The organism is Nocardia sp. NPDC004604 (assembly GCF_040609795.1).
Lineage (GTDB): Bacteria > Actinomycetota > Actinomycetes > Mycobacteriales > Mycobacteriaceae > Nocardia.
This window is the reverse complement of sequence record NZ_JBEXLC010000008.1, coordinates 57,253-111,941: the sequence shown is the minus strand read 5'-3', so window position 1 is coordinate 111,941 and position 54,689 is coordinate 57,253. Positions and strand designations below refer to the sequence as shown.

Annotated in this window: 41 protein-coding genes, 1 pseudogene and 1 riboswitch (1 of these 43 running past the window's edge); of the genes and pseudogenes, 19 read left to right on the top strand and 23 right to left on the bottom strand. The window is 67.3% G+C overall.

The genetic code is table 11. The annotated features are described in order from the left end of the window. Positions 1-59: 59 nt before the first annotated feature. Entirely contained in the window at positions 60-578 is a 519-nt protein-coding gene (locus ABZW16_RS05915; RefSeq protein ID WP_354952645.1) for a DUF4232 domain-containing protein, read from the bottom strand. Between the two features lie 466 nt (positions 579-1,044). Beyond that, the gene (locus ABZW16_RS05910; protein WP_354952643.1) at positions 1,045-1,323 is read right to left on the bottom strand and encodes a hypothetical protein; all 279 of its coding nucleotides are present in this window, start codon (positions 1,321-1,323) and stop codon (positions 1,045-1,047) included. 200 nt (positions 1,324-1,523) lie between these two features. Between ABZW16_RS05910 and ABZW16_RS05905 the strand changes: the two genes are divergently transcribed. From ABZW16_RS05905 to speB, 3 genes are all read left to right on the top strand, one after another. Further along, positions 1,524-1,757: a hypothetical protein gene (locus tag ABZW16_RS05905; protein ID WP_354952641.1), complete on the top strand. Its 234-nt coding sequence runs from the start codon at positions 1,524-1,526 to the stop codon at positions 1,755-1,757. A gap of 206 nt (positions 1,758-1,963) precedes the next feature. Next, positions 1,964-2,329: a hypothetical protein gene (locus ABZW16_RS05900; protein WP_354952640.1), complete on the top strand. Its 366-nt coding sequence runs from the start codon at positions 1,964-1,966 to the stop codon at positions 2,327-2,329. A 245-nt stretch (positions 2,330-2,574) separates the two neighbouring features. Next, entirely contained in the window at positions 2,575-3,591 is a 1,017-nt protein-coding gene (gene speB / locus ABZW16_RS05895) for an agmatinase (RefSeq protein WP_354952638.1), read from the top strand. A 253-nt stretch (positions 3,592-3,844) separates the two neighbouring features. Here the strand turns inward: speB and ABZW16_RS05890 are convergent, their stop codons facing one another. After that, on the bottom strand, positions 3,845-4,813 hold the full coding sequence (locus ABZW16_RS05890; protein WP_354952636.1) for a zinc-dependent alcohol dehydrogenase family protein: 969 nt from the start codon (positions 4,811-4,813) through the stop codon (positions 3,845-3,847). Between the two features lie 307 nt (positions 4,814-5,120). On the opposite strand from ABZW16_RS05890, the gene ABZW16_RS05885 reads away from it, so the two are divergent. Continuing rightward, the gene (locus ABZW16_RS05885) at positions 5,121-5,399 is read left to right on the top strand and encodes a hypothetical protein (protein ID WP_354952634.1); all 279 of its coding nucleotides are present in this window, start codon (positions 5,121-5,123) and stop codon (positions 5,397-5,399) included. Between the two features lie 17 nt (positions 5,400-5,416). Here the strand turns inward: ABZW16_RS05885 and ABZW16_RS05880 are convergent, their stop codons facing one another. From ABZW16_RS05880 to gcvP, 6 genes are all read right to left on the bottom strand, one after another. Further along, positions 5,417-8,476, bottom strand: coding sequence for a protein kinase (locus ABZW16_RS05880; protein WP_354952632.1), 3,060 nt, complete (start codon positions 8,474-8,476; stop codon positions 5,417-5,419). A gap of 204 nt (positions 8,477-8,680) precedes the next feature. Further along, complete coding sequence (locus ABZW16_RS05875; RefSeq protein WP_354952630.1) at positions 8,681-10,063, bottom strand: L-serine ammonia-lyase; 1,383 nt, start codon at positions 10,061-10,063, stop codon at positions 8,681-8,683. An 89-nt stretch (positions 10,064-10,152) separates the two neighbouring features. After that, on the bottom strand, positions 10,153-11,421 hold the full coding sequence (gene glyA / locus ABZW16_RS05870; RefSeq protein ID WP_354952628.1) for a serine hydroxymethyltransferase: 1,269 nt from the start codon (positions 11,419-11,421) through the stop codon (positions 10,153-10,155). Then, the gene (gcvH, locus tag ABZW16_RS05865; protein WP_354952626.1) at positions 11,418-11,822 is read right to left on the bottom strand and encodes a glycine cleavage system protein GcvH; all 405 of its coding nucleotides are present in this window, start codon (positions 11,820-11,822) and stop codon (positions 11,418-11,420) included. The genes glyA and gcvH overlap by 4 nt, the downstream gene beginning before the upstream one ends. 96 nt (positions 11,823-11,918) lie before the next feature. Then, positions 11,919-13,088: a glycine cleavage system aminomethyltransferase GcvT gene (gcvT, locus tag ABZW16_RS05860; RefSeq protein WP_354952625.1), complete on the bottom strand. Its 1,170-nt coding sequence runs from the start codon at positions 13,086-13,088 to the stop codon at positions 11,919-11,921. Then, positions 13,085-16,054: an aminomethyl-transferring glycine dehydrogenase gene (gene gcvP / locus ABZW16_RS05855; protein ID WP_354952623.1), complete on the bottom strand. Its 2,970-nt coding sequence runs from the start codon at positions 16,052-16,054 to the stop codon at positions 13,085-13,087. The genes gcvT and gcvP overlap by 4 nt, the downstream gene beginning before the upstream one ends. Positions 16,055-16,177: 123 nt before the next feature. Continuing rightward, a riboswitch (glycine riboswitch) is annotated at positions 16,178-16,285 on the bottom strand. A gap of 360 nt (positions 16,286-16,645) precedes the next feature. On the opposite strand from gcvP, the gene lipA reads away from it, so the two are divergent. Next, positions 16,646-17,596: a lipoyl synthase gene (lipA, locus tag ABZW16_RS05850; RefSeq protein WP_354952652.1), complete on the top strand. Its 951-nt coding sequence runs from the start codon at positions 16,646-16,648 to the stop codon at positions 17,594-17,596. Between the two features lie 56 nt (positions 17,597-17,652). Then, positions 17,653-19,026 (top strand): dihydrolipoyl dehydrogenase, encoded by a 1,374-nt coding sequence (gene lpdA, locus ABZW16_RS05845; protein ID WP_354952621.1) that lies wholly within the window; start codon positions 17,653-17,655, stop codon positions 19,024-19,026. Between the two features lie 31 nt (positions 19,027-19,057). On the opposite strand, the gene ABZW16_RS05840 is transcribed toward lpdA, so the two are convergent. The 6 genes from ABZW16_RS05840 to ABZW16_RS05815 all read right to left on the bottom strand — a co-directional run bounded on the left by ABZW16_RS05840 (position 19,058) and on the right by ABZW16_RS05815 (position 27,486). Next, positions 19,058-20,596, bottom strand: coding sequence for a PucR family transcriptional regulator ligand-binding domain-containing protein (locus ABZW16_RS05840; RefSeq protein ID WP_354952618.1), 1,539 nt, complete (start codon positions 20,594-20,596; stop codon positions 19,058-19,060). A gap of 205 nt (positions 20,597-20,801) precedes the next feature. Continuing rightward, positions 20,802-22,304, bottom strand: a complete 1,503-nt coding sequence (locus ABZW16_RS05835) for an aldehyde dehydrogenase family protein (RefSeq protein WP_354952616.1) — start codon at positions 22,302-22,304, stop codon at positions 20,802-20,804. Positions 22,305-22,528: 224 nt separating this feature from the next. Beyond that, positions 22,529-23,962 (bottom strand): cytosine permease, encoded by a 1,434-nt coding sequence (locus tag ABZW16_RS05830; protein WP_354952614.1) that lies wholly within the window; start codon positions 23,960-23,962, stop codon positions 22,529-22,531. 66 nt (positions 23,963-24,028) lie between these two features. Beyond that, entirely contained in the window at positions 24,029-24,421 is a 393-nt protein-coding gene (locus tag ABZW16_RS05825) for a hypothetical protein (protein ID WP_354952612.1), read from the bottom strand. A 10-nt stretch (positions 24,422-24,431) separates the two neighbouring features. Continuing rightward, positions 24,432-26,072 carry a GMC family oxidoreductase gene (locus tag ABZW16_RS05820; RefSeq protein WP_354952610.1) on the bottom strand — a complete coding sequence of 547 codons (1,641 nt, stop codon included), beginning with the start codon at positions 26,070-26,072 and terminating at the stop codon, positions 24,432-24,434. A 490-nt stretch (positions 26,073-26,562) separates the two neighbouring features. Further along, the gene (locus ABZW16_RS05815) at positions 26,563-27,486 is read right to left on the bottom strand and encodes an AEC family transporter (RefSeq protein ID WP_354952608.1); all 924 of its coding nucleotides are present in this window, start codon (positions 27,484-27,486) and stop codon (positions 26,563-26,565) included. Between the two features lie 26 nt (positions 27,487-27,512). On the opposite strand from ABZW16_RS05815, the gene ABZW16_RS05810 reads away from it, so the two are divergent. Both ABZW16_RS05810 and ABZW16_RS05805 read left to right on the top strand, forming a co-directional pair. Next, positions 27,513-28,067: a CGNR zinc finger domain-containing protein gene (locus ABZW16_RS05810; protein ID WP_354952606.1), complete on the top strand. Its 555-nt coding sequence runs from the start codon at positions 27,513-27,515 to the stop codon at positions 28,065-28,067. A 402-nt stretch (positions 28,068-28,469) separates the two neighbouring features. Then, positions 28,470-29,960, top strand: a complete 1,491-nt coding sequence (locus tag ABZW16_RS05805) for a biotin carboxylase (protein WP_354952604.1) — start codon at positions 28,470-28,472, stop codon at positions 29,958-29,960. 123 nt (positions 29,961-30,083) lie between these two features. Here ABZW16_RS05805 and ABZW16_RS05800 read toward each other — a convergent pair whose 3' ends face one another. After that, positions 30,084-32,684, bottom strand: a complete 2,601-nt coding sequence (locus tag ABZW16_RS05800) for an AAA family ATPase (RefSeq protein ID WP_354952602.1) — start codon at positions 32,682-32,684, stop codon at positions 30,084-30,086. Positions 32,685-32,795: 111 nt separating this feature from the next. On the opposite strand from ABZW16_RS05800, the gene ABZW16_RS05795 reads away from it, so the two are divergent. The 6 genes and pseudogenes from ABZW16_RS05795 to ABZW16_RS05770 form a co-directional block, all read left to right on the top strand. Continuing rightward, on the top strand, positions 32,796-34,133 hold the full coding sequence (locus ABZW16_RS05795) for an MFS transporter (RefSeq protein ID WP_354952600.1): 1,338 nt from the start codon (positions 32,796-32,798) through the stop codon (positions 34,131-34,133). Then, complete coding sequence (locus ABZW16_RS05790) at positions 34,058-35,395, top strand: carotenoid oxygenase family protein (RefSeq protein ID WP_354952598.1); 1,338 nt, start codon at positions 34,058-34,060, stop codon at positions 35,393-35,395. The genes ABZW16_RS05795 and ABZW16_RS05790 overlap by 76 nt, the downstream gene beginning before the upstream one ends. A gap of 28 nt (positions 35,396-35,423) precedes the next feature. Further along, entirely contained in the window at positions 35,424-35,861 is a 438-nt protein-coding gene (locus ABZW16_RS05785; protein WP_354952596.1) for an ester cyclase, read from the top strand. 946 nt (positions 35,862-36,807) lie between these two features. After that, the gene (locus ABZW16_RS05780; RefSeq protein WP_354952594.1) at positions 36,808-38,079 is read left to right on the top strand and encodes an SGNH/GDSL hydrolase family protein; all 1,272 of its coding nucleotides are present in this window, start codon (positions 36,808-36,810) and stop codon (positions 38,077-38,079) included. Positions 38,080-38,606: 527 nt separating this feature from the next. Then, entirely contained in the window at positions 38,607-39,056 is a 450-nt protein-coding gene (locus tag ABZW16_RS05775; protein ID WP_354952592.1) for a hypothetical protein, read from the top strand. Between the two features lie 9 nt (positions 39,057-39,065). Next, positions 39,066-43,316 (top strand): annotated as a pseudogene (locus ABZW16_RS05770) (cation-translocating P-type ATPase); the annotation flags it as partial. A gap of 53 nt (positions 43,317-43,369) precedes the next feature. Here the strand turns inward: ABZW16_RS05770 and ABZW16_RS05765 are convergent. Beyond that, entirely contained in the window at positions 43,370-43,495 is a 126-nt protein-coding gene (locus ABZW16_RS05765) for an Rv1535 domain-containing protein (RefSeq protein WP_354952651.1), read from the bottom strand. 66 nt (positions 43,496-43,561) lie between these two features. Here ABZW16_RS05765 and ABZW16_RS05760 point away from each other — a divergent pair, with 66 nt between their 5' ends. Next, positions 43,562-43,828 carry a hypothetical protein gene (locus ABZW16_RS05760; protein ID WP_354952590.1) on the top strand — a complete coding sequence of 89 codons (267 nt, stop codon included), beginning with the start codon at positions 43,562-43,564 and terminating at the stop codon, positions 43,826-43,828. Positions 43,829-44,051: 223 nt separating this feature from the next. On the opposite strand, the gene ABZW16_RS05755 is transcribed toward ABZW16_RS05760, so the two are convergent. The 4 genes from ABZW16_RS05755 to ABZW16_RS05740 all read right to left on the bottom strand — a co-directional run bounded on the left by ABZW16_RS05755 (position 44,052) and on the right by ABZW16_RS05740 (position 48,093). Then, complete coding sequence (locus ABZW16_RS05755) at positions 44,052-45,089, bottom strand: NAD(P)/FAD-dependent oxidoreductase (protein ID WP_354952588.1); 1,038 nt, start codon at positions 45,087-45,089, stop codon at positions 44,052-44,054. A 78-nt stretch (positions 45,090-45,167) separates the two neighbouring features. Then, positions 45,168-45,548, bottom strand: a complete 381-nt coding sequence (locus tag ABZW16_RS05750) for a nuclear transport factor 2 family protein (protein ID WP_354952587.1) — start codon at positions 45,546-45,548, stop codon at positions 45,168-45,170. Between the two features lie 41 nt (positions 45,549-45,589). After that, positions 45,590-46,438: a DUF1684 domain-containing protein gene (locus tag ABZW16_RS05745; protein WP_354952585.1), complete on the bottom strand. Its 849-nt coding sequence runs from the start codon at positions 46,436-46,438 to the stop codon at positions 45,590-45,592. Next, positions 46,435-48,093 carry an MFS transporter gene (locus ABZW16_RS05740; RefSeq protein WP_354952583.1) on the bottom strand — a complete coding sequence of 553 codons (1,659 nt, stop codon included), beginning with the start codon at positions 48,091-48,093 and terminating at the stop codon, positions 46,435-46,437. The genes ABZW16_RS05745 and ABZW16_RS05740 overlap by 4 nt, the downstream gene beginning before the upstream one ends. 97 nt (positions 48,094-48,190) lie before the next feature. Between ABZW16_RS05740 and ABZW16_RS05735 the strand changes: the two genes are divergently transcribed. Further along, positions 48,191-48,787 carry an XRE family transcriptional regulator gene (locus ABZW16_RS05735; protein ID WP_354952581.1) on the top strand — a complete coding sequence of 199 codons (597 nt, stop codon included), beginning with the start codon at positions 48,191-48,193 and terminating at the stop codon, positions 48,785-48,787. Positions 48,788-49,078: 291 nt separating this feature from the next. Here ABZW16_RS05735 and ABZW16_RS05730 read toward each other — a convergent pair whose 3' ends face one another. Next, positions 49,079-50,395, bottom strand: coding sequence for an amidase family protein (locus ABZW16_RS05730; RefSeq protein WP_354952579.1), 1,317 nt, complete (start codon positions 50,393-50,395; stop codon positions 49,079-49,081). 155 nt (positions 50,396-50,550) lie between these two features. Between ABZW16_RS05730 and ABZW16_RS05725 the strand changes: the two genes are divergently transcribed. Genes ABZW16_RS05725 through ABZW16_RS05715 form a run of 3 tightly spaced genes read left to right on the top strand, consistent with a single transcriptional unit; the run spans position 50,551 to position 53,172 of the window. Next, complete coding sequence (locus tag ABZW16_RS05725; RefSeq protein ID WP_354952577.1) at positions 50,551-51,192, top strand: urea carboxylase-associated family protein; 642 nt, start codon at positions 50,551-50,553, stop codon at positions 51,190-51,192. Next, on the top strand, positions 51,179-52,306 hold the full coding sequence (locus ABZW16_RS05720) for an NADH:flavin oxidoreductase (RefSeq protein ID WP_354952575.1): 1,128 nt from the start codon (positions 51,179-51,181) through the stop codon (positions 52,304-52,306). The genes ABZW16_RS05725 and ABZW16_RS05720 overlap by 14 nt, the downstream gene beginning before the upstream one ends. Further along, positions 52,303-53,172 carry a polysaccharide deacetylase gene (locus ABZW16_RS05715; RefSeq protein ID WP_354952573.1) on the top strand — a complete coding sequence of 290 codons (870 nt, stop codon included), beginning with the start codon at positions 52,303-52,305 and terminating at the stop codon, positions 53,170-53,172. The genes ABZW16_RS05720 and ABZW16_RS05715 overlap by 4 nt, the downstream gene beginning before the upstream one ends. A 15-nt stretch (positions 53,173-53,187) precedes the next feature. Here ABZW16_RS05715 and ABZW16_RS05710 read toward each other — a convergent pair whose 3' ends face one another. Next, positions 53,188-54,689, bottom strand: partial view of a PucR family transcriptional regulator ligand-binding domain-containing protein gene (locus tag ABZW16_RS05710; RefSeq protein ID WP_354952572.1) — the 3' portion only. Its footprint extends 97 nt past the window's final position; the window shows 1,502 of its 1,599 coding nt (coding positions 98-1,599); the start codon falls outside the window, past its right edge; it ends in the stop codon at positions 53,188-53,190.

Below are 54,689 nucleotides of genomic sequence, written 5' to 3'. Positions count from 1 at the left end.
ACACCTCAATTGGTAAATGCAGTGCCGACCGGGGTCGGCGCGGCGGTGGAACGGGTGATTCAGGACGCGGGTTGCAGCGGTCCGATATAGGTGCCCGGGTGGGTGGCGCCGTCCTGGCGCTGCACGCTCACGCCCGCTGGCCACGGCGCCTGCAGTTGGGTGGTGGTATCCGGCGGGGTGACGACGATCGTCGCCGGGACCCAGCCGTCCCGGCTTCCCGGCAGGTAGGTGAGCACGCTGCTCACCGCGGCGCCCGGTTCCACCGTCAGTGGTGCGGGATCCGCGGCCTGGCGGGGTAGCTGGTAGGTCGGCCCGAAGGTCGGATCCTCCGGGCCTACCAGGTCGATGCCCGGGAATCCTTGCACCGAACAGCTTTGCGTGGAGGTGTTGGTCATGACGACCTCCAGCCGACTCTGGCCGGGCGAGTCGGACGGCCGCTCGCGGGTGCTCAGGTTCAGCGTCTCCGCGGCACATGGCGCCGGCGCGGCCGAGCTGGTCGCCGTCGGGATCATCACCGCCGCCAGGGATGCCATTACGGCGCCGGCCGTTCCGGCGACCCGCCACTTGGTTGACGTCATGGTTCCTTTCGAAATGCGATATACCACCGGGCTATTTGAACAGATATTTCGTCCGAACGGGTGGGGTTGCGCTCGAGGGACTCGTCCACCACAGCGCTCGAATCTACTTGCACCGCCACAGTTTCAGGGCAGTTTCGATCCGTGACAGGGATGGAGGCTGCTGCATGCCCGGGCAAAGGGAACCAGTCGGGTAGGCGACGGCCTCCGGCGACAATGCATAGCTGCGTCGGCACCGGAATACACGTCGAGCCGCAGGTGCGGGATCGCCACTAGCCCGACGACAGAGATTGCCATTCTCGCAATCTGCCTCATTCCACGACCAACATGTGTTGTGCGATCGCTCAAAGCATGCGCACCGGATTTGCGCGTTGGCTACTCGTCAGGGCACGCCCGGATGGGTGATCCTGGGGCGGAGCTTGCATCCATCGGACGCCAAGCCTCCGCCCTGATCCAGGAGCACCATATGTCAAGTACCGGCCCCCTCATCGACGATGCGCCGCTCACGAAGTTCCACAAGAAGCTGACCCGCTCCTCGTCCGGCGGGCCGTTCATCGGCGGCTTTGCGCTTTCCATCATCGGCGTCGCGCTGATCACCCTCGAGCGCGCGATGGGTCTGAGTGCCAACCGGGATCGGCACGGTCGGCGTGGCGAGCCTGATCGGCATCGTCGTCGGCGGCATCCGCGGCCGGTGGCTGGTGGAGCGGATCGGCCGCCGCAAGCTGCTGATCGGATCGTTCTCGAGCAATCGTGGTCGCGCTCGCCCTGCCTGCGTTCATCCCCAACGTCTCGGCGGAGATCTTCTTCGCGGCGCTCGCTTCGCGGTCAGTTCCGACGTGTCGAGCTTGCCGAGGTGTGGACGTTGAAGCCGCCTAGCCATTGGCCTCGTCAACCGGTGCCGCGGGCCGGGGTCCGATTCGTGCCCTGTGAGAGTCAACGGTGATTGCCATGGAGCGGCATGCGGCCGTCGATTTCGATGTCGAAGGACTACCGATCCTGCACTACCGCGCAGAGGAGTGCGTGGCGAAGGAGTTCGCCGCCGATATGCGACGGCAGGTCCTGGCGTCCGCCATCACAGTCGACGACCTCCTGACGGCGGATATGAGACCGCTTCTGTGCCAACAACTTTACCTGCCGGACCACACTCCCCAACCCGATGCCAGTACCTGCGAGGACGAATGAAAGCAACGGCCGCCGCTGGAACTCGTCGCCGAGCTGACGATCGTCGCGGCCACGTCGCGACCGAAGGTGTAGCCCATCAGCGCGGCACGCAGACCTCTTTTCAGGCCATGACGACTATTCGAGACAGAAGGGTGCACACGGTGGGAGATACCGGAAGCATTGAATCCAGGGCGCACATCGCGTTGGACCTGGTGAGGTGAAGCGCGATGGGGAACGAACTGCGGCCCGGCTACCTCGATCCCGCGCTGTTGACCCATGTGAACACCAATATCGGTGATTGCTACGCCGATCCCGGCCACCTGACATCGGCGGAGGCGATGAACGGCCTCACCCTGCATCTGCGTTGCTCGTCGGGATGCGTGGTCTTGGCGAGGATCAGGCAGGTACTGGGCATCGGCGACCTCGACCTGTCGCGACTTGTCCTGCCGACACGAATGGGGTTCGACGAACTCATACGGGTTGTCGAGCGCCATGCCGACGTCACGGCCGATGCGGATCGCCACCACATTGACCAGACAGCCCGGTTCGGTCCGGCACGAAAACTGATGCGGGGCAACTCGCCTCAGCACTGAGATAGGGGCAGCTTCGGCGCGAGCGGTGCCCTGGTGATCGGCGCGATCGTCACCGCGGTCGGGCTCCTCGTCTCGATCTTCATGGCGTCGGAAACCCGTGGGGCCTCGCTCAGCGAGACCGCCACCAGTCAGATCCCGCGGTCGCGCCGCTGCCGGTCCCTGCCACGGTTCGCACCGCCTGAATCGCACCCACCCTCGACCCGCCAGCATCCGCTGCCAGCCCTGATACCGGAGTGAGAAGAACAATGAACCAGTCCAAGAATCGCCTGATCGGCGCCGTCCCCGCCACCGAGGTTCCCCGCTATGCGGGGAAGAGCACCTTCGCCCGCATCGCCGACATCCACGAGGTGCACGACTACGACATCGCCATCCTCGGAGTGCCGTTCGACGGGGGCACCTCGTACCGGCCCGGCGCCCGGTTCGGCCCGCTCGCCGTCCGACAGGCCGCCCGGGCACTGCGCCCTGGCTACCACGTCGAACTCGGTCTCGCGCCGCTCGAAGAGGTCCAGGTCGTCGACGCCGGCGACATCACGGTCACCCCGTACGACATCGCCGCGGCCTGCAAACAGATCGAAGACCATGCCAGCGAGATCCTCCGTGGTGGGGACCGCAAGATCGTCTCGATCGGTGGCGACCACACCATTGCCCTGCCGAATCTTCGTGCGCTGCACGCCAAGCACGGCCCGGTCGCCCTGCTGCACTTCGACGCCCACCTCGACACGTGGGACACCTACTTCAACCAGCCGGTAACCCACGGGACGATCTTCCGCCGGGCGTTCGAGGAAGGGCTGCTCGTCGAGGATCACTCCATTCACGTCGGTATCCGCGGCCCGATCTACGACCAGGCGGACCTGAACGACGACGCGCGGATGGGATTCCGGATCATCCGGGCCGGCGACCTGGACGTCATCGGCATTGAGGCAGCCGTCGACGTCGTGCGCCGGCGCATCGGTGACGTCCCGGTGTACGTCTCCATCGACATCGACGTGCTCGACCCGGCGTTCGCACCGGGCACCGGCACACCCGAGGCCGGCGGGCTCACCTCGCGCGAACTACTGCGGATGCTGCGCCAGTTGACCGGTCTGAACATCATCGGCGCCGATGTCGTCGAGGTCGCCCCCGCCTACGACCACGCCGAAATAACCTGCGTTGCAGCCGCGACGCTGGTGTTCGACCTGGTCTCGCTGATGGTGTCCGGTTCGGCCGCGAAGGCCCTCTCCGCCGCCGCCGAGTCACTCGAGGAGTCCGCGCGCTCGAGATAGCCGAAGACCACCCGGGGACGTGGTGATCCGTCCCCGGGCCAGGACGAAGCCCTCCGGGGGCGGCGAAAGAACCTTCGCCGCACCCGGAGGGCTCGATTACTACCGGGACCCCAACTGGTCGGCGATCTCCTGCCATGTCGCGCCGGTCGCCGCAATGCGGTCGGCCTGTTCCGCGCGATGCCGGGCGTCAAGTCGGTTGGTCACGTAAACATCTTGTCAACGCACCGTGCCGAGGGTCGCGGGCTCGTCGCCTTCATTGCCCCGCCACTTTCAGCAGGATCTTGCCGCCACGGAGGAGATGTTGCACCGCGTCCTGGATATGCTCGAGGGGGTACACGCCCGCCACGGGGACAACGAGGGCGCCGTCGGCCACCAGCGGTGCCGCCTCACGAATGACAGGCACCACCTTGTCGCGGTAGTCGAAGTCGCCGATAAAGAATCCGCGGACGGTGAGGTGCTTGCCGACCAGTGTCGAGGTGTCGACCCACATGGGTTCGTTCCGGGCCCAGGAATAGCTGACCAAACATCCACCGTCGGACAGCAATTCGAGCAGCCGCGCCACCCCCGGACCACCGACGGCTTCCACTGCCAGCGCCACTCGCGCGTCGCCGATCACTGCTCGAACATCGCCGACCGCATCGGGGTCGTCGACGTGGACCACGTCGGCCCCGGCCTTTGTGAGCTCGGCGAACGTTGCGTCGTCACGGGCCAGGTTGATCGTCTTCAGTCCACGAAGTTTGGCTAGCCCGATCAATGACCGCCCCACACCGGAGTTCGCGGCGTTCTGAACCACCCAGTCACCGGGCTGCAGGGGGGTGCATTCACTGAGCATCAACCCTGCCGTCGGGGGGTTGCTGCCCAGCATCGAGTACTGCTCGATGTTGCCGCCGGCGGGGAGTGCGAACAGGCCGTCGGCGGGCACGACGAGCCGCTCGCGCCACGCACCGGCATACAGGGGTATCACGACCAGATCGCCGACTTGAAGTCCATCGACCTCGGCGCCAGCGGCAAGCACGCGGGCGACCCCCTCTGCGCCTGGTATGTGGGGCAGGGGAGGTCGCGCCAGCATGCCGGTGACAACCAGTAGGTCGTGTTTGTTCAACGGCGAGACCTCAACGCTCAACAGAACCTCATGCGGACCCGGTGGCGGCGGCTCCTCGATTTCGACGACGCGGAGCACCTGCGCGGGGTCGCCGAACTGTTCAATCTGGATGGCGCGCATATTAATTCCTCTCCATCGAAGGTGGGGCCGCTGCGTGAGCGGCTGCCTACCGAGCTAGGAGGAAGCAACACCCGGTGGGCGCGTCAAACCAGCCGCGTCCACCTTCCCTCCGAAAGTATATCCACCACCCACCGACAAGGAGGAGTGGATCTCACTGGCACTGTCCCTGGTCAACCTGGTGCTCGTGCTCAGCCTCTACCGGCGAGCAGCGGCGCAAAAGGCCAGCTAGAAGGCGATCGGCGCCAGTGCGGAGCTTCCCTCCCCGCGCTGGCGCCGTGACCCCACTCTATCCCATACGATCGAAAGTGTGTTCGAAGAATGGCCGGTTGAGTTCACCCCGGAGCCCAGGAGGATCGTCGATCCGCCCCTCCCGGTGGCCGTCGACGTCGCAGCCGCGATCGGACAGCCTGGGGACAGGCCGGCCAACGAGCTCCCTCTCCGCGTTCGGGCCGAGGGCCTGTCGCTCGATGTGCGCGGGCGACACGTGCGCGAGCACCTCATCATCGATGCGCCGCCCCTCGCGGCGCATCTGTTCCACCGCCAGCCCGTAATATTCTGCTGTCCAGGCGAATACGTCCTCCGCTGATCGGGGCGAGCGGAACCTCAGTCCCGCTCCCCGAGAGCAACGGAAATGCTCTTCTGCAGGGACGTCCGACTGCCCCGACGCAGCAGCCGATCGGACGACGACTCCCCCAGTTCGGCGCGGATACGAGCGCTGGTCTCGTCATGTCCTTCGCGCATACCGCCGTAGCCGAGCATCGACGTCTCCCCCGACGCCCAACTGGCGGCCGCGGCCCCCTGCATCCGCGCGGCCAGTTCGGCGTCGCCGCGCTGGACCGCAATCCAGGACATCACCTCGAACACCCAGGCGTACAGGATCCGATCACCGAATCCCCTTGCGAGCCGCAGACACTCGCGTTGACGGTCGATGGCACCCGAGAGGTCCCCCGCAAGGAAGGCATCGTATCCACGCACGAAGGTGAGGTACGCGAGGGTCCACTTGTCGCCGGCCGCCGTGCACAGCGCCTCCGCCTCACGCCAGAGCTGGGCACCGTGGGTGTCGCCGCCCGGCGGCAGACCGGTGAGCAGCCCGGCAATGGCGACCGCGAGCCCCTCGGCGTCGCCGGAGTCGCGTTGGCGCTGCACCGCCTCCTGGTAGTGCACCCGGGCTTGCTCGAGTTCGCCACCACAGACCGCGGCGAATCCCAGCGCTGCCGCGGCGTAACCCTGGTCGCTGTGATCGCCGCGGGCGATCGCGAGCTCGCGCGCCCGAGTGGCCCGATCGAGCGCCGTCGTCCGGTCACCCTGCAGCATCACCACAACCGACGAACTCCACTGTGCCCGTGATCGATTCGCCTCGTCCATCGAGGTGGACTCGAGCGCCGCCGACAACCAGCGCCGCGCCTCCGACAGGCTGCAGCTGGCCAGCCAATAGAAGTGCAGCGACGTCACGATCTCGATACCAGCCAGGGACAGCTGCCCGTCGCTGCGGCTGTACGAAAGGGCCGCGCGGAAGTTCTCCCGCTCGTCGTGGACCGCGTCGTACACCGCCTGCTGACCGGGGCCGAACCACCCCCGCCGGAACTCCGCGGCCAGGCGCCGATACCGGGCGACGAATCGTTGCACGCACGCCGGCCGCAGATCGGTCTCGGCCAGGCGCTCGCGCCCGAAGTCGCGCAGCGTCACCAGCATCCAGTAGCGACGGGCACCACTGACGGTGCCGGACAACAACATCGACTTGTCCACCAGCGACGCCAGAATCAACCGGACATCCCGTTCCAGGTATCCGGGGCCCGCGCAGACCTCTGCCGCAGCCGCAGCGGTGAAACGTCCGGTGAATATCGATATCATGGCCCACACGTCGCGTTCCTGGGCGGTGAGCAGGTCGTAGCTCCATTCCACCAGCGCCTGCAGCGAGCCGTGCCGCGGAACAGGCCGGCCGGTGGCCGCGAACATCCGGAACCGGTCGGCGAGCATCGCCAGCATCTCCTCCAGTCCGTACGCGCGCAGCCGGGCGGCCGCCAACTCGATGGCCAGCGGTATCCCGTCGAGTTGCTCGCACAACCGGGCCACCGCGACCCGGTTGTCGTCGGTCAGCGCGAAATCCGGTTCGGCCGCCCGCGCGCGCTCCGCGAACAGGGCGATCGCCTCGGATTCGGCCCCCTCCTCTTCATCGGCGGCCGGATCGGGCAGCGAGAGCGGCATGACCGGATAGACATGTTCACCATTGACGCCCAGAACCCGTTGACTGGTCACCAGCACGCGCAATCCGCCGATCGACTGCAGCAACTCCTCGACCAGCGGGCCACACGACTCGACCAGGTGCTCGCAGCTGTCCAGCACGATCAGGGCGTCGCGATCGCCCCACGCGTCCGAGAGTCGGTCGACCAGGGCCCGGATCGGGTTGCGCCCGCCGGTCGGTTCGTCGCCGAGCCGCAGGTCGTCGGCGATCTTGTCGATGAGCAGTTCCGGTTCGAGCACGGTTCCCAACTCGACGAGCCAGGTGTTCGCATGCAACGGTGACGCCGCCGCCGCCTCCAACGCGAGCCGAGTCTTCCCCACCCCGCCCGGGCCGGTGAGCGTGACCAGACGCGCCGTCGTCAACAGTGCGCCGACATCGGCAAGTGCGGCCCGCCGTCCGACAAAGCTGGTCAACTGCAGCGGCAAGCGCGGAGGTCGCGCGGTCCAGCCGGACGGGGAGCGCTCCCGCGCGGCCCTCGGCGCGGACGTGTCCCGCGATCCCGTCGTGCCGGGCAGGGCCATCTCGTCGATCGGCAGGCCGCTGCGCAGCTCGACCTCGCGCACCAGGTTTCCGAACTCCGCCGCGGTGTGCGGGCGATCGACCGGGTCGCGCGCCATCGCGGTTTCGATCAGCTCGCACGTGATCCCGGGCACTCCCTGCTGGCGCAGATCGGGGAGGTGATTCGCGACGATCCGCAGGAACTGTGCGACAGCCTGCTCCCCCTTGCGTCGTTCGAAGGCGGCATGACCGGAGACGAGGCAGAACAGTGTGGCACCGAGCGCGTAGACGTCGGACTCGACGCTCGGCGGCCCACCCTCGAGCACCTCGGGGGGGGTAAACGCCAGAGTGCCGGTCACGGTACGGGCGGTGGTCTCGAAACCACCGGTGGTGCGGGCGATGCCGAAGTCGGTGAGCTGCGGCTCGCCGTAGTCGGTCAGCAGGACGTTCGCCGGCTTCACGTCCCGGTGCAGAATCCCCGCACCGTGGGCCGTCTCGAGGGCGCCGGCCAGCTTTACGCCGACATGCAGGGCCTCCGACCAGGTCAGCGGCCCCTGTCGCTGGATTCTCGCCTCCAGCGAGCCTGCGCCGCAGAACGGCATCACGATAAAGGGCCGGCCGCCGGCCGTGACCCCCACCTCGTAGACCGCGACGATATTCGGGTGCCCGGAGAGCGTGCCCATCGCGTATTCCTCGCGCAGGAAGCGTTCTCGATTCTCGCGGTCGAGGGAGGCCGAGAGCACCTTGACCGCGACCGTTCGGCCGAGGGCACCCTGCCGGCACCGAAGCACGACGCCGAAGCCGCCGCGCCCGACCTCATGCGAATCCTCGAATCCGGCCGCGCTCAGTTCAGCGGCAACTGCCTCGATCGGATCGAATCCGGCGAGGTCCGCCTGGGTCGCCGGTGGATCCGCATCAGCCACGGCACGCTCTCTCCTCGAACACCTGTGTCACTGCCTGCTGAGTGTTGTCCAGACTACCCGCGGGCTGCGTCCCGGACAGGCGCTCGGCGCGTCTGCGTCAATCCTGTTTTGCCGCATCGAGGTCGGCCCGGAACTCGGCCTCGCGTGCCAGATGAGCGGGCCGGCGCCGCAGCAGCGCCCACGCGATGCCGAGGGCGCCCGCGATCAGCATTCGACGACGTTGACCGAGACGTTGACGGCGAGCCCACCCATCGACGTCTCCTTGTACTTCGAGCTCATGTCCAGCCCGGTCGCGCGCATCGTCTCGATCACCTGGTCGAGGCTGACATGATGAGTTCCGTCCCCGCGCAACGCCATTCGGGCGGCATTTATGGCCTTGCCCGCCGAGATCGCGTTCCGTTCGATGCACGGGATCTGGACGAGCCCGCCGATGGGGTCGCACGTCAGGCCCAGGCTGTGCTCCATGGCGATCTCCGCGGCATTCTCTACCTGCGCCGGCGTGCCACCGAGGATCTCCGCGAGCCCCGCCGCCGCCATCGAGGCGGCGGACCCAACCTCACCCTGGCACCCGACCTCGGCGCCCGAAATCGAGGCGCGCTCCTTGTAGAGGGACCCGACCGCACCCGCCGTCAGCAGGAAACGGATAGCCGTGCCGTCCGGATCGGACTTGCCCATGGGCGTGTAGTGGGTGGCGTAGTGCAACACCGCAGGAATGATCCCGGCCGCACCGTTTGTGGGGGCGGTGACGATCCGCCCCCCGGAGGCGTTCTCCTCGTTGACCGCCAGGGCCACCAGATTGACCCAGTCCTCGGCAAAGGCGGGGTCCCGGTTGGGATCCTCGCGACGTAGACGTTCGTACCAGTCGCGGGCCCGACGCCGGACGCGCAGTCCACCCGGCAGGTAACCCACCCGCGAAATACCCAGCTCGAAGCACTCCACCAGCACATCCCTGATGTGCAGCAACCGGGTGCGCACCTCGGACTCGGGCCGGGCCGCACATTCGTGCTCGAGCATCACGTCGCCGATCGAGATCCCGTGGCGCTCGGTGATCTCCAGCAACTCCTTCGCGGAACCGAACGAGAGCGCCGACGGGTTCGCCTGCGCCGGCGCCTCCGTCTCGAACTCGGTGACCACGAAGCCGCCGCCGATGGAGTAGTAGGTTTCCCGCAGCACTTCCTGCCCGCCGTCGTCGGCCGCGGCGACGGTCATCGCGTTCGGATGAAATTCCCGAACGGTCAACGGATGCAGCACGATCTCGTCTTCGGCGAGATCGATCTCCCGGACGCCGCCCAGCATGATCCGACGGGTCTCCCGCAACGTCGCGAGGCGACGGTCCTTCTCCCGTGTCTCGATGGTCTCCGGCCGGTACCCCTCCAGCCCGAGCAGGATCGCGGAGAAGGTGCCGTGGCCGGCGCCGGTGGCCGCGAGCGATCCGTAGAGGTCGACGCGGACACGGGCGACGGCATCGAGCACACCGAGGGAAGCGAGGGCCTCGGCGAACCTCCCGCCCGCCCGCATCGGGCCGACGGTGTGTGAACTGGACGGACCGATGCCGACCGTGAAGAGGTCGAACACGCTGATGGTCATGAGTCGAGGTCCTTCCGGATCATCACAGCGGGTGCCGCAGCGCAGCGAGGAGCGGATGTAAGGGCCGCGACGGACAGCGCAGCCATGCGCTACAGCTCCGGGTAGAGGGGGTACTTGTCGGCGAGTGTGCGCACGTCGGTCGCCAGCGCCGAGACGTCCGCCTCCGGCGCCGCGATCAACGCCTGGGCGATGAGGTCGGCGACCTTCTCGAAGTCCCCGGCGTCGAAACCCCTGGCAGCCAGGGCCGGCGTGCCGATTCGCAGCCCCGAGGTCACCATCGGCGGACGCGGATCGAACGGTACCGCGTTGCGATTGACCGTGATTCCGATCGCGTCGAGGCGATCCTCCGCCTGCTGGCCGTCGATCTGTGCGTCCCGCAGGTCGACCAGAACCAGGTGCACGTCGGTCCCGCCGGTCAGCACGGAGATGCCAGCGCCCTTCACGTCCGGTCGACTCAACCGCTCCGCTAGGAGCTCGGCGCCGTCGAGGCAACGCTGCTGCCGCTCGGCGAACTCGGGCTGGGCCGCCATCTTGAACGCGGTTGCCTTGCCTGCGATGACGTGCTCGAGCGGCCCACCCTGCTGGCCGGGGAACACCGCCGAGTTGATCTTCTTCGCGATGTCGGCCTCGTTGGTGAGGATGATGCCGCCGCGCGGTCCGCCGAGCGTCTTGTGGGTCGTCGAGGTGACCACGTGCGCGTGCGGGACCGGTGACGGGTGCAGCCCGGCCGCGACGAGCCCGGCGAAGTGGGCCATGTCCACCATCAGGTAGGCGCCGACCTCGTCCGCGATCTCGCGGAAGCGGGCGAAGTCCAGATGCCGGGGGTAGGCCGACCAGCCGGCGATGATCAGCTGCGGCTTGTGCTCGCGTGCCGCCCGGGCCACCTCGTCCATGTCGATGAGGTAGTCGCTCTCCGAGACCCCGTACGCCGCAACGTTGTACAGCTTCCCGGAGAAGTTCAGCCGCATGCCGTGCGTGAGGTGTCCACCGTCGGCGAGGGACAGGCCGAGGATGGTGTCGCCCGGCTTTATCAGCGCGTGCATCACCGACGCGTTCGCCGTGGCTCCGGAGTGCGGCTGCACGTTGGCGAACTTCGCGCCGAAGAGCGCCTTGATTCGCTCGATGGCGAGCTGCTCGATCCCGTCGACGTGCTCGCACCCGCCGTAGTACCGGCGCCCCGGGTAGCCCTCGGCATACTTGTTGGTCAGCACCGAACCCTGCGCCTGCATGACGGCGATCGGAGCGTGGTTCTCGGAGGCGATCATCTCGAGTCCGGTGCGCTGACGCTCGAGTTCCCTACCGATCAGGGCGGCGACTTCAGGATCGAAATCCACGAGGGTCTGGTCCAGGACGCTCATGCCACGACTCCGTTCTTCTCCGCGTACTGGGCGGCGGTCAGCAGGTCACCGGCGGCGGAGGGCTGCACGGCGAACAGCCAACCCTCCCCGTAGGGGTCGGAGGTGACCAGACTCGGGTCGTCGACAACGGCGCTGTTGACCAGGGTCACACGGCCGCTGACCGGCGGGTACAGCTCGGAGACGGTCTTGGTGGACTCGACCTCACCGCAGCTCTCGCCGGCGACTATCGTGGCGCCGACCTCGGGCAGGTCCACGAAGACAAGTTCGCCGAGCGAGTTGACGGCGATCGAGGTGATGCCGACTCGGACGGGATAGTCGGGGAGCTCGGCTCCAGGTTCGATGGCCACCCACTCGTGGTCGTCGGTGTAGCTGCGGTCGTCGGGCAGATCGGATGAGGACATGCTTGTACCTTCTCGAGGGTTCTTGTTGGTGACTGGGTAGGTCAATGGTGTTCGGGCGCTGCGTGTTCGAGCGCGAAGTGTTCGAGCGCTCCGGCTTCAGGAGCGGCGATAGAAGGGCGAGGGAGTGACTATGAAGGGTTCCTTCTTGCCGCGGACGTCGACGGTCAGTTCCGTCCCGGACTCCTGTAGAGCCGCATCCACGAAGGCGAGCGCGACCGGGTAGCCGAGCGTCGGCGAGAGCGCACCAGAGGTGACTACACCGACTGCCGTCTCGCCCGCCGCGTCGTACACGGTGTAGTCGGCGCGGGCCGCTCGTCGGCTGGTGCCCTTCAGTCCCACCAGCACCCGCTCGATGGGCCGCTCCGAGAGTTCCTGCAGCGCATCGCGTCCCACGAATTCCTTGCCCAACCGGACCACCTTGCCGAGTCCGGCCTCGTAGGGGTTGGTGTCCAGGGTCAGCTCGTGACCATAAAGCGCCATGCCCGCCTCGAGTCGCAGGGTGTCGCGGCAGGCGAGACCGGCCGGGGCACCGCCACGGTCCGCGGTCGCGTCGAGCACTGCCCGCCACAGCTGCACCGCCTGCTCGTTGGGCACGTACAGCTCGAAGCCGTCCTCGCCGGTGTACCCGGTGCGGGCGAGCAGCACGTCGATGCCGGCGACCGACGCGGGGGTGACCGCGTAGTACTTCAGCTCCGTTACGACTGCGACCTGCTCGTCCGGCACCAGTGCCTGCACGATGTCCTGGGCGGCCGGACCCTGCACGGCGATCAGCGCGGTCTGCGCCGACTGGTCGTCGACCTCGGCATCGAATCCCTCGGCGCGCGAGACGAGTTCACGTGCCACGGTCGGTGCGTTGGACGCGTTGGCCACGACCAGGAAGTGCTCGTGGGCGAGCCGGTAGACGACCAGGTCGTCGATCACGCCGCCGTCGGCGTTGCACAGCAGCGAGTACTTCGCCCGCCCGATGCCGATCTTGGAGAGTTCGCCGACAAGCGCGTAGTCGAGCAGCGCACCGGCGGCGGAGCCGGTGATCGCGATCTCGCCCATGTGCGAAAGGTCGAAGAGCCCGGCAGTGCTGCGCACGGCCCGATGCTCGCTGAGCTCGCTGCCGTACTTGAGTGGCATCTGCCAGCCGGCGAAGTCGGTGAAGCTTGCTTCGAGGTCGGCGTGCTCTTCGAGCAGCGGAGATACGGGGGATGTCGAGACGGACGAAACGGTGCTCGAGCCGGTGGCTGTGTCGGATGCTCGCTCGCTACGCTTGCTCATGCGAAAGCCTCCTCGCGGATGTCGGCCTTCGCCGAGGTGCCGGTGTCGTTGTGGTTGGTCGGGGTTTCAAAGGCCTCGGGCGCCGGGCAGGAGCAGACGAGGTTGCGGTCCCCGTGTACCCCGTCGATCCGACGTACCGGTGGCCAGTACTTCGCGGCGCGCAGGGAGGCGACGGGGAAGGCGGCCGTGTGGCGGGGGTAGGGCAGCGTCCACTCATCGGCAGTGACCTGCTCCGCAGTGTGCGGCGCCTGACGCAGTGGGCTGCGCTCCAGCGGCCACACCCCGTCGCTGACCAGGTCGATCTCCTGCCGGATCGCGATCATCGCCTCGATGAACCGGTCCAGCTCGGCCAGATCCTCCGACTCCGTCGGTTCGACCATCAGGGTGCCGGTCACCGGGAAGGACAGGGTCGGCGCGTGGAATCCGTAGTCGATCAGTCGCTTTGCCACGTCCTCGGCGGTGACACCCGTCTCCTTGGTGATGGCGCGCAGGTCGAGGATGCACTCGTGCGCCACCAGACCCGACGGTCCGGTGTAGAGCACCGGGAAATGCGCGTCGAGCGACTTCGCGACGTAGTTGGCCGCCAGCACCGCGGTCTTGGTGGCGCTGGTCAGGCCGTCCGGGCCCATCAGCGCGAGGTATGCCCAGGTGATCGGCAGGATACCGGCCGAGCCGTAGTTCGCGGCCGAGACCGGCGCTCCTCCGTCGCCCCCGCCGAGTGGGTCCCCGGGCAGGAACGGGGCGAGATGCTCGCGCACCGCGACCGGTCCGACGCCGGGTCCGCCGCCGCCGTGCGGGATGCAGAAGGTCTTGTGCAGGTTCAGATGTGAGACGTCGCCACCGAATTTGCCCGGCTGGGCCAGGCCGACCAGCGCGTTGAGGTTCGCGCCGTCGATGTACACCTGACCGCCGGCCTGGTGCACCAGGTCGCATACCGTGCGCACGTCGTTCTCGTATACGCCGTGAGTGGACGGGTAGGTGAGCATGATCGCGGCGACCTTGCCCTCGTGGACCACAATCTTGGTGCGCAGATCGTCGATGTCGATGTTGCCGTTGGCCGCGGTGGCCACCACGACCACCTGCATCCCGGCCAGGACCGCCGAGGCAGCGTTCGTTCCGTGTGCGGATTGCGGGATGAGACAGATGTTGCGGCCGCTCTCGCCGCGGGACTCGTGGTATCTGTGGATCGCCAATAGTCCGGCCAGCTCGCCCTGAGATCCGGCGTTGGGCTGCAACGAGACTCGATCGTATCCGGTGATCTCCCCGAGCCACCGCTCGAGGTCGTCGATCAGCTCCAGGTACCCGCCGGTCTGCTCGGAGGGCGCGTAGGGGTGGATGCCGGCGAATCCGGGCCAGCTGATGGGCTCCATCTCCACCGCGGAGTTCAGCTTCATCGTGCACGACCCCAGCGGGATCATGGTGCGGTCCAGGGCGAGATCCTTGTCCGAGAGCTTTCGAAGGAACCGCAGCATCGCGGTTTCCGAACGGTGCTCGTGGAATACGGGGTGCTGCAAGAACTTCGAGGTGCGTTCGAGCTCGGTCGGCAGCCCGGCGACCGTGGTCGGCGTTGCCGTCACCATCGCGCCGAAGGCGGCCACGACGCGACGTACCACGTCGTCGGTGGTGCACTCGTTGCAGGAGATGCCGACGTGGTCGTCGTCCGCCAGGCGCAAGTTGATGCCGTAGCGATCGGCGTTGGCGACGAACTCCCTTGCCTGACCCGGCACCCGGACCTGCACGGTGTCGAAGAAGCGGTCGTGCACGATCTGGTGGCCGGCCGCCCGCAGGCTCTCGGCAATCGTCACGGCATGGCGGTGGACGCGGGTTGCGATGATGCGCAGACCCTCCGGACCGTGGTAGGCCGCGTACATGGCGGCCACGTTGGCGAGCAGTGCCTGCGCGGTGCAGATGTTGCTGGTCGCCTTGTCGCGGCGGATGTGCTGTTCGCGGGTCTGCAGCGCGAGCCGGTAGGCGGGCTGTCCGTCGACGTCGACGGAGACCCCGACCAGGCGGCCCGGGAGCATTCGCTCGAGCCCGGTGCGCACGGCCATGTAGCCGGCGTGTGGGCCGCCGAAGAACAGTGGCACGCCGAAGCGCTGCGCGGATCCGACCGCGATGTCGGCGCCCTGTTCTCCGGGCGGCGTCAAGATCGTCAACGAGAGCAGGTCAGCGGCCACCGTGGTCAGTGCGCCGCGCTCGCCCGCGGCCGCGATCAGCGGTGACAGGTCGCGCACGGCGCCGCTCGCGCCCGGCGCCTGGAACACCACACCGAATGCGTCGCCGTCCGGCAATTCACTGGAGAGATCCGCGACCAGCACCTCGATGCCGACCGACTTGGCACGCCCCTGGACGACCGCGAGGGTCTGCGGCAGGCAGTCCGCGTCGACGATCACCCGGTTCGCGGCGGACTTGGACTTGTTCGCCCGCCGCATGAGCAGCACGGCCTCCATCACGGCGGTGGCCTCGTCCAGCAGGGAGGCCCCGGCCACGGGGAGCGCGGTGAGATCCTCGATCAATGTCTGGAAGGTCAGCAACGCCTCGAGCCGCCCCTGGGAGATCTCCGGCTGATAGGGCGTGTAGGCGGTGTACCAGGCCGGCGATTCGAGCAGGTTTCGCCGCAAAACCGCAGGTGTGACGGTGTCGTGGTAGCCGAGACCGATCATCTGGACACGGGTCTGATTGCGGTCGGCGAGGGCACGCAGATCGGCGAGGACCTGCGGCTCGCTCCGGGCCGCCGGCAGGTCCATGGCCTTCTCGCTGCGGATCTGGTCCGGCACCACGCCGTCGATGAGCTCATCGAGCGTTTCGTAGCCGAGTGCATCGAGCATGTGCTGTGCTGCGGAGGCGTCGGGACCGATATGACGCGAGGGAAAGTCGCTGGTAGAGGGCCCACCATTGGGGGCAATGCGGGTTTCAACTGGCACGAGGTGACTCCGGTTTCGCTCTGTCCGGACCGCACCGGACATCGACTAGGGGGCACCTCCCCGCTCTGTCCTGAAACCTGAGAGTTTGGGCATTGCCGCACTACGGCGTTGCTCTTCACCTTCGGTAAGTACCGGCCTGCGGCCGTTCCTGTTCTCCAGAGTTGCCTCGGCGCTGCGGTACTGGGGCCTGAGAGATTCCCGGGGAGGAAGTTGCTCCTACGGCGCCTCGGAGTTCAGAAGTCTGAAACTCGGAGGTTCTCCCGCTGCGCGTCATCGGCGTCTTCAGTTGTGACTTGCAGAACAGTACACACTCCCCCGAGGTTTGTCTGCCACCGACCTCCCGGGACCACTCGACCGCCGATCCCCCTTGCCAAAACGCATCAGCGTTTGGCATCCTCGGTCTGGAACTCGCTCAGCTGTGACCGCACACACCGAGCATTCGGCGTCCAGATACCAAGTCCCGCAAAGGTATCGAGGGCCTGCCTTCTCTTCCCCCTGCTGACACCGCTTCCTGCGAGCGCTGCTCGGCCATGACCGTGCGGGTCTGACATCACCCGGCGACTTCGCGTCGTCGCACAGCAGCCGGATCCTTCCAGCGAGCTCTCGCCGGCTCCGGCTATCGAAGGAGTTCCCATCAGCGCCTCACCCCACCCCTCCCCCCTCGCCCCGGACGGGCGTCGACTGCTTCGGCTCGAGGTTCGCAACGCCCGGACTCCGGTCGAACGCAAGCCGCCGTGGATGAAGGTGCGGATGCGCACCGGACCCGAGTACCGAGCGCTCGCCGCCCTCGTCGAACGCGAGCACCTGCACACCGTCTGCCAGGAGGCGGGGTGCCCCAACATCTTCGAGTGCTGGGAGGACCGCGAGGCGACCTTCCTCATCGGCGGAGACCAGTGCACGCGGCGTTGCGACTTCTGCCAGATCGATACGGGCAAACCCGCCGACCTCGACCTCGACGAGCCGCGACGGGTCGCCGAGTCGGTGCGCGCGATGGACCTCCGGTACGCCACGGTGACCGGCGTCGCTCGCGACGATCTACCGGACGGCGGCTCCTGGCTGTATGCCGAAACGGTGCGCCAGATTCGCCAGCAGAGCCCGGGCACCGGCGTAGAACTGTTGATTCCGGACTTCAACGCGGATCCCGGACAACTGTGTGAGGTCTTCGACACCCGTCCAGAAGTGCTGGCGCACAACGTCGAGACCGTTCCACGCGTGTTTCGCCGGATCCGGCCCGCCTTCACCTATGAGCGGTCGCTCGATGTGATCACCCGGGCCAGGGCGGACGGTCTGATCACGAAGTCGAACCTCATCCTCGGATTGGGCGAGACCACCGACGAGGTGATCCAGTCACTTCGGGACCTGCACGACGCGGGCTGCCAGCTGATCACGATCACCCAGTACCTGCGTCCGTCGTCCCGGCACCATCCCGTCCGGCGATGGGCCGAGCCCGAGGAGTTCGCGCACCTCGAGCAGGTGGCCCGCGAGATCGGATTCCTCGGCGTCATGTCGGGTCCACTGGTCCGGTCCTCCTACCGTGCAGGCCGCCTGCATGCCGAGGCGATGGCCGCCGCCGATTCCCGGTAGATCCACGAAATGCCTTCAGCCACACAGCTTTCACATTCCACACCAGGAGTATTCACATGACCTCACGATCTGCAGACGTGGTCGTTCTCGGCGGCGGTTCCGGCGGGTACGCCGCCGCCATCCGCTCGGCCGAACTCGGCCGCTCGGTCATCCTCGTCGAGGAGAACGAGCTCGGTGGCACCTGCCTGCACCGCGGGTGCATTCCCACCAAGGCGCTACTGCATGCCGCCGAGGTGGCCGACAACGCCCGCACGGCTTCGCAATTCGGCGTCGATGCGTCGTTCGGCGGCATCGACGTCGAGAAGGTGCTCAGCTACAAGGACACGATCGTCACCCGGTTACACAAGGGCCTGCAGGGCCTGATCGATTCGTACGGCATCCGCGTGGTCAACGGCCGCGGCCGGTTCGTTGCACCGAACGGCGTCGAGGTCGACGGCGAGTTGATCACCGGCACCGACGTGATCCTCGCGACCGGGTCGTACCCCAAGTCGCTGCCCGGGATCAGCATCGGCGGCCGAGTGATCACCAGCGACCAGGCCTTGACCCTGCCCGAGGTCCCCGCCAAGGCCGTAATCCTCGGCGGCGGCGTCATCGGCGTCGAGTTCGCCAGTGTCTGGGCATCCTTCGGCGCCTCGGTGACGATCGTCGAGGCGCTGCCGCGGCTGGTCCCGAACGAGGACGAGACCCTCTCGAAGTACCTCGAACGGGCGTTCCGGCGGCGCAAGATCACCGCCAAGACGGGCGCCCGGGTGACCGAGGTGGCGCAGGACGACGCCGGCGTGCGCGTCACCCTCGGGTCCGGCGACGTCCTCGATGCCGACGTCGTGCTGGTCGCGGTGGGTCGAGGTCCGAACACCGCGGCGACGGGCTACGAGGAAGCGGGCATCGTCCTCGACCGCGGCTTCGTCACCACCGACGAGCGACTGCGCACTGCGCTGCCGAACGTGTACGCGGTCGGCGACATCGTGCCCGGACTCCAGTTGGCCCACCGCGGATTCCAGCAGGGCATCTTCGTCGCCGAGGAGATCGCGGGCCTGAGCCCCGACCCGATCGACGAGACCGGCATCCCCCGCGTGACGTACTCACACCCCGAGGTGGCGTCGGTCGGCCTGACCGAGGCCGCGGCACGGGAGGCGTTCGGCGAGGAGATCAAGACCGTGACCTACGACCTCGCGGGCAACGGCAAGAGCCAGATTCTCAAGACATCGGGAGCAGTCAAACTCGTGGTAGCGCCGGATGATTCGGTGATCGGCGTGCACATGGTCGGCGATCGGGTCGGCGAGCTGATCGGCGAGGCACAGATGCTCTACAACCTGAAGGCGAATGCGGGCGAGGCCGCGAAATTCGTGCATGCCCATCCCACGCAGGGCGAGGCGCTGGGCGAGGCGTTGCTGGCCGTCTCCGGCAAGCCCCTGCACGTACACGGGTAGCCCTACCCCGGTGAGGGGACCCGCCGGAGTCCTATTTCAGATGTCTACTCGGACTTGTCTCGGTCCTTGGAATTGAGAGCAACTCGGCTGCCCGCACGGCCAGCCATAGCTCTGTCAGCGAGTTCGTGTCCGCCACGTCGCGGTCGGTGAGCGCCTCCACCTTCCGGATTCGGTACATCACCGTCTGCCGGTGGATGTGCATGGCTTGTGCGGTCCGTTGCCACGACCGCTGGTTCTGCAGAAACATGTCGAGGGTTTCGACGAGTTGCGACTGGTGCTTCTCGTCGTAGTCCAGGACCGGCCGCAGGATGCGATCGAGCAGGGTCTGTGCGTCGGCCACGTCGGACAGGCCGATCCAGGGTACGGCGCTGCCGTACCGAGACACGACGATTCCCCGGCGTTCCGCGATCGACAACGCCCAGGAAGCCTCCCGGGCCGCATCCTGAAACCTGCTGAGCGAACCGATTTTCCCGCTTACTCCGATCCGGGCGGTCGGGCCGAGCGCTCGGATAAGCACGGCGTCGGTGTCGGGGCCATCGGGTACCAGAACATGGGCCGTGTCCATGCGGAGCCGGCACAGATAGGGCAGTGACCGCCGCCACAACGAATTGTGCAGGTCCAGCATGCGATTCGTGTCGTCGCTGTGGGCGGCGACCAGCACCGCGGACGCCGGATCCAGGCCGAGTTCGGCGAGCTGATCGGCGACCGCGGGAATGTCCATCCGCCCTTCGAGCATCTGGGTGAGTAATCCCGACTTGTACCGCCGCTCGTGTTCGAGCATGAGCCGTGTTTGGGAGAGTTCGATCGCTACGACGGTGGCCGCGTGCTGGAGTTGGATCGGGTCGACGCTGACCTTCGGATCGCTGAGCGCGACCAATGCGGCCCCCGGGTGCCGAGGGATGTCGGTGAGCATGGCCGCACGGTCACCGATGGACGGAAGGCCGTATGCTCCTCCGGCCACGTTCTTCGACGAGTCCGACAATGCCGCGATGGCGTCGCTGACCGTCGGATCCAGCGGCGGCGAGTCCGGGAACCACGGCTCGCCGGTCGCGCGTTCGCATACCTGGATCTCACATCCCAGCTCGCGTGCCAGCGCAGACAATAGGGCTGCTGGGTCGGCGCCGTGAGCGGTGCGGCGGCGGATCAGGTCATACATCCGGACCGTGCGACTCAGCCGCTGCGACTGGTCGAGGAGGGTGGCCTCCGCGACGGCCCGCGAGATGGCGACGAAGGGCAGCGGATACCGGATCCACAACACCGGAAACCCCAGTTCGTCACTGATGGTCGAAACCGCCTTGGTAAGCGGCGGGCAGTACATGTTCTCGCCGATGCCGAGGCCGGCCACTCCTTTCGCGGCGAGCTGTCGCACCAGGTCGGCCTGCGCTTTCGCTGATTTCGGAAACGACATACCGTTGGTCATCAGGAACTCGCCGCCGGTCACCCAGCGCCAGGGTTCGGGGAGATCGGTGACATGTGTCCACGTGACCTCACGTCCGAGACCTGCCGCTCCGGAGTGCACATCGAGTTGGAGGTGCGGGATCTCCGCGAGCTCGCCGATAGTGATTGCCACGATCACATCTTAAGCGCCGGTGACCAAGCCGTTTGTGCGATCGAATAGAACAGATCGTCGTTTTTGCGTCTTTGCTACTCGCGCCCAGGCACGGGTGGAGCGGTGTTCCGGCAGTGCCGGGGACACCGCTCCACCTTGCTGTGGACTGGAGTCTCAGCGCCGTCTCGTTGGTATCACCTCGGGCTCCGATGCTCGTATCCAGGGCTCATGCGCCGTGGTTGATCATGACGTGTTTGGTCCGGGAGAAGTCGTCGAGCGCGTAGAGCGAGAGGTCGCGCCCGTAGCCCGATCCCTTGAACCCACCCCACGGCACCTCGCATGCGAACACGAGGTGCGAGTTGACCCAGACGGTGCCGAAGTCGAGCCGCTTGGGCACGTCGAGGGAGAGGCCCGCGTCCCGGGTCCATACCGACGCCGCGAGTCCGTACGGTGTCTCGTTGGCCCTGGCAACCGCCTCGTCGGTGGTGCTGAACGATTCGACCGTGACAACGGGGCCGAAGATTTCCTGCTGGGTAATCGGCGCCCCGGCCGGCACCCCGCTGAACACGGTCGGTTCGATGAAGTAGCCGGGGCCGTCCAGGGCCGCGCCGCCGATGGCCGCGTGCAGGCCGGCCGCCCTCGCCTCGGCCAGCGAGTCCCGTACGCGCTCGAAGTGTGGGCGGGAAACCATCGGACCGATTTCGACGTCGTCCCCGGCGGCCGGCGCGCCGACTACCAGCCTGCCGACTTCCCGAACCAGGAGTTCGGTGAACTCGTCCGCGACCGATTCGTGCACCAGCACCCGGCAGGCTGCACCGCAGTCCTGACCCGCATTCCAGAATCCGGCGTTACGCACTCCGGCCGCGGCCGCACCGAGATCGGCGTCGGCGAAGACGACGACGGGTGCTTTGCCACCGAGTTCGAGGTGGACGCGTTTGACGGAACGTGAGGCAGTTTCTGCGACTGCCTGGCCGCTGAGAACACTTCCCGTCACCGCGACAAGTGCGATGTCGGGGTGTTCGGCCAGGCGCTGTCCCACTGTCCGGCCTCGGCCGGTCACGATATTGACGATCCCGTCGGGGATGTGTCCGGCGACGAGCTCGACCAGCTTCAGTATCGACAGCGGGGTCTGTTCGGATGGCTTGAGCACCACGCTGTTTCCGGCGGCCAGAATGGGGGCGATCTTCCATGCGGCCATCAGCAGCGGATAGTTCCAGGGTGTGATCACCCCGACCACTCCAACCGGTTCGCGGAGAATGACCGAGGTATGTCCCCGCGCGTAGTCTCCACCAGCCAGGGAAGTCATCGTCCGCCCCGCCCCCGCCATGAACCGGAAGGTGTCGATGGTGTTGGAGATATCGTCCTCGGCGACGCTGCGGGGCTTGCCGGTATTAGTGGACTCGAGCACTGCGAGTACTTCGCGGTTGGCTTCTACGATGTCCGCGATCCGAGAGAGCACCTCGGATCGTTCCTTCGGTGTGGTGCAGCCCCACGATCTCTGCGCCTCGACGGCCGCCGCCACGGCCGAATCGACATCCTGGGCGGTTCCTGCCGGGACGGATCCGAGGACATTTTCCGTGGTCGGATCGAGGACGTCGATGACCTCGGTGGACGAGCTCGGGACAAACGATCCGCCGATGAAGTGGCCCGCGGGCGGCACGTCAGCGAGCGGGATCTGATCCGGAGCGGGACGCCGAACGGTGAATTGCCCAATTTCAGTTGATGCCATTATCATTCGCCTGTACTTTCTGCGCCCGGTCCGGCGCCTGTAGGTATGTTCTTCGTTTCGGTCACGCAGCGGTGGGGTGGTTCACGCCGGTTCCATGTTTGGTTCCGGAAGCAAAACTGGTGAGGGCAGGTGGTCTTCCGGAACACGCGCGCGGCCACGTAATACAGGAGACCGACGACGACCAGGCCGACGAGCACTGCGGGTGAAGCCGTGTCGTGGGTTCCCTACCACTGCTCCACCGCCGAGGCGACAGGTGCGGCGGAACGATTGCTGCGGCGAGCAAAAGCCGTGGCTGTGAAGTAGTAAAGCGGTGAGACGACAGCCAATCCGACGATGAACGAGATATCTGTGTTGCCGAGCATTTTGGCGATCGGTCCGATGAAGTCGGTTCCGATGATCATGAACGGGAGTTGTACAGCGACACCGATGAGGTAGCAGCCGATCGCAGGCCAGTTGACCCGGCCGTAGCGACCGCCGTCGCGCTTGTAAAAGTCCTCGACGACGTAGTCCCCATGCCGGACCAGGTAGTAGTCCACCAGATTCACGGCGGTCCACGGGACCAGCGAACCCAGCAGCAGAACCAGGAAGTTGTTGTAGGTGGCGACGAAGTCGCTGCCCGCGGTGAGCGCGACGCTCACGGCCAGCCCGCATATTCCGGTGGCGATCAAAGCACGTTCGCGGCCGCGTGGATTGAAGCGCGGCAAGATCGTCTGCACAATCGTGATCGTGCTCAGCGTGCCGCAGTACAGGTTCATCGCGTTCGTGGCGGCGACTCCGATGCTGAAGACCACAACCACCACGACGCTGATCCCTGCGGTGGCCTGGGTCAGGGCGATAACCGGGTCGGTGTCGGGGAGCAGCAATCCGACGCCTGCCCCGAGGAACATCGGCAGAATCGAGCCGATGCTGGTGCCCCAGTAGCTCATCCAGAATGCCGGCCGCGAGCCCGTCTTTGCCGGCAGGTAGCGCGAATAGTCGGAAACATATGGGGCATAGGCGATCTGCCACACCGCACACGCCCCGAAGGTACTCAGGAAGCCGGCCAGCGTCGCGGTGCCCGTGCTGAAGAAGTCAGTGGGCACGGGGTGGACAATGAACGCCCAGACGAACGCCATCAGTAGAACCAGCCCCGACGCCCACGTCATGATGCGCGCGTAGGCGTGGATCAGGGTGTAACCCCAGATGGTCGCGCAGACGCTGATCACCGCGAGCACCACGATGCCGGCCTTACCGTTCAGGAAGGGTAAGGCTGACGCAAGGGACTCCCCGCCGAAGACAAGTATCGAGATGAAGAACCCGAGGTACATGAAGACGACGACTGCGACGATGAGAATCGATCCCAGCGAACCGAATTGGCCCTTGGTCTGCACCATCTGTGGAACACCCAGCCGCGGCCCCTGAGCAGAGTGCAGCGCCATGAATATCGCACCGAAGAGGTTTCCTGCAATGACCGCCAGGGCGGCCGACCAGGCGGGCTGCCCGAAGAGGGTCGTCGACAACGCCCCGGTGACGACCGCCAGGATCATGATGTTGGTTCCGAACCAGATCGTGAACATGTCCCGGTTGCGCCCATGGCGCTGGTCGTGCGGGATCGGTTGGATGGTGGCCGATTCGATCGTGGAGACGGATTCTTCACGCCCGCTGTGATTTTCACTCACTGCTGTTCCCTTTCGCTGGACCCGGGGCAGGTTTGGAGATTGTGGTTTCGGCCGCGACGGGCTTGATCAGCGGATGACAAAGCCGCGCTCGACAACGTCGGCGAGAAGATCGACGTAGGAATCCATGTCCTCGCGGGCCGGACGCGGTGCCGCGGCATAGGGCATGGCGGCCTTCACGGCGGGACTGAGGAAGTACGCGCCCGCCGTCAGCACCGTCAGCGCCTCGAACTGGTCGGGCCTGTGCGCCGCGAGCTCATCGAGAGCGGCTTCGGGGTCTTTGCCGGTGCACGAGGCAACGGCGGCGGCGAATGCTTCTGCGATATCAGGCCGGTAGCCGAGAACCTGGTCGAGCAACGCGTCGGGTACTCCGGCGGCGCTCGCCGAGGGCATGGAGCCGGACGCGGGAATCAGTGTGTCGGCGAGAAGCGCGAAGGTGCGGCGCTGGTCGGAGTCGAGCATCATCTTGTCCTTAGAACGCGGTCTGGATGCTGTGGCGGGTGTCGGCGAGGTGCCGCATCGAGCGCAGGGCAATCGCCATGATGGTCGCGGTCGGGTTCACACCCGTGGAGGTGACGAAGACGCTGCCGTCGATGATGAACAAGTTGGGTACGTCGTGTGCCCGACCCCACTGATCGACGACCGAGGTGGCGGGGTCGGTGCCCATGGTGGCGGTCCCGAGCAGATGCCAGGCGCTGTGGCGTACCACTGGGATCGGGTGGACTTCGACAGCCCCGGCGGCCTGATGCGCCTCGATCGCCCGCTCCACGTTGAATTTGAGCATTCGCTCACAGTTCTCACCGATGGTGTAGCGGATTTTCGCGGCCGGGATCCCGTCGGAGTCTGTGGCGTCTGGGTCGAGAACGACCGCGTTGTGCTCGTCGGGCAGGTCTTCGGTGGTGATCCCCCATTCGGTGTAGCGCCCGAACGTGCGCTCGAGGCGGCTGTGGAAGGCGGGTCCGAAACCCCCACGCCAGTCCTGCCCCCGCTCCCACAGGGTGTGGGCGAGCGGGCCACCGGTCGGCATCAGGTTCCACTTCGCTCCCCGCACGAAACCGCGGTCGGTGTCGGTCTCGTAGAACTGCATCGACTGCAGCGCCTGTCCTGCCGGGCCGAGCCAGGTTTCGAGCTCTTCGTCGTAGGCGCCGTATACCGAGGCGTACGGGTGCGTCATCAGACGCTTGCCCACCAGCCCGGAGGAGTTGGCGAGGCCGTTGGGGAAGAGCGACGAGGTCGAGTTCAGCAGCAGGCGCGGTGTGCCTACACCGTTCGCGGCCATCACGGTCACCCGGGCCGCCTGGTGTTGCAGGTTCCCGTCGCGGTCGATGTACTCGGCGCCGGTGACAAGGCCGTGGTCGTTCACGGTGAGCTGGCTGACCCGGGCACCGGTGATCAGCACCGCACCCAGCGCGATCGCGTCACGCCAGTGTGTGAGGTCGGTGCTGGCCTTGGCTCCGGTCGGGCATCCGGATTCACACGCGCCGTAGCGCAGACAGGCCGGGCGGTTCTTGAAGTTGCGTGACGCGATGGCATTCGGTGCCGGCCACCAGTGCCAGCCCAGCTTGTCCATCCCTTTGGCCGCGACTACACCGTATTTGCCGATCGGCAGCGGCGGCAGCGGAAAGGTGTGCGGATCCGGATAGGCGGGGTCGCCTTCCAGCCCGGACGCGCCGATATGGTGGGTGACCTCGTCGTAGAACGGTCGCAGATCCGCATAGGTGAACGGCCAGTCCTCGGCCACGCCGTCGAGTGTCTTGACCCGGAAGTCCGACGGCATGGCGCGAACCCAGTGCCCGGAGAACATGATCGTGCTGCCGCCGACGCCGTTGAACATCAGCGGTTCGACCGGGCTCTCGGTGGCGTCGACCGGATAGTCGGCCGGGTTCTGGCGCACATTCGGGCTGGAGTTCCACTGCTTCAGGCGGGTGAGCTCCCAGGACGGTTTGTCGCCGGTGAAGTCGTCGGGCAGGTTCCAGTCTCCCTGCTCCAGACACACGACCTTCAGGCCTTTGCTGGCCAACTCGAGTGCTGCCACCCCGCCAGCTGCTCCGGCGCCCACGATGAGGACGTCGACTCCTTCGGCGGTGTCGTAGTCGATGTGCTGTGTGTTCATCGGCTGTGCTCCTGGTCAGCTCAGGCCCAGCCGAAGCCGGTCGCGCCCATGGGTCCTTCCCCGGATCGGGGTGTCACGAGCAATGATGCGTGGGTCACACTTCGCCGGCTAGCGTCGATCCGCAACAAACCGGCGAACCTGTCTTGTGCATACGCACAACGAGACGAAATGCGCAATTAACGCGGCTTCGTAGCACGGGCCACCGTGGTGCCCCTTCGCCCCTCGACCCAACCGGCGGGCCAGGTGTGGGGCCGCGGATCGGCCCCCGAAACGCCGCCGGCGGACCTTCCCGCTCTCGAAGACACGCTCACAATTCCGCTGTTCGGCAGCGAAGACCACCCGGGGTTGGTCAGTGGCGATCCATGAACACCAGGGTGCGAGCCGCGAACGCATGGGGTCGCGGTGGATCGCTGCTGCACTGACAATCTCTGCTGGTGGCCGCAGTCGCCCCACGCGGTCGCCGACGGTGAAGGCAGGGGGGCGTCGCGGCTCAGAGTACTCCGACGACAGTGAGCACGGCGGGCAGGGTTGCGGTGGCGAGGATGGTTTGCACACCGGTGATGGAGGCCATGAGCCGTGAGTCGCCGCCCATCCGGGTGGCGAGAATGTAGGCGGAGGGCGCGGTCGGCAGGGCGCAGATGATGACGACACTCGCCAGAGCGGCGCCGGTGACACCCACCGTGTGCGCGATCGCGCCAGCGGCCAGCGGCAACGCCACCAGTTTCAGCATCGAGGCCATCCCGATGTCGAGCGCGTCGCGTAGCCGGAATTGCAGGGTGATCGCCGCGCCCGCGGCCAGCGTCCCGCACAGCAGTGCCGGAGCGGCGAGCATGTCGACCGGCGCGGCCGCCGCCACCGGGAGACCGATACCCAGCAGGTTGAGCGCCAGGCCACCGACGCAACTCAGGATGAGCGGGTTGGCGGCCAGTTCCCGCCAGGGCCCGCCCCGGTGCGCCGGTGACTCCTCGTTGCCGTAGATCGACAGCGTGGTCACCGAGATGATGTTCACCAGCGGAACCACCACCGCAGCAGCGATCGCGAACGTCGCCACCCCGTCCGCGCCGTGCAGCGTCGAGGCGAACACCAGCCCGATGTAGGTGTTGATGCGGATGCTGCCCTGCACCAGCGACGTCAGTTGCGGACCGTCGGCCCGCAGTACCCGTCGCAGCGCGATCACCAGCAGTCCGGTGCCGAGGATCGGGACAGCGAGCCCGAGAGCCAGCAGGCCGAGCGAGACCGACGTCAGGTCGGTGCGCGCGATAGAGCCGACGAACAGCGCCGGGGTGAAGACCCAGTAGCTCATCCACTCCAGGCCACGCCAGAACCCGGGATCGGTCACTGCCCAGCGGCGCAGGACCGCGCCGAGTACGAGAACGAGGACGACGGGAACGATCGCGGTGGTCACTAGATACACACCGTCCACCCTGATGTAATGGCTCTATGCAGTTCAACCATGACAATATGACGGGGGTCTACCTGGCCGCCGACATCGTCAACCTGCGCGCGAGGACGGACTGGTCGCTCGATGCCCTGGAGGCGGTGCTCCGGCACCACGACATCCGGCGGCCGGAGCTGTCGCCCGCCGCGGTCACCGCGCTGCGCCGCTGGGCGGTCCGGCTGCGAGCCGTCTTCGCGGCACCCGACGCCGAGACGCGCTGCCACGCGATCAACGGACTGCTCGTCGACGGCGCCGCGGGCGTCTACCTGACCACGCACAACGGATTGCGTCCGCACCTGCACTTCACCCCGGACGAGGACGATGTGGTCGGCCGGATCATGTCGGTTACCTCGGGGAGCCTTGCCATCTTCACGGTCGAGGCCGAGGGCAATCGGCTCGGCGCCTGCGGGCGATCGGGATGCCTACGCGTGTTCGTCGACACGAGCCGCAACGGTCGCCGCGCCTACTGCTCGACCCGTTGCAGCAATGCCGACGCCGTGGACCGGCACCGCCGTCGAGCCCGCCACCGTACGAGGCACCCGGCTCCCGCTGAATAATGCTCTAAGACGGTACAACACTGACATTCCCAGGCCACTGCTCCGGTATTGACCAGACGCACTGCCTGGACCATCGCCCACAGCTCGAGACGTCGAGCGGGGCGATCGCCTTCGCTGCAGCAACAGCGAAACGGCGGCGGCGGCGCGCCCATCGTCGATGGGGGCGGCGCCGTAGATGCCCGCGACCCATGCGAACACATCATTTGCCCAGTCGTCGAATCTGATGCAACACATCAGATTTCCTGTGCTCGAAGTACTGGGGCACTCCGCACTTCCACACGGCTATGGGCAGGTGCAGACTTGTGGTGTGGAGGTATGTGAGACCACCACCGTCGCGCTGACCGCAGCGCCCCTGCCGCGGTCCCTGCGCCAGGCCCAGGCGTCGATGTCACCGCGGCTGACGTGACCGTGTACGCCGGTGGGCCTGAGCCCGAGCCGCGCCGCCTGCTGAACGGCATCTCGGACGTACGCGCGTTCTTTCACACCAACGCCGTACCGCTGTACTTCATCTCGCCGACCCCGTTCAACCTATTAGGCATCGACCGCTGGGTACGGAACTTCTTCTACCTGACGTACTTCGACTCTTTCGAGGGCGCACATCCGCGCGTGTTCATGCCCCGGCGGCGCGACCGCAGGGATTTCGGGGGCATGGAGGACGTGTGCAACCACCTCCTGTGCGATCCCGAGACACTCGAGTTCATCGCGCACCGAGGGCCCGGTGGCAAGGCCTGCTTTGTGATGCTCGACGAGGAGACTCAGGCCCTCGCGCACAAGGCGGGGCTCGAGGTCATGCACCCGTCGGCGGCGCTGCGCCATCGGCTGGGCTCCAAGATCGTCATGACGCGCTTGGCCGAGGAGGCGGGCGTGCCGAGCGTGCCCAACGTGATCGGACGGGTCGGCTCCTACGATGAACTGCTGACGCTCGCGAAGAGCGCTGGGCTGGGAGATGACCTCGTCGTCGAGGCCGCTTATGGCGACGCCGGCACGGAGACGTTCTTTCTGCGCGGTCAGCGCGACTGGGATCATTACGCCGCTGACCTGGTCGAGCAGGAAGTCAAAGTCATGAAGCGCATCCGCAATGTCGAGGTGTGCCTCGAGGGCACCGTGACCCGGCACGGCACCGTGGTCGGCACCGCGATGACGAGTCTCGTCGGTTACCCAGAGCTGACTCCGTACAAGGGCGGCTGGTGCGGCAATGACATCTGGCGCGGGGTGCTGCCGCCCGAACAGACGCACGCCGTGCGAGAGATGGTGCGAAAGCTGGGCGATGTCCTGCGCCGCGAGGGGTACTGCGGCTACTTCGAGGTGGATCTCTTGCACGACCTGGACTCGGACGAGTTCTACCTCGGCGAGGTGAACCCGCGCGTGAGCGGGGTAAGCACGATGACGAACTTGACCACCGAGGCCTACGCCGACATGCCGCTGTTCCTTTTCCACCTGCTCGAGTACATGGACGTGGACTACGAGCTCGACGTCGAGGAGATCAACGCGCGCTGGGAGCGGGGCTATGGCGAAGATGAGGTCTGGGGTCAGCTGATGATCACGGAGACCTCGCCGGATCTCGAGCTCTTGACCGCGGCCCCACGCACAGGTGTGTGGCACCTCGACGACGACGGGCGCATCTCCTTCGCGCGCTGGGGCAACGACTGGGACTCGCTGGTCGACGAGTCCGAGGCCTTCTACATGCGTGTCGCGGCGCCGGGCGACTTACGCTGCAAGGGCGCCCAACTCGGCGTGCTCGTCACCCGCGGGCACCTGCAGACCAACGACTACCAGCTCACTGAGCACGCCCAGCGCTGGATCGAAGGCATCAAGGCGCAGTTCGCCTCGACACCCCTGGCGTCGGGTGCGGCGGCCACGCCGATCGTCTCGCGGCTCGTTGCACGAGCGTGAGCAGCGAGCTGCTCGACAAACCCGGCATCGAACGCGAGCGCCTGATCCAGGCGTTCCTGATGCCAGTGACGATCACCGTCGCCGCGCGCCGCGCACTGCGGCGCTTGGGCACAAGGGGACCGATCAACGGATGTCGCGCAGTTGCCGGCGTGAGGTGATGCCGAGTTTGCGGAAGATGTTGCGGAGGTGGGCTTCCACGGTGCGTGGGCTGAGGAACAGGGTGGCCGCGATCTCCTTGGACGTGGCGCCGTCTGCGGCCAGGCGCGCGATGTGTACTTCCTGCATCGTGAGCGCGTCGGATGCCTGCGCGGTGCGGCGGCGGGCGTGTTCGCCGGTGGCGCGGAGCTCACCCGCGGCCCGGGCGGCGAAGGCCTCCGCGCCGAAGTCGGACAGCAACTCGTGGGCATGGCGCAATTCGGTCCGGGCGTCGCGGCGGCGTCCCTTGCGGCGCAACCACTCGCCGTAGACCAGGTGGGCGCGACCGGACCAGATCCGCATCGGGCATGAGTCCAGCACCGCGACGGCTTCCTGGTGGGCGTCCTCGTCCTCGTACACCATGGCTCGCGCCCAGGCTTCGACGCCTTGTCCCCACGACTGCTCGCCAGTGCGTTCGGTCAGTGCCGCGAGCGCGGACCGGGCCACCGCCGCCTCGCCACAGCGCACCGCCGCCTCCACCAGTTCGGGCAGCGACTGGCCGGCTAGGCCGAGATCGCCCGTCGTGACGGCCTGTTCGGCGGCCCGCAGCGCTGTGGGATAGTCGGCGAGGCCGTTGTGCAGGACGGCGGTAGCGTGCTGCACGCTGAGGGTCAGATGCGGTCCCACCGAGGCGAACAGCACTTCGGCCTCGGCGCGGCGGCCGCGCAGCCCGGCCAGCTGGACGCGCGGGTAGACCAGTGGAGCGGCGGAGGTGGCCTCCGCGATCGCCTCCTCCTCGGAGATCAGCTCCTGGGCCGGGCCGAGATCGCCGGCGTGCACGGCGACAGTGGCGAGCATGGCCAGCCCGATCCGCAGCATGTGCAGCGAACCCGAACTGCGGCCGGACACGGCGGTCCGCGAGGCGATAGCACGTATCGCGTCGGGATCCCACAGTTCGAGGGCGAGCAGAAAGCCGAGTGTGGGCCAACGACCCCAGACCTCGTCGCGGTGGTTCGAGACGAGCGGACGCAGCAGCTTTGCGGCGGCCGCGTGCCCCTCGGTGGTCAAGGCCGCCATGCCGTCGAGGACGAGATCGACACTGCCGGGCCGTGCCGGGGCGCGCGGCGTGGCCGCCGCGGCCGCGATCACGCTGTCGAGGCCGCCGGTCAGCACGGCCGTCTCGATCGCGTCCACGTAGCAGGCGCGGGCACGATCCGGTTCGTGCGCAGCCAATTTCGCTGCGGCGCGGAGCAGGCGGACGGTGGGACGGTCGTCACCTCGGTAGCGCGCGAAGGAGATTCGGCCGCGCAGCAGGTCGATGCGGGGATCGTCGGGAGCGAGGGTCGACAGCAGCTCATCGGCGGCCTCGAAATCCCCCGCGGACAGTTTGGCCTCGACCGCCGCCAGCACCCGTTCGGCCCGCAGTGCCGGATCGAATGTCAGTGCGGCCGAACGTTCCAGGAAGGCCGCCGCGGCCGCCACCCCGCCGCGAGCCTGCGCGCGCGCTGCCGAACGGGCCAGGGCGGCGGCCACGTCTTCGTCGGGGCCGACACTGGCCTGGGCACGATGCCAGGCCACGCGGTCCGGATCGGCGACCGGATCGCTCACCCGCGCGAGTGCACCGTGCGCCCGCCGCCGCTCGCGATCGGTCGCGGCCCGGTAGACCGCGGAGCGGGCCAGGGGATGTACGAAGCGGATCCGGGTGCCGAATTCGACCAGTGGCACCTCGTCGTCGGCGGTCGTCTCGATGCCGAGCAGCTCCGCCGCCCGCCACAGCAGGCACGGATCGCCGACGGGCTCGGCGGCGGCGACGGTCAGCAGCAGCCGGACCCGGTCGGGCAGCACCTCCAGACGGGCGCGATAGCTCCGTTCCGCGGCCGCCGGGGCGGGCAGATCGAAATCTCCAGTGAGACCGGCCAATTCGGTGGTTCCGGGCAGTTCCAACAGGGCCAGCGGGTTGCCACGCGCCTCGGCCAGAATGCGGTCGCGCACCCGATCGTCCAGCGGACCGCGCAGCGCGCGAGCCAGCAGGGCACGGGCCGCGATATCGCTGAGCCGCGGTATCGCCAACCGCGGCAACAGATTCAGATCACCCGCATCGTCGCGCGCGGCGAAGACCATCGCCACCCGTTCGGCATCCACGCGCCGGGCCACGAAGGCCAGTGCATGGGCCGAGGCGCGGTCCAGCCACTGCGCGTCATCGACGAGACACAGCACCGGCCCGTCGTATTCGAGCAGCAGCCCGAGCGTCGCCGCACCGACCAGGAATGGGTCGGGAGTTCCGACGTCCATACCGAACGCGATGCGTAACGCCCTGGCCTGCGCGGGCGGCAGCCGGTCCAGATGCGCCAGGGCCGCCGCGCACAGCTGATGCAGCGCCGAATACGGCAGTTCCGTCTCGAATTCGGCGCCGCAGGCCCGCATGATCACGAAATCGGCGGCCGCTGCACCGAGGTCGGCCAGCAAGGCGCTCTTGCCGATGCCCGGCTCGCCGTGCACCAGCAGGGCACCGCCCCGCGACCGCCTCGCCTGGTCCAGAAATGCACGCAGCCGCGCCGTCTCATCCCGGCGCCCGATCAACGAATCCATACACCGTGCATCATGCCGGACAAATCGGTCGGCGGCACGACGGAGTAGGTAGACGGAGTAGGTAGGAATCACCGACGCGAGCGAACCGCGGCGCCCACCAGGCTGACGGGCATGAGAACACGATGGCTGCCGCTGGCGGTACTGGCTACCGCGCAGTTCCTCGTGGTGCTCAGCACCTCCATCGTGAACGTCTCCCTGCCGCAGATCCGGAGCGGTCTCGGCACATCGGCGACCGGCCTGTCGTGGGTGGTCAACGCCTATGTGCTGGCGTTCGGAGCGCTATTGCTGCCGGGCGGGCGATTCGGCGACGCCTACGGTCTGCGCCGCGTATTCCTCGTCGGTGCGGGCATTTTCGCGGCTTCCGCAGCGGCCGCGGCGATCGCGCCCGACATTGCCGCCCTGATCGCGGCCCGATCGGTGCAGGGGCTCGGCGCGGCGCTCATGGCGCCGACGGCGCTGGCCCTGGTACTCACGTTGTACCGCGATTCCCGGGACAGCGGCGTGGCGTTGGGGGTTTGGGGTGCGGTATCCGGTGCGGGCGGCGCCGCGGGTGTATTGCTGGGCGGACTGCTCACCGATCGCTTCGGCTGGCGGTCGGTCTTCTTCCTGGTCGTTCCCGTCGCGTTGGCCGTTCTGTTGACGACGTGGCGGTTGGTCGAGCCGAGGCCCGCGGTCGGTGGGCGACCGGATGTTCCGAGTGTGCTCACCGCCACCGTCGGGCTCGTCACCCTCACCTACGGGCTGTCGGGCCACTGGACGGCGCTGGCCGCGGGACTGTTCCTGCTGGTGGCCTTCGCCTTTCGGCAGCGGCGCGTGGCCGACCCGCTGCTGCCGCCGCGGATGGCGCCGGTCGCGTGGCCCAACGTCGCGATGGCGCTGCTCGGCGCCGTCTGGCTGGGATTGTTCTACTACCTGCCGCTGTATCAGCAGCACACCCTCGGCTACACGCCGTTACGCGCCGGGCTGACCCAACTTCCGCTGGCGCTGATGATCACCGTCTCCTCCTGGGTGGCGGGCCGGCTTCCGGGCCGCGCCACGCTGCCGGTCGGCCTGCTCATGCTCGCAACCGGTCTGGCCTGGCTGGCCCGGACGCCGTCCGCCGCAAGCTTTCTCATCGATCTGCTCGGTCCCACCCTGCTGATCGGGGCCGGAATGGGCGTGGCCTTCGTCCGGATCACCGCGTCGGCCTCCGCCGGAGTTCCGGCCGCCGACAGTGGGCTGGCGGGCGGCCTGGTGAATGCGAGCCGCCAGCTCGGCGGCGCCGCCGGCCTGTCCTTCCTGACCGTCCTGCCCACCTTCGGCGCGGTCTTCCTGACCTGTGCCGCCATCACTGTGCTCACCCTCATCACCGTCACCGGAAAGGCGATATCGATATGGCACAACCACCCAGGCCCTATGTCACCGGGCACTACGCACCGACCCCCGACGAGCTCACCGCATTCGAGCTGACCGTCCACGGAACACTGCCCGACGACCTGGACGGCCGTTACTTCCGCAATGGTCACAATCCCAAACCGGGTGTGACACCGACCCATTGGTTCCGCGGTGCGGGGATGCTGCACGGTATCCGGCTGTCCGGCGGGCGCGCGCAGTGGTATCGCAATCGCTGGGTGAAGACGCCCTATCTGGACGGAGTTCCGTTCACGGGCACCGAACTCGAGGTCAGTGCCGCCGCGACCAACATCATCTTCCACGGCGGACGCTATCTGGCGCTGCAGGAGGCCAACCTGCCCTGGGAAGTCACCGGCGAAATGGACACGGTCGGCGTTTACGACTTCGGCGGAAAGCTGACCAGTTCGATGACCGCGCATCCCAAGGTGGATCCGGTCACGGGAGAGCTGCACTTCTTCTCCTACAGCCCGTTCCCGCCCTATCTGATCTACTACATCGCGGACGCGTCCGGCGAGATCATCCGGGCCACCACGATCGACGGCGCGGGGCCCTCGCTCATGCACGATTTCGCGATCACCCGTGAGCATGCCGTATTCCTGCATTCCCCGGTCGTCTTCGATCCCGCCGAGCACTCCGGAATCCCCTACCGCTGGCACGACGACGCGCCGTTCCGGATCGGCGTGCTGCCCAGGCACGGCTCGGGAGAGATCAGCTGGTTCGACATCGACAGCCGGGCGGCCATCCTGCACGTCGCCAACTCCTATGTCGACGACCGTGGGCGCGTTGTGCTCGAATGCCCGCGCTTCGACCGCTCGGCCTGGGAAACCTCCTGGAAGTGGTGGATCGCCGCCCCGGGCTACCCCGACACCCCCGGCGTCGGCACCACGCTCCATCGCTGGATTCTCGACCCCGCCACCGGCACCGCGACCGAGGAGGCGCTGGACGATCTGGTCGTCGAATTCCCCGCTATCAACGACGATCTGACCGGAGCGCCGAATCGCTACAGCTACGCGGTCGCTTTCCCGGGAGCCGGACTGACCGGCTATCACACGGTCAAATTCGACACCCGGACCGGCGAGCGACAGCTGTTCGCGCACGGACCGGCACGCATGCCCGGCGAGGCCGTCTTCGCGCCCGCCGCCGGGGCGACCCGCGAGGACGACGGCTATCTGCTCACCGTCGTCAGCGATATGGAGGCCGACGCGTCCCAGTTGCTCATCCTCGACGCCTCGGATCTGTCCGAGCCGATTGCCACCGTCGATCTCCCGCAGCGAGTGCCGGCCGGCATCCACGGGCACTGGATCCCGGCCCAGAGCTGAAACCACCGCTCGACCAAGGATTTTCGTCATGGAATCAACGACCGGCAGCACTCTCGGGCAGCTGTTCTCCAGCTGGCTCGCCATCTGGAACGGCGACTACAGCCCCGCCGACGACATCATCGCCCCCAACTTCACCGTGCACGCCGCGCTGCTCGACGGTGGTGACGGCAGTGCGGTGCGAGGCCCGCAGGGATTGGTCGCGTGGATCGCGCAGACTCGAGCCGCCTTCTCCGAGTTGGTGTTTCAGGTGGAGGTGGGTCCGATCGTGGACGGTGACCGCTGCGCGGTCCGGTGGATCGCCACCGGAACCTACGGCGGCGGGTTCCCCGGCGCGACGGCAACGGTAGGTGCCGCGATCCGTTTCGCGGGCACCGACGTGCTGCGCGTCGAGGACGGCAAGTTCGCGGAGTACTGGATCAACTCCGATATCCACGTGCTGCTGGCCCAGCTCGGCGTCTCTACCTGAACTACTCCAGCCAGCTCCTTCGCTGGTAGCAACGATCCGGTTCCTCGTCCTCCTCGGGTGTCATGCACGCCGTCGCGGATTCGGCACGGGAAGTGGTCGTTCGAGGGTGTCGCGTCGCGCTTGGACCCGAGGGTGGTCTCGAACGCGGCGACCGTCTCGGCGACGGATCTGTGCGCCTCGGCTAGGCCTGTGTCGAAGTGAGTTGAGCGGTGGTACCGCTGCTGAACTGCTCCCCGGAAGTTGGACTGAGAAAATCAGTTCCAATCTCCGGGGAGCATTCTTATGTGTGCGGAAAGTTCGTTGTCCGAGCGACCGGCCCACACCACTCGTGCACTCCGACCAGGGATTTCAGCACCAATATGCTTCCTGGCGGCGACTACTCGGTCAGGCCGCAACCCAATCGATGTCAGGCAAGGGCAACTGCTTCGGCCCGGCTGTGCATGACTGCGGAGACCCTGCGCAGGTGGATCCGTCAGGGCGCAGTCGACGCGGGTAAGGCCCGGCACCGCGTGGCCGGGTCTCGAGGAGAATCGGAGGGCCTGGCACCCGGCCCACACCGCAGACCCGGGCCCTCGACACGGCTGATGGCGCCTCCGGGCATAGCGATGCCGTGCTTCGCAGACATCAGCACAGTGCAGATGCTCCAGAAGTATTGGGGCGCTCAGCTTCTGCGCCGACCGTTTGCTCCCTGCGGGATCCAGGGGATCACGGTGCCGCGTCGGGTTGCGATTCGGCCACGATCGACCTCGCTGTCAGGCGGTGCTGCGATACGGCTCAGGACAGTGCGTCCGGCCGCCGGTCGCCGAACAGCACACCGCGCATAAATGGGATTCAGGTTCCATTAGTTGTGCACTTCTGATACCGTCGGGCATCTTAATGGAACTTGCGACCCGTTAACCTGGCGAGGTTCTCGGATTGCGACCAATCACGAAGTTGAGGGATCGAGATGGTGCAGAAATCACTGAGCGCTGCTGGGGTGCTGGCAGCCGTCGCGGCTGTGGCGGCGGCGACTCTGTCGGCATGCGGCGCCGACCACAGCGGCTCGATATCGAACGGTATGGAGCAGTCATGGTCAGCGGCCTGGTCGGCGGCGATGCAGCGGCCATCGGCCGGATTCGGCCCGAACTGGTCCGAAGAGGGATTCTCTGGACAGACCATCCGCCAGGTCGTGCGAGTCACCAACGGTGGCGGCAATGCGAGGATCCGCTTATCCAACCGGTTCGGTGCGAGCCCACTCGAAGTAACCGGCGCGACGATCGCCCTTGCCGCCAACGGTGCGGCGACCCGGCCGGATTCGCTGCGGCCGTTGACGTTCGACTCATCCGAGCATGTCGTTATTCCTGCCGGTGCAGAAGTAGCAAGTGACGCAGCGGAATTGCGAGTAGCGCCGCTCGAGTCGGTAACGGTGACACTCTATTTCGCAGGCACCACCGGGCCTGCCACTTTCCACTCACAGGCGTGGACCGACACATACCGCTCGGCCGGAGATCACGTGACCGATACGGGCGCGACAGCTTTCGGCGAGCACACGAAATCCTGGTACTACCTGACCGATGTCGAGGTGTCGGATGGTCCGGTCCGGCGAGACACCGTCGTAGCGCTCGGCGATTCGATCACCGATGGTTTCGCCTCGACCGCAGGTGCCAACCGCCGCTATACGGACGCACTCGCCGACCGACTGGCGCTCGCGGGCAAGCAGCGCGCCGTGCTGAACGAGGGCATCGGCGGGAACCTGGTGGTCAACGATTCCGCCTGGTACGGAGACCGTGCCGCTGCACGGTTCGAGCGCGATGCCCTCGACAAACCAGGAGTGCGCAGCGTGATCATCCTCGAAGGTGTCAACGACATCGGGTTCAGTGAGACCGATCAGCCAACGTACAAACCCAGCGCGGACGTCTCCGCCGATCAAGTCATCGCCGGATACCGTGCGCTGATCAAGAATGCTCATGAACGCGGCATCAAGGTCGTCGGCGCGACGATGCTGCCATTCGGTGACTCGGACCACTACTCCACCCGGTCGGCCGCAAAGCGCCACGCAATCAACGATTGGATCCGCAATTCCGGTGCGTTCGACGGAGTCACGGATTTCGCCACGGCGATTGCCGATTCGGTCGACACGGAGAAGATCGCTCCGATCTACGACAGCGGCGACCACCTACACCCGAACGACGCGGGGTACCACGCCATGGCCGCGGCAGTCGATATCGACAGGTTGTGATGACCCCCGTGCGCCCGTATCCGTCGCGGGCATCGTCCAGCGCGGCCGAGGCGACGTGCGTCAAGGCCATGGTGATGGTCGTGGGCGCCGATAGAAAGGCCTGTTCCCCTGTCGCTGCGGATACCGGGCCAAGTCGTCGAAGTCGATCAATTCTGAAGAGGGACAGGTCTGTTCGTATACGCTCCCACCGCTCCGTCGAGGAGTTCTACGTGAAAGTTCCTACCGAGGTTGCCAAACGGCTGGATGCGCCGTTCCCTGACCGTTCCTGGAAGATTGCCGAGAATTGTCCGATCGGATCCCGCGTCGTTGAGCGGTGGATCACAACTACTCCGTTCGGCAGTAGTTCAGCGTCGTGATCATGTAGCAACATATCTGGATTGCGTGTTGCAAATCCCTGCTTATCGGCGTTGGAGAGGAAGGTCGGCCAAGCTGACGCGTACTTGTTCGACGATCCGGTCGCATGACCCGATTCCGGGTAAACTCCGGTTTGCCCGGTGGTGTCCGACGGCGAACGCGATGGAGTGACGATGAACATTTCCGATGGCGTGGTGGACATGATTACCTGGACGGCCGACGCGACGACAGCTGCGGCCGGGGCCGTGAGCGGCGCCGCCGTCAATGGCGTGATCGGCGGTGTGCAGGGTGCCGCGGCCGGTGTGAAGAACGGGCTGAGCAGCGGTAGCCACTCAGCACCGGCGGCCGCGCTGACCGTGGCGGCGATCGGCGCCACGGGTTTGGTGGACTGGCCTGTGCTGCTGACCGTCGGAGGCGCCGCACTGGTGCTCCGGCAGATCGGTCAGCGGTCGAGCAGGCGCTCGTCGCCCGATGGCGGCGGTCGTCCCGCACACCGCGAGCCGCACTCGCAACAGGACCGAGCGCCCCGCCGAGGCGACAAAGGTGGTACCCCAGCCCACAAGGGTGGTACCCCCGCGCAGAAGGCGGTGGCCCGGCCGCGACGCGCGCCGAGTACGCGTTAGCCGTCGCCGATGGACCTGAGCCGATTGATACGGACCTCCGGGTCACTGCCCCTACGCGCCCTCAATACGGGTGTGCGGTCCGCTGCGGTCGTCACCGCGGTGGGCGTGGACCTCGTGACCTTGCCGGTGCGCACGATGCCCGCGGGCCGGGTGGTCGAGGCAATTACCGCTGTCACGTCGGAATTGCTCGGCGGTCAGCAGGCCCGGCGCCGTTGGCGCGGCGAGGAACGATGCTGGATCGAAGTGCGGGGCCTCTCCGAGCGCGAGCCGGACCACGATGCGGGCCCGGCGGTACTCGCCGCCCTGCGCGCGCATCCTGGGGTGATCTCTGCGACGCTCAACTACCCGCTGTCGCGCGTTATCGCAGAGGTAGCCGACACGGCGTCCGTTGACGAGCTGTGTGACGTAGTGGCCGCTGCCGAAGATCGGCACCCCGGATTCGCTCACACACCGATCGACCTGCCCGCTGACGGCATCGTGCTGGCTGGCAACTTGGTCTCGGCGGCGGTGAATGCCGTCGGGCTGAGCGTCGCGCTGGCCGGGCGGGTGGTCGGTTTGGGGCGGCTACCGACGGGGCTCAACGCGGTTGTCGCGCTCGTCGATTACCAGCCTCGGCTGCGTCGCGCCGTCGAACAGTGCCTCGGCACCAACGCCGCTGATATCGCGATCGCGCTTGCCATGGCCGCCGCGAACACCGTCACCCAAGAACCGGCGTCACTGGGCGTCGACATGTTCATCCACCTCGCGAAGGCCGCCGAGACGCGCGCCGCGGCCACCATCTGGCACCGCCGCGAACCCGGGCTGGCGCCGCACGCAACGTGTGTCGACGGCGTCCGGTCCGATGATCGACCAGAGCCGCTGCCACCGGGGCCCGTTGAGCGCCACGGAAACCGCAGCGGACTGGCGCAGGCGGCCGCGGCACCGGCGACCGGTATTCTCACCGCCGACCTCGCCACCGCTGCCACCGCCGTCATGGTCGCCGCGCCCAAAGCGGCCCGCACCAGCCGCGAGTCGTTCGCCGCGACATTCGGCCGCGGCCTGGCCGACCAGCACGGCGTGCTGCCCTTGCGGCCCCAGGCGTTCCGGCGCCTCGACCGGATCGATGCCGTGGTGCTCGACCCTCGGGCATTGTGCTGCGACGAACTGCGGGTTGTGCGCATCCGCGATGTGCCCGAGCACGAAAGGGTGGTGGTGTGGCAGTGGGCGCAGGACCAATTGGCCTGCGGCGCACTACAACCCGGGTTGCAGCCGGTGACACGGTCGGTGTCCGGCAATGGCAGGCGCAGCACGGTGCTGGTGCGCTACGCCCATCATCCATTGGCGTCGGCGGTACTCGGCGAAGTGCGTCGCAGCGGCGCCGCGCTGGTGTCGGTCGACGTCGACACGCTCGGCGACCTGCGCTCGTCCTTCGACGACCTCGATCCGATGAACGGGACCATCAATGCGGCGCTCGCCCACACGGTGCACCGGTTGCAGCGGGAGGGCCGCACGGTCGCGATGGTGTCGAGTGCCGCAGCACAGGCACTGGCCGACGCCGACGTCTCGATCGGTATCACCGCGCACAGTCCGCCGTCGTGGCATGCCGACGTGCTCGTCGACGACCTGGACAGCGTGTGGCGGATCATGCACGCGCTGCCCGCCGCACGTCGAGCCAGTGAACGCGGTGTCGAAATCGCGACCGGTGCTTCGCTTTTGGGTGCGCTGCTGATGATTCCCGGGGTGCGGGGCCGCGGCTCGGGTCCGGTCACCGCAGGGGCCGCCGCCGGCACATGGACGGGATACCGGCTCGCCCGCGCAGCGCTCGCGGCGCCACCGCCGCCTGCCGCGAGCGTGCACGAGTGGCATGCCATGTCCGTCGAGCAGGTGCACCGCATGCTGCCGCCGCAACCCTCCCGAGCGCACAAGAGCTCTCGGCTGGCGGCCGCCGCCCGCCCTGCGCAGTCGGTCATCGATCCGGTGCGCCGGGCAGTACGGGATTTCGCCGGCGCGATGCGCGACGAGCTGTCCGACCCGTTGATCCCGGTGCTGGCGGTGGGATCGGCCGCCAGCGCGGTGCTGGGATCACCCGTCGACGCGATCCTGGTCGGGTCGGTTCTCGCCGGTAACGCGGCCTTGGCGGCGACCCAGCGGATTCGGGCCGAACGGCTGCTGCGGCGACTGCTCGCCACGCAGGACCCACCGGCCCGCAAGCTGGTTGGCGCCGATCGCTACGCGACGGTCCATGCCGCCGACCTGAGCCCCGGAGACGTCATCGAGGTGCGACCCGGTGAAGTGGTGCCCGCCGACGCGCGGCTCACTCACGCACCCGATGTGGAAGTCGACGAGTCGTCATTGACCGGGGAGTCGCTGCCGGTGGCCAAGCAAGTCGAGGCCACACCAGCAGCACCCGTCGCCGAGCGGGCCTGCATACTCTTTGCCACCACGACCGTGGTCGCGGGCACCGCGATCGCGATCGTGACCGGCGTCGGTGAGCAGACGCAGGCGCGCCGAACCGCCGCGACTCCGCCCGCGGACAGTTCGGCAGCCGGCCTGCAGGCCCAGCTCAAGGATCTGACGAACAAGGCGTGGCCACTCAGCCTTGCCGGCGGGGGCGTGGTCACCGCGCTCGGGTTGCTGCGGCACACCGGTCTGCGGCAGGCCATCCGTGGCGGTGTGGCCGTCAGCGTGGCCGCCGTTCCGGAGGGGCTGCCGCTGGTCGCGACGCTGGCTCAGCAGGCGTCGGCGCGGCGGCTGACCCGCGCGGGCGCGCTGGTGCGCAGTCCGCGATCGGTCGAGGCGCTCGGCCGTGTCGACGTGGTGTGCTTCGACAAGACGGGAACGCTCAGCGAGAACCGGCTGCGGGTGACGACGGTATTCGCCGCGAACGGATTGTCCGACGACGATGTGCTCATCCACGCCGTCCGGGCCACGCCGCTCGCCAACGGCGAGCCGCACGAACATGCCACCGATCGCGCGGTCGCCGAGGCCGGGCGGCACCTCGAGCGCGGCGGGTCGGCGGTGCATCTGCCGTTCCGGTCGGGTCGCCCGTTCTCGGCATCCGTTGGCGGCGAGACGTTGTCGATCAAGGGTGCGCCGGAGGTGGTGCTCGCCGCGTGCGCGGACGCCGACGAGGAGGTGCAGCGGCAGGTGCGCAAGATGGCCGCCGAGGGGCTGCGGGTGATTGGCGTCGCCACACGGGGGCTTTCGGCATCGCAGGCGCGATCGGTACGTGACGATGCCGACGTCTTCGCCGATTTGTGCGGCGACGGACTGCGGTTCGCCGGATTGCTGGGACTGTCGGACACACCGCGCGCGGACGCGAACGAAGTGCTGGCCGAGTTGGCCGACAGGGGTATCGGGGTGCGTCTGATCACCGGTGACCACCCCGTCACGGCCGCTGCGGTCGCCGCCGCGGTAGGCATGCCTGTCGACGACGATCAGGTGATCAGCGGTCCCGAATGGGAGGCGTTGCCCCGGCGCGATCAGGAACGGGCGGTGCAGAGCCGGCGGGTGTTTGCACGAATGTCACCCGAAAACAAGGTGCAGATCGTCGAGACAATTCAGCGACTGGGTCACGTATGCGCCATGGTCGGCGACGGCGCCAACGACGCGGCGGCAATCCGCACCGCAACCGTCGGCATCGGCGTGGCTGCGCACGGCAGCGACCCGGCCCGCATTGCGGCGGACGTCATGCTGCTCGACGGGCGGATCCGCTCGCTGCTGGACGCCCTCGACGAAGGCAGGCAATTGTGGCGGCGCGTGCAGGCGGCAGTGGCCGTACTGCTCGGCGGCAACGCGGGCGAGGTTGCTTTCGCAATCGCAGGCACCGCGTTCACCGGCCGAACACCGCTGAATACCCGCCAATTGCTGCTGGTCAACATCCTCACCGATGCGCTGCCGGCCGCAGCTCTTGCGATCAGCCCGCCCAGTGCCGCACTGCGTCATACCGGTCGGGGCCCCGACCGAGCCGCATTGTGGCGGACGGTGGCGGTGCGCGGTGCGACGACCGCCTCCGCCGCGACAGCCGCATGGGTGTTGGCACGATTGACGGGCCGGCGGCGGCGAGCGTCGACGGTCGCGCTGGTGGCGTTGGTCGCGACGCAGTTGGGGCAGACGCTCATCGACTCGCGCAGCCCGCTGGTGGTCTGCACCGCGGCCGGCTCACTGTTGGCACTTGGCGCGCTGATCAGCACACCGGGAGTGAGTCAACTGCTCGGCAGCACGCCGCTGGGGCCGATCGGCTGGTCGCAGGCGTTGTCGACGGCCGCCGTCGCGACCGCCGTCGCCGCCGTCGCTCCGCGTCTGTTCGCCGCGCAGGATCAACAGCGGGATGATCAGTCGACGATCTCGATGACTCCAAAGCGCCACAGCACCGCGTACAACTCGCGCAACGGCACGGTCAGTACCTGCGTCAGCGCACCCGCCAACGGATCCGAGCCGACTCCTACACCATTTGTCATCACGCCAGACACGGTGCGGAAGTCAATCGTCGAACTCTCGAACACATCATGACCGGGAGGCAACAGATGGCCGAAAAATCGGCTACGAGCCACCGAAACGCCGTCGATCGGGTGGTGGCCGCGCACGGTTTCGCGGTTGACCTGCCGGTGGTAGGTCGGGTGCGCATCCCTCCGCCCGAGCATTTGGCATATTACGGTGTACTCGGCGCGCTGGCCGTGGCAGAAATCATCGAATGGCCCGTTGCGCTGGTCCTCGCGACCGGTCATTGGCTGGTGGAGAATCAGCACAATCGCCTCGCCCACGAGGTCGGCGAAGCCCTCGAAGAGGCTTGACCGAACGGCGGGCCGCTGTCCAGCCCTACGACGCCAGACCAGCGGGCCGCCACACTCCCCCGTCAGCGTCACCCGCGACATCTGCCAGCCCCGAGGGCAGGGGCGGGGGCGGGGGCGGCCATGAGCTCGACCTTCATAGTGTGTTCGGGCTGCGACTCGGAACGGGCGAGGGAGTTGGAGACGTCGAGCTCGCCCGAAGATGCCACTCATGGCCGGATCAACGTTACTGTGACAGTTGATTACCGGTCCTGCTCGGCGGCCCGCTTTTTTGCAGTGGTTTTGCCGGTCGTGCTGCGGCGAGGGCCGCGTCGGTGTCGGCGGTGGCCAGATCGGCGTTCATATGGGCTCCGGCCAGGGCTCCGGCCGCGGCGGATGCTCCGACCTGGGCACCGAGGTCGGTGGCGTTGCCGGCGACCCATACTCCCGGCACGGACGTGGTTCCCGCCATGCCGGTGACGAAGTGACGGCCCATGCCGTTGGGCAGGTCCTGCATCGGCAGTCCCAGGCCGGTCAGGCCGTCGGTGCGGGCATGCATAAGGGTGGCGACGGCGAGAACGCGGCGCGGGACTGCCTGCCCGTCCGTCAGTCGCACGCCCGTGATGTCGCCGCTGTCGGCGGACTCGACCGCGGCCACCGGGGTGTCCACCACCCGGATGCCGCGGGCGGCGAAGCGTGCGCGGGTGTCTTCGTCCAGATCTGTGCCGCGGGTGAAGTACACCAGGTCATCGGTGAGCTGCCGGAACAGCAGTGCGTGGTGGACGGAGGACGGGCTCACGGCCAGGACCCCGATGGCCGTATCGCGCACCTCCCAGCCGTGGCAGTACGGGCAGTGCACCACGCTGTGACCCCAGTGCTCGGCCAGCCCGCGGATGTCGGGTAGCACGTCACGCAGCCCGGTGGCGACCAGAAGTCGGCGGGCGTGCAGGGTGCCACCGTCGGCGAGGGTGATCGTGAAACGCAGATCGCCGTCGACGGTCGCGTCGGCCGGGCGGGCGGAGATCACCTCGCCTTGTACGATCCGTCCACCGTAACGGCGCACTTCGTCCCGGCCGGTGCGCAGTAATTCTGCTGGCGGGAGTCCGTCGAGGCCGAGCAGGCCGTGCACGCCGTCAGCAGCGGCGTTGCGTGGTGTGCCGCTGTCGATCACGACCACCGAGCGGCGGGATCGAGCGAGCATCAGGGCGCCGTTCAAGCCGGCGGCCCCGCCGCCGATCACCGCGGCATCGACGGTTTCGGTGGGCAAGTGGTCAGTCAGGTGCATGGATGCAGCCTTTCGTTCTGGAGGGCACGGGACCATTGATGGGGGGGCCTATCGGGCGTCGCATACGGCGCCGGCATGTCAGTTGCCGCTGTTGTCCTTGTCGAGCGGCACGAAGTTGGCGTATTCCTCGATCCTGGTGATGAGGTCACCGCCGAAGCGGAAATACACCGCTGCGTGCACTTCGCCGCGCATGCCGTTGGTCGTGGCCACGTGCACCACGTGCTGCTGCAGCACTGCGTCCCGGTCGGAGATCTGGCGGATGACCTCGTAGCGCATCGACTCGATCGACGGGATCTGTCGCTGCATGCTCGCGATGTTCTCGGCGATGGTCTGTTCGCCGTTGCCGTCGTTGTGCCAGACGGTGGCGGTGTCCGAACACATCGACCGCGCACTCGAGAAGTCCCTGTTCTCCAGGTTGCGAAGGTATCGGATCACCTTGTCCTCGTTGTCTCGATTCACGGTGTCACCTCTGTTGTTGATGGTCTTCGGGATGAGCGGATTCAGTGCTTGTCGTAGGCCAGTGCGCGTTCCCCCGCCTCGATGCGCACCGGCAGGTGATTGCCCGGGGGCGAGAGCGGGCAGGTGAATACCGACGGGGAGAAGTGGTGCTGAGAGAGAGTCGTCCGGTTGAAGTCGACCGGCACGGTGCTGCCGGGTTCGAGCAGCGGCAGCAGCAACCACCGGCCGATCTCCGGTGTGCTGTGTCCGTTGGTGTCGTCGGTGAAGATCACCAGCCGGCGACCGGGCAGGTCTTCCAGCACGGCAAGTTCGTATTCCTTGCCGCCGATGGTGACGACGAGATCGACCGGCGCCGGGAGGGAATCGGTGGTCCGCGGGACCGTTAGTCGTTCGACCTCGATGATGCGCCCAGGGGAAGCGGCTCGGTACTCGCCTTCGAGAACCCAGGCCGGATCGTACGGGTAGGCCACGATTTCGCTGAGTCCCGACCGGGATACGGCATCCTCGTCGATGACGATGAGGGCATAGGCCCCGTTCGCTCCCGATACCGAACCCCTACGCCCCGAGGGGAATTCCGGATTGCTGCCGGGACGGACGTCCACCGTCCCGTCGACGATCTCGCCCCCGATCACCACGCCGTCCGCGAGGGCGGCCGTCACCGTCAAACCGCCCGTGTCGGTGGTGCTCCATCGTCCCGGAACGTCCGGCATGATGTGTGGTTCGGGTCCGGAGATGATGCCCTTGGCGACGACTTTCACCTTCCCCTGCGGTCCGGCCATGTCTTCCCACCGGGCCTTGCGCCAGGCTTCGTAGTCGGAGGTGACGCCCCCGGCGTCGGAGTTGTTCCCTGGTACCACTTGCTCTTCGGCTTTTGCCTGATCGGTGGTCATGAGATCTCCTGGCTGCCATCGGCGGTAGGTTTCGGCGGTGCCGGAACAGCGTCGGCGGAGGATGGGGCGCTCCCTGGAGCCCCCGCGGTTGCGGCGCTGCGGGGCGGGGTGCGTTCGGGTCCTCGCACCAGGATGTAGACAAGGACGACCGCCAGCACGCCGGCGCCGACCCACATCGCCTGTTGCCAGCCGGTGACGAAGGACTGCTGGGCAGCGTGGATGACTGCTTGCGATTGGGGGCCGGCCGTATCCGCGGCCGCTACGGCATTGGCGATGCCTTGGCGGGCGGTGCCGGCGACATCGGCCGGGATTCCGTTGAGCCGGGGTTCGATGGCGCTGCGGTAGCCGACGGCCAGGATCGCTCCGAGCAGTGCGACACCGAGCGCGGTGCCCAGTTCCCTGGTGACGTCGTTCAGCGCGGACGCTACGCCCTGTCGTTCCCGCGGCAGGGAGCTGGTGATGGCTTCGGTAGCGGGTGTCATCGTTACACCCATGCCGAGTCCCATGGCGAGCATTCCGGGCAGGATCGAGAGGTAGCCACCGTCCACGGAGACGAGACCGGCCATCAGGGCCACGCCCGCGGCGCCCACGACGATCCCTACCACCATCGTCGAGCGGCTTCCGATGTGGGCGGCCACCCTCGGGGCCAGACCGGAGGCGACCATCATCACCAGCATTGTCGGCAGCAGCGCGAGGGTGGAGCGGAGACCGGACCAGCCGAGCACCGCCTGGAGATAGGGGAACACCACCACGAAGATTCCCGCCTGCACGCCGAAGATCACCAGCAGGGCCGCGGAGCCGCTGGCAAGCCCTCGATCGCGGAAGAGGCGGACGTCGAGAAGCGGAACTCGTCTACGCAGTTCCCACGTGAGGAAACCGGTGACGCCGACGACCGCGACGAGCATGCTCACCAGCGTCACCGGGGCGGTCCACCCTCGAACAGGTCCTTCGTCGAGGACGAGGATGAGGCCGACAACGGCGACCATCGACAACAATGAACCCACGGTGTCGAAATCGTGCTGTGCGTCCTCGCGGGAGTCGGGCACCGACCGCAGTGTCACGACGGTGGCCGCCACGACGAGCAGGATCGGCAGGACGAACAGCCACCGCCAACTCGCCACGTCGACCAGAGCGGCCGACAGGAACATTCCCAGGATGCCGCCACCACCAGCGACGCCGGTCCACACGCCGATCGCCCGGGAACGTTCCTCGTCCGGAAACGTCGACGTGATGACAGCCAGGGTCACCGGCATGATCATCGCGGCTCCGACACCGCTCGCGAGCCGTGTCGCCAGCAAAATCTCGGCTGTCGGCGCGAGACCCGCCGCGAGGTTCGCTATCCCGAACAGGGCTAAACCGGTAAGCAGCACCGGTTTCCGGCCCCACCGATCACCGATCGCACCGAGCGGCAGCAGCAGAGCCGCCAGGCTGACGGTGTAGACGTTGATAATCCAGATAACGGTGCTCAGTGACGCGCCGAACTCGAGCGCGATTTGCGGTTGAGCGACGTTCAGCCCGCTCACCGACGCGACTACCGCCATCAGGGCCAGGCACACACCGACCAGGACCGAACGTCGCCGACGTGGGTCGTCGAGTATCACCGGTGCGGCGCCCTGTCGTGGAGCGCGGTTTGTATGCACTATCTGTTCGGCCATCTACGTCCTCCGGATCCGTTCACCTCATGTCGGGAACCACGATGCGCCGCCGCCAGGCATATCGGCAAAGGATCTTGCCGAATGGCAAAATGTGGGAATGGACGAAACGATCGACCGAGTACTCGATGCCGTCGGGCCGAGGCTGAAGCAACTCCGGATGCGGCGTGAGGCCACACTGACCGCGTTGGCCGACCAAACCGGCATTTCGGCCAGCACCCTGTCCAGGCTCGAGGCGGGCCTGCGTCGCCCGACACTCGAGCAACTCCTGCCCCTCGCGCGCGCCTACGGGGTCACTCTCGACGAGCTCGTCGACGCACCACAAACGGGCGATCCGCGCATCAACCTGCGTCCGGTTGCCTGCCAGGACGGCTCGACGATCCTGCCCCTGACCCGCAGGCCGGGGGGCATCCAGGCCTACAAGTTCGTCCTGCCCACAGGGAACGACGACGAGGAACCCAGCCTGCGCACCCATGAGGGTTACGACTGGGTCTACGTGCTGAACGGAAGACTCCGCCTGGTCCTCGCCGAGCACGACCTCGTCCTCGGGCCAGGCGAGGCGGCGGAGTTCGACACCCGCACACCACACTGGTTCGGAGCCACCGGTTCAGGTCCCGTGGAGTTCCTCACCCTCGTCGGCAGACAAGGCGAGCGCGCACACGTCCGCATAGCACCCATATCGGTCACGACCGAGTAGCGGGCCGCGGTGGAGGAATTCAGTTTGGCGGGCAGTGCATCTGCGCAGGAACCGCTCACACGACCAGGACCCGGCGCCCGCGCGTGACCCGCAGCGCTGTCGATGTGCGCCGCCGCGGCCTCGGCGCGCGTCCACTCCTGCCTCGATGGCGGTGCCCGGCCTGGTTGACCGAAATCCGATCGGCCAACCGGAAACCGAGACCTACATCGTCCGGGCCTGGAGTCTGTAGTGCCCGTCGAACGCTCAGCCATCGTCACGGGTGCCGCGGCGCTCCCGCACTTCTCCGACCGCCTAGGCCATGACGCGCTGCACCCAGGCCGCACAGTTCAAAAGGGTTATGTCGTCGTCGGACGGTCGGGAAAGGAGGATGCCGGTGCGGGGCCCGGGCCGGACGGCAGGTGTGGGCAGGGTGATGCCGCAGCTGCCGAGGTAGCTGAGCACCATGGTGGTGCGCAGGACGGCGGTGTTGGCATTGTCGTACCAATTCGGGTCGGACTGAAGGTCGGCTGCGCTCCGTGGGATGCGGCGCACGGTGGGGCACAGGAGCGTGGCGTCACCGAGATCGGCGGCGAACTCGGCACGCAAGGCAGACATCGCGGCATAGACGGGGCCGATGGAATCGCTTGTATGCGTATTGTTTTCGAGTCTGCGCCGGGTCGCGGGTTCGATCGGCATCGTCGAGTCGAGCCGGTGGCGATGCAGTCGGAAGGCCTCGGCGCCGACGATCGTTCCGTTGTCGTCCATCAGGTTCTGGGCATTCGACAGCGCAGGCAGATGACGGATCTGAACGTCAGCGCCTGCCGCACGGAGTTCGGTGACCGCGCGGTCGAACTCATCGGATATCTCCGCCGCGACGTCTTCGGACCATTCGCCCGCGGGGACGACGAACCGCGGCGGTAGCCGGCGGATACGGCCGGGCCCGGTGGGGGCGAGCACACGATCGAGTGCGGCGAGGTCTTCGACGGTGGTCGCGAACACGCCGACGCTGTCGAGTGTCGCGGACAGCGGCGCGAAGTCATGGGGGCCATATCTACCTGGGCTGGCGCGGTATCCGACGATGCCGCACAGCGCCGCGGGCACGCGCACAGATCCGGAGGTGTCGGTTCCGACAGCCAGCGGAACGATCCCGCGAGCGACCGCGACCGCGGATCCGGAGGACGATCCGCCTGGGATCAACCCCGGGTCGACGGGGTTGACGGGCGTACCGAAGCAGAGGTTGATCCCGAGTCCCGAGAAGGCGAACTCGCTCAGATTGGTTTTGCCGATGGTGACAAGTCCGCTGTCGTGCACGCGACGCACGAGGTGGCTGTCCACGGCGGCGGGTTCATCGTGGAGGTGGCTGGCCGAGCCGCAGGTCGTGACGGTGCCTTGGACGTCGAACACGTCCTTCCACACGATGGGGACCCCGTCGAGTCTGCTGCGACGGGTGCCGCGCAGGGCGCGGCGGTCGCACGCCTCGGCCTGGTAGCGGGCACGGTCGCCGGTGACGGTAATCATCACTGCGGCCGAATCAGGTTGCCGGGCACGGTCGGCCGCGGCGGCAACCAGCTGCGCCGACGTAGTCTCGCCGTTCGCGAGGGCCTGCGCCATTGCGGTGGCGGTGGTCATGGGTAGGTACTCCCAGATGCTCGGGTCCGGAACGAATAGAGCACACGCTATCGCGCGGGCATCCGTGCGGATATGTGCGAACATCTACCTAATGCCCCCAAGAGTGTGTATATATCCATTCTCATTGGCCGCTGCAGTTCTGTTGACTGAGCGGCATGACAGCGTTGAGCTACCCGGAGCCGGTGACCATACCGGCCAGGCAGGCCCGATCGGTGACCTTGCGCAAAGGCGAGCGATTACAGATCACCGACGTCGCCGGCGGCCAAGTGGGCGATGTGTTCGCCTACAACGTCGATGACGTCACCGAGCATCACAGCGCCTCGCACACCCGCACCGACCTAAGCCGCCTGTTCCCCGAGTTGGGCGAATCCTTCGTGACCAACCGGCGGCGCCCTATCCTCACCTATCTGGCCGATACCTCCCCGGGTCGGCACGACATGTTGATCGCCGCCTGCGATCCGGAACGCTATGCGGCATACGGCGATCCGAACCACGCCAGCTGCGCAGACAATCTGCGGCAAGCGATGGCCGACCTCGGACACCCGGCCCTGCCGTTCATTCCGCAGCCGATCAACGTCTTCATGCGCATCCCCGTCGCCGCGGATGGGAAGCTGTCCTGGCTCGAGGCCGCCACCGCGCCCGGGGATTCGATCACCTTCCGCGCAAACATGGCCTGCATCGTCGTCGTCTCGTCCTGCCCGCAAGACCACAACGTCATCAACGGCGCCGGACCCACCCCGCTGGCCCTGACCATCCTGTCCCCGACCACCGAGGAGAACAACGATGACCACCACTGAACTCGAACTGGCCCATCCTGCGCTCGAGCCGTTCGGCCTCGGCTCGCTGAAGTTGCGCAACCGGTTCGCCGTCGCACCCATGACACGCATCTCCGCCGAACCCGACGGCACGCCGACCGCCCAGATGGCCGAGTACTACCGCGAGTACGCGGCGGGTGGATTCGGCTTGATCATCACCGAGGGCATCTACCCGGATGCCGCCCACAGTCAGGGCTATTTCAATCAGCCCGGCTTGGTGACCGACGGGCACATCGCCGGATGGCGTGCGGTGGTCGACGCCGTGCACGGTGCCGGGGGCCCGATCGTCGCGCAGTTGATGCACGCCGGAGCCATCTCGCAGGGCAACGCCTATGGCTTCGAGACCATCGGACCGTCGGCCGTCGCGCCGCGTGGGCAGATGATGGCCGACTACGGCGGCGTCGGCGGAGCGTGGAACGCGCCCCGGGAAATGACCGCGCGCGATATCGACGATGTCGTCACCGGATACGCCGCCGCTGCCGAGAACGCCCGGACCGCGGGTTTCGACGGCGTCGAGATTCATGCGGCCAACGGCTATCTGCTCGACCAGTTCCTCACCGACTACACCAATCAGCGCACCGACGATTACGGCGGCCCAGTGCAGAATCGGATCCGCCTGACCGTGCGCGTGCTGCGGGCCGTTCGTGATGCGCTCGGTGATTTCCCCGTCGGTGTGCGACTGTCGCAGACCAAGGTCAACGACTTCACCTACCGCTGGCCCGGCGCCGACGCCGACGCGCGGGTCGTCTTCGCGGCCCTGTCCGACGCGACCTACCTGCACATCGCCAGTGAGGGTCGGAATTTCATCGAGACCTCGCGTTTCCCGAGCGGCTCGACCATCACGCAGCTGGCCCGTGCGGTGTCCGGCCGCCCGGTCATCGCCAATGGGGGCATGCATGCGCTCCCCCAGGCCGCCGATGTCCTGACCGGCGGGCACGCCGACGTGCTGTCCCTTGGCCAGGGTGCGCTGGCGAATCCGGACCTGCCGCGCCGGGTCGAGACGGGGGCGCCGTTGGCTCCGTTCGACCATGAGATGCTGCATCCCATGGCCACTCTGGACAGTGCCGCGGCATGGCGCGCACGAACCGGCAAATGAGCGATCGCAACTGGACCCGCGGTGCCGCCGCCGTGGCGACACTCACCTTCGATGTCGACGCGGAGACGCCCATCCTCGCGGAAGGGCGCCACTACGCCGACCATCCCATGGTTATGTCACACCAGTCCTACGGCCCGGACGTCGGCGTGCCGCGAATCCTCGATCTGCTCGATGAAATGGCCATCCCCGCAACGTTCTTCGTGCCGGGCTGGGTGGCCGAGCAGCGTCCGGGCCTGGCCCGTTCGATCGTCGACCGCGGGCACGAGGTCGCGCACCACTCCTACAGTCACCGTGCGCCCACCTCGTTGCCACCTGGTGCCGAACGTGCGGATTTCGTCCGCGCACTGGATGTTTTCGCCGCACAGGGCATCGACATCGCCGGACATCGGGCGGCGATGTGGAGCGCCAGCCGCGAAACCATCGGTCTGGTCGCCGAATACGGGCTGACCTACGACTCATCGCTGATGGGTGACGACCGGCCGTACCTGGTCGACGGCACGCACGCGCCGGTGGTGGAGCTGCCGGTGCACTGGTCGCTCGATGATTGGGAGCAGTATGCCTATCTTCCCGAGCCGCGTATCGGCTCGGTCATCGAATCACCGGTCAAGGTCGAGCGGATGTGGCGCGCCGAACTCGACGGGATGCGACATTACGGCTGTTTGTTCAACGTGTGTATGCACCCGTTCCTCACCGGACGGCCGGGCCGGATGATGGCTCTGCGCAACCTCATCTCGTATGCCCAGGAGTGCGGGGATGTGACCTTCGCGCGCTGTCGCGACGTGGCGGCCCGGGCGCGCGAAGACGTGGGTACTCCGCATCGCCCACTGCCGAGCTACAAGGTGGATCCGGCGGTGTATCCGAACTGATTTCGCGTCTGCCGGTCACCGCGGAGCCGTGTGCGATGCGGTGCCCGGTCCGACGGTCTCGGCCGCCAAGGCCAGGAATAGGTCGACGGTGTCCTCGAGCCGATTAACATTGCGGCCGGTCAACTCGGTGATCCGAGCCATGCGGTTACGCAGGGTGTTGACGTGCACATGTAGTGCTGCGGCCGTCACACCCCATTGGCCGTCATGGAGGAGGAAGGTTCGCAGGGTGTGTTCGAGTTCAGTGTGTGCACGTGTGTCGTGCTCGCGGATGATGCCGAGCACCTGATCGGTGAACCGGTGCAGCACTTGTTCGTCGAGCAGGCCGAGCAGCATTCGGAAGGTAGCGATATCGGCGAAGGAGGCCGTGTCCCGGCCGTCCTGCCCGCGCAGCACTTGGCAGACTTCTCTGGCACGCACCAGCGGTTCCCGCAATGCGCTTGCGGCGGTAGCGATCTCGCCGAGCCCGATGACGATCCGTGCAGCAGGCACTCGTCTACCGACCTCCGCCGAGAGTTCGCGGGCGAAACGCGTCAGCTCCGCCGACGTGTGCTCCCACGGACAGACGGCCACCACGTCCCGGCTTCCCGCCGCGGTGAACACCGGTATGCCGTGCGTGGCGAAGAACGCGCCGACGGCGTCGGCGATGTCGTCGGGCGGCAGGTCGGGGTTGCCGGGCGGGGATACCGGCGCCAGCGCGAACACCCCCAGCGGTTGGTCCGACGGCACCCCGTACGCGCGCAGCCGCTGGCTCACCTCACCGCTGCGCCGCGGCCCGGAGAGGATCATCTCGAGCAGCTCGGCCGCGAAGCGCGCCTCGATGGCATGCACTGCCTGCTGTTTGGTGACCTCCAGGCTCAGGAATCGAGTCGCCTGGGCGAGAGCTTCCCGATCGGCCGCGGCCAGTTCGGTGGCCGGTTCCAGGCAGTACAGCCCGGCGTCGATCTCCCCCATCACGCCCTCGATGAGGTAGAGCGCGGACGGACCTGACTCCAGCAGATCGACCTCTATCGGCGGTGGTGTGCGGTTGAGCGCCGCGGCGGCGAGGCGGACCTGCTCCCCGGTCGGTTCGCAGCCGATACTGGCCAGGCAGCGCCCCTTGCGATCAACGACCAGCAGCGGCAGTTCCGTTTCACCACGCAGGATTTCGAGCACGCCCGCCGCGCCGCTGCCGCGCGACAGCGCAGTGGCCAACGCGTCCCCACGGCGCACGGTCGCGGTCAGTTCCGCCTGCAGCACCTCGTTCTGGATTCGGGCAGCGGCCCGAGTGAGCGCGGCGAACGGCACCCCGATGCACAGTTCTACCAGTGGCAGACCACGCGAAATGCACAGCGCGGCAAGCTCTTCGGGAAGGGCTGGGGTCTGCGCCGTCAACCCGAACACCAATCCGATGGCACCCGCCCGCGCGACCGCGTCGACGAACCGCTCCAACGAAACGTGCGGCAACCACAGGCCATTGGTCAGCACCAGCTCGCCGGGCCGGACGTATCGCGCCGGGTCGGGCAGTTCCGTGGTGTGCA

Excerpts from the sequence above, each read along its gene's own strand:
- ABZW16_RS05755 (WP_354952588.1), bottom strand. The coding sequence starts at position 45,089 with ATGCACCTGACTGACCACTTGCCCACCGAAACCGTCGATGCCGCGGTG.
- gcvP (WP_354952623.1), bottom strand. The coding sequence starts at position 16,054 with ATGTCCGGTGCGGTCCGGACAGAGCGAAACCGGAGTCACCTCGTGCCA.
- lpdA (WP_354952621.1), top strand. The coding sequence starts at position 17,653 with ATGACCTCACGATCTGCAGACGTGGTCGTTCTCGGCGGCGGTTCCGGC.
- ABZW16_RS05735 (WP_354952581.1), top strand. The coding sequence starts at position 48,191 with ATGGACGAAACGATCGACCGAGTACTCGATGCCGTCGGGCCGAGGCTG.
- ABZW16_RS05760 (WP_354952590.1), top strand. The coding sequence starts at position 43,562 with ATGGCCGAAAAATCGGCTACGAGCCACCGAAACGCCGTCGATCGGGTG.
- glyA (WP_354952628.1), bottom strand. The coding sequence starts at position 11,421 with ATGAGCGTCCTGGACCAGACCCTCGTGGATTTCGATCCTGAAGTCGCC.
- ABZW16_RS05715 (WP_354952573.1), top strand. The coding sequence starts at position 52,303 with ATGAGCGATCGCAACTGGACCCGCGGTGCCGCCGCCGTGGCGACACTC.
- ABZW16_RS05730 (WP_354952579.1), bottom strand. The coding sequence starts at position 50,395 with ATGACCACCGCCACCGCAATGGCGCAGGCCCTCGCGAACGGCGAGACT.
- ABZW16_RS05810 (WP_354952606.1), top strand. The coding sequence starts at position 27,513 with ATGCAGTTCAACCATGACAATATGACGGGGGTCTACCTGGCCGCCGAC.
- ABZW16_RS05785 (WP_354952596.1), top strand. The coding sequence starts at position 35,424 with ATGGAATCAACGACCGGCAGCACTCTCGGGCAGCTGTTCTCCAGCTGG.
- ABZW16_RS05780 (WP_354952594.1), top strand. The coding sequence starts at position 36,808 with ATGGTGCAGAAATCACTGAGCGCTGCTGGGGTGCTGGCAGCCGTCGCG.
- ABZW16_RS05825 (WP_354952612.1), bottom strand. The coding sequence starts at position 24,421 with ATGCTCGACTCCGACCAGCGCCGCACCTTCGCGCTTCTCGCCGACACA.
- ABZW16_RS05915 (WP_354952645.1), bottom strand. The coding sequence starts at position 578 with ATGACGTCAACCAAGTGGCGGGTCGCCGGAACGGCCGGCGCCGTAATG.
- ABZW16_RS05905 (WP_354952641.1), top strand. The coding sequence starts at position 1,524 with ATGGAGCGGCATGCGGCCGTCGATTTCGATGTCGAAGGACTACCGATC.
- ABZW16_RS05900 (WP_354952640.1), top strand. The coding sequence starts at position 1,964 with ATGGGGAACGAACTGCGGCCCGGCTACCTCGATCCCGCGCTGTTGACC.
- ABZW16_RS05835 (WP_354952616.1), bottom strand. The coding sequence starts at position 22,304 with ATGGCATCAACTGAAATTGGGCAATTCACCGTTCGGCGTCCCGCTCCG.
- ABZW16_RS05765 (WP_354952651.1), bottom strand. The coding sequence starts at position 43,495 with ATGACAAATGGTGTAGGAGTCGGCTCGGATCCGTTGGCGGGTGCGCTG.
- ABZW16_RS05820 (WP_354952610.1), bottom strand. The coding sequence starts at position 26,072 with ATGAACACACAGCACATCGACTACGACACCGCCGAAGGAGTCGACGTC.
- speB (WP_354952638.1), top strand. The coding sequence starts at position 2,575 with ATGAACCAGTCCAAGAATCGCCTGATCGGCGCCGTCCCCGCCACCGAG.
- ABZW16_RS05740 (WP_354952583.1), bottom strand. The coding sequence starts at position 48,093 with ATGGCCGAACAGATAGTGCATACAAACCGCGCTCCACGACAGGGCGCC.
- ABZW16_RS05875 (WP_354952630.1), bottom strand. The coding sequence starts at position 10,063 with ATGACCATCAGCGTGTTCGACCTCTTCACGGTCGGCATCGGTCCGTCC.
- ABZW16_RS05725 (WP_354952577.1), top strand. The coding sequence starts at position 50,551 with ATGACAGCGTTGAGCTACCCGGAGCCGGTGACCATACCGGCCAGGCAG.
- ABZW16_RS05790 (WP_354952598.1), top strand. The coding sequence starts at position 34,058 with ATGGCACAACCACCCAGGCCCTATGTCACCGGGCACTACGCACCGACC.
- ABZW16_RS05745 (WP_354952585.1), bottom strand. The coding sequence starts at position 46,438 with ATGACCACCGATCAGGCAAAAGCCGAAGAGCAAGTGGTACCAGGGAAC.
- ABZW16_RS05800 (WP_354952602.1), bottom strand. The coding sequence starts at position 32,684 with ATGGATTCGTTGATCGGGCGCCGGGATGAGACGGCGCGGCTGCGTGCA.
- gcvH (WP_354952626.1), bottom strand. The coding sequence starts at position 11,822 with ATGTCCTCATCCGATCTGCCCGACGACCGCAGCTACACCGACGACCAC.
- ABZW16_RS05775 (WP_354952592.1), top strand. The coding sequence starts at position 38,607 with ATGAACATTTCCGATGGCGTGGTGGACATGATTACCTGGACGGCCGAC.
- ABZW16_RS05890 (WP_354952636.1), bottom strand. The coding sequence starts at position 4,813 with ATGCGCGCCATCCAGATTGAACAGTTCGGCGACCCCGCGCAGGTGCTC.
- ABZW16_RS05795 (WP_354952600.1), top strand. The coding sequence starts at position 32,796 with ATGAGAACACGATGGCTGCCGCTGGCGGTACTGGCTACCGCGCAGTTC.
- gcvT (WP_354952625.1), bottom strand. The coding sequence starts at position 13,088 with ATGAGCAAGCGTAGCGAGCGAGCATCCGACACAGCCACCGGCTCGAGC.
- ABZW16_RS05720 (WP_354952575.1), top strand. The coding sequence starts at position 51,179 with ATGACCACCACTGAACTCGAACTGGCCCATCCTGCGCTCGAGCCGTTC.